This is a genomic window from Achromobacter seleniivolatilans, from assembly GCF_030864005.1.
GTDB lineage: Bacteria > Pseudomonadota > Gammaproteobacteria > Burkholderiales > Burkholderiaceae_B > Achromobacter > Achromobacter seleniivolatilans.
This window is the reverse complement of the sequence record NZ_CP132976.1, coordinates 5,145,534-5,201,961: the sequence shown is the minus strand read 5'-3', so window position 1 is coordinate 5,201,961 and position 56,428 is coordinate 5,145,534. Positions and strand designations below refer to the sequence as shown.

At 62.5% G+C, this 56,428-nt stretch carries 54 protein-coding genes (1 of these 54 running past the window's edge); 27 read left to right on the top strand and 27 right to left on the bottom strand.

Translation table 11 applies throughout. The annotated features are described in order from the left end of the window. Positions 1–352 precede the first annotated feature (352 nt). From RAS12_RS23525 to rsmB, 6 genes are read right to left on the bottom strand one after another with little or no spacing between them, the layout of a single operon-like run. The gene (locus RAS12_RS23525) at positions 353–1,822 is read right to left on the bottom strand and encodes a TrkH family potassium uptake protein (RefSeq protein ID WP_306941933.1); all 1,470 of its coding nucleotides are present in this window, start codon (positions 1,820–1,822) and stop codon (positions 353–355) included. Between the two features lie 53 nt (positions 1,823–1,875). After that, positions 1,876–3,255, bottom strand: coding sequence for a Trk system potassium transporter TrkA (gene trkA, locus RAS12_RS23520; protein ID WP_306941931.1), 1,380 nt, complete (start codon positions 3,253–3,255; stop codon positions 1,876–1,878). Next, complete coding sequence (locus RAS12_RS23515; RefSeq protein WP_306941929.1) at positions 3,252–3,944, bottom strand: response regulator; 693 nt, start codon at positions 3,942–3,944, stop codon at positions 3,252–3,254. The genes trkA and RAS12_RS23515 overlap by 4 nt, the downstream gene beginning before the upstream one ends. Before the next feature lie 11 nt (positions 3,945–3,955). Next, positions 3,956–6,286: a sensor histidine kinase gene (locus RAS12_RS23510; protein WP_306941927.1), complete on the bottom strand. Its 2,331-nt coding sequence runs from the start codon at positions 6,284–6,286 to the stop codon at positions 3,956–3,958. Then, positions 6,283–6,873, bottom strand: a complete 591-nt coding sequence (locus RAS12_RS23505; protein ID WP_306941925.1) for a DUF4390 domain-containing protein — start codon at positions 6,871–6,873, stop codon at positions 6,283–6,285. Before RAS12_RS23505 ends, RAS12_RS23510 begins: the two co-directional genes overlap by 4 nt. 39 nt (positions 6,874–6,912) lie before the next feature. Then, a complete protein-coding gene (gene rsmB / locus RAS12_RS23500) occupies positions 6,913–8,250 on the bottom strand; it encodes a 16S rRNA (cytosine(967)-C(5))-methyltransferase RsmB (RefSeq protein WP_306941923.1) in 1,338 nt (445 codons plus the stop codon). 93 nt (positions 8,251–8,343) lie between these two features. Here rsmB and RAS12_RS23495 point away from each other — a divergent pair, with 93 nt between their 5' ends. After that, positions 8,344–8,976: a LysE family translocator gene (locus RAS12_RS23495; RefSeq protein ID WP_306941922.1), complete on the top strand. Its 633-nt coding sequence runs from the start codon at positions 8,344–8,346 to the stop codon at positions 8,974–8,976. Between the two features lie 150 nt (positions 8,977–9,126). After that, positions 9,127–10,443 carry a 30S ribosomal protein S12 methylthiotransferase RimO gene (rimO, locus tag RAS12_RS23490; protein ID WP_306941920.1) on the top strand — a complete coding sequence of 439 codons (1,317 nt, stop codon included), beginning with the start codon at positions 9,127–9,129 and terminating at the stop codon, positions 10,441–10,443. Between the two features lie 71 nt (positions 10,444–10,514). On the opposite strand, the gene RAS12_RS23485 is transcribed toward rimO, so the two are convergent. Continuing rightward, entirely contained in the window at positions 10,515–11,075 is a 561-nt protein-coding gene (locus tag RAS12_RS23485) for a ferritin-like domain-containing protein (protein WP_306941918.1), read from the bottom strand. Between the two features lie 230 nt (positions 11,076–11,305). Here RAS12_RS23485 and RAS12_RS23480 point away from each other — a divergent pair, with 230 nt between their 5' ends. Genes RAS12_RS23480 through RAS12_RS23460 form a run of 5 tightly spaced genes read left to right on the top strand, consistent with a single transcriptional unit; the run spans position 11,306 to position 14,334 of the window. Continuing rightward, entirely contained in the window at positions 11,306–11,893 is a 588-nt protein-coding gene (locus tag RAS12_RS23480; RefSeq protein WP_306941917.1) for an LOG family protein, read from the top strand. 37 nt (positions 11,894–11,930) lie between these two features. Continuing rightward, positions 11,931–12,497, top strand: coding sequence for a hypothetical protein (locus RAS12_RS23475; protein ID WP_306941915.1), 567 nt, complete (start codon positions 11,931–11,933; stop codon positions 12,495–12,497). Positions 12,498–12,529: 32 nt separating this feature from the next. Next, positions 12,530–13,156 carry an HAD-IA family hydrolase gene (locus tag RAS12_RS23470; protein WP_306941913.1) on the top strand — a complete coding sequence of 209 codons (627 nt, stop codon included), beginning with the start codon at positions 12,530–12,532 and terminating at the stop codon, positions 13,154–13,156. Between the two features lie 15 nt (positions 13,157–13,171). Continuing rightward, complete coding sequence (locus RAS12_RS23465; RefSeq protein ID WP_306941911.1) at positions 13,172–13,798, top strand: pyridoxamine 5'-phosphate oxidase family protein; 627 nt, start codon at positions 13,172–13,174, stop codon at positions 13,796–13,798. 17 nt (positions 13,799–13,815) lie between these two features. Continuing rightward, positions 13,816–14,334, top strand: coding sequence for a class IV adenylate cyclase (locus RAS12_RS23460; protein WP_306941909.1), 519 nt, complete (start codon positions 13,816–13,818; stop codon positions 14,332–14,334). A gap of 21 nt (positions 14,335–14,355) precedes the next feature. On the opposite strand, the gene fmt is transcribed toward RAS12_RS23460, so the two are convergent. Together fmt and def are read right to left on the bottom strand one after the other, a co-directional pair. After that, on the bottom strand, positions 14,356–15,297 hold the full coding sequence (fmt, locus tag RAS12_RS23455) for a methionyl-tRNA formyltransferase (protein ID WP_306941907.1): 942 nt from the start codon (positions 15,295–15,297) through the stop codon (positions 14,356–14,358). Positions 15,298–15,331: 34 nt separating this feature from the next. Continuing rightward, positions 15,332–15,844 carry a peptide deformylase gene (def, locus tag RAS12_RS23450; protein WP_306941905.1) on the bottom strand — a complete coding sequence of 171 codons (513 nt, stop codon included), beginning with the start codon at positions 15,842–15,844 and terminating at the stop codon, positions 15,332–15,334. A 221-nt stretch (positions 15,845–16,065) separates the two neighbouring features. On the opposite strand from def, the gene dprA reads away from it, so the two are divergent. The 3 genes from dprA (at position 16,066) to RAS12_RS23435 (ending at position 18,667) form a co-directional block, all read left to right on the top strand. Continuing rightward, positions 16,066–17,172, top strand: coding sequence for a DNA-processing protein DprA (gene dprA, locus RAS12_RS23445; RefSeq protein WP_306941903.1), 1,107 nt, complete (start codon positions 16,066–16,068; stop codon positions 17,170–17,172). Between the two features lie 116 nt (positions 17,173–17,288). Then, complete coding sequence (locus RAS12_RS23440) at positions 17,289–18,197, top strand: hydroxymethylglutaryl-CoA lyase (protein WP_306941901.1); 909 nt, start codon at positions 17,289–17,291, stop codon at positions 18,195–18,197. Beyond that, positions 18,194–18,667: a hypothetical protein gene (locus RAS12_RS23435; RefSeq protein WP_306941899.1), complete on the top strand. Its 474-nt coding sequence runs from the start codon at positions 18,194–18,196 to the stop codon at positions 18,665–18,667. Before RAS12_RS23440 ends, RAS12_RS23435 begins: the two co-directional genes overlap by 4 nt. A 54-nt stretch (positions 18,668–18,721) precedes the next feature. Here the strand turns inward: RAS12_RS23435 and RAS12_RS23430 are convergent, their stop codons facing one another. Together RAS12_RS23430 and RAS12_RS23425 are read right to left on the bottom strand one after the other, a co-directional pair. Next, positions 18,722–19,738 (bottom strand): amino acid ABC transporter substrate-binding protein, encoded by a 1,017-nt coding sequence (locus RAS12_RS23430; RefSeq protein ID WP_306941897.1) that lies wholly within the window; start codon positions 19,736–19,738, stop codon positions 18,722–18,724. Between the two features lie 183 nt (positions 19,739–19,921). After that, on the bottom strand, positions 19,922–21,163 hold the full coding sequence (locus RAS12_RS23425) for an aminotransferase-like domain-containing protein (protein WP_306941895.1): 1,242 nt from the start codon (positions 21,161–21,163) through the stop codon (positions 19,922–19,924). A 200-nt stretch (positions 21,164–21,363) separates the two neighbouring features. Here RAS12_RS23425 and RAS12_RS23420 point away from each other — a divergent pair, with 200 nt between their 5' ends. Together RAS12_RS23420 and RAS12_RS23415 are read left to right on the top strand one after the other, a co-directional pair. Next, on the top strand, positions 21,364–22,083 hold the full coding sequence (locus tag RAS12_RS23420; protein ID WP_306941893.1) for a YggS family pyridoxal phosphate-dependent enzyme: 720 nt from the start codon (positions 21,364–21,366) through the stop codon (positions 22,081–22,083). A gap of 162 nt (positions 22,084–22,245) precedes the next feature. Next, positions 22,246–23,214 (top strand): Bug family tripartite tricarboxylate transporter substrate binding protein, encoded by a 969-nt coding sequence (locus RAS12_RS23415; protein ID WP_306941891.1) that lies wholly within the window; start codon positions 22,246–22,248, stop codon positions 23,212–23,214. Between the two features lie 67 nt (positions 23,215–23,281). Here the strand turns inward: RAS12_RS23415 and RAS12_RS23410 are convergent, their stop codons facing one another. After that, positions 23,282–27,241, bottom strand: a complete 3,960-nt coding sequence (locus RAS12_RS23410; RefSeq protein WP_306941889.1) for a DUF3683 domain-containing protein — start codon at positions 27,239–27,241, stop codon at positions 23,282–23,284. Positions 27,242–27,372: 131 nt separating this feature from the next. Continuing rightward, positions 27,373–27,909, bottom strand: a complete 537-nt coding sequence (locus tag RAS12_RS23405) for a YqaA family protein (protein WP_306951591.1) — start codon at positions 27,907–27,909, stop codon at positions 27,373–27,375. Positions 27,910–28,025: 116 nt separating this feature from the next. Here RAS12_RS23405 and ilvA point away from each other — a divergent pair, with 116 nt between their 5' ends. Then, positions 28,026–29,573: a threonine ammonia-lyase, biosynthetic gene (gene ilvA / locus RAS12_RS23400; RefSeq protein WP_306951590.1), complete on the top strand. Its 1,548-nt coding sequence runs from the start codon at positions 28,026–28,028 to the stop codon at positions 29,571–29,573. Between the two features lie 177 nt (positions 29,574–29,750). Here the strand turns inward: ilvA and RAS12_RS23395 are convergent, their stop codons facing one another. Continuing rightward, complete coding sequence (locus RAS12_RS23395; protein WP_306941888.1) at positions 29,751–30,863, bottom strand: porin; 1,113 nt, start codon at positions 30,861–30,863, stop codon at positions 29,751–29,753. A gap of 472 nt (positions 30,864–31,335) precedes the next feature. Then, a complete protein-coding gene (locus RAS12_RS23390; protein WP_306941886.1) occupies positions 31,336–31,719 on the bottom strand; it encodes a DUF4148 domain-containing protein in 384 nt (127 codons plus the stop codon). A 383-nt stretch (positions 31,720–32,102) separates the two neighbouring features. Here RAS12_RS23390 and RAS12_RS23385 point away from each other — a divergent pair, with 383 nt between their 5' ends. Next, a complete protein-coding gene (locus tag RAS12_RS23385; protein ID WP_306941884.1) occupies positions 32,103–32,993 on the top strand; it encodes a LysR family transcriptional regulator in 891 nt (296 codons plus the stop codon). A 72-nt stretch (positions 32,994–33,065) separates the two neighbouring features. On the opposite strand, the gene RAS12_RS23380 is transcribed toward RAS12_RS23385, so the two are convergent. The 8 genes from RAS12_RS23380 to purT all read right to left on the bottom strand — a co-directional run bounded on the left by RAS12_RS23380 (position 33,066) and on the right by purT (position 42,248). After that, entirely contained in the window at positions 33,066–33,617 is a 552-nt protein-coding gene (locus RAS12_RS23380; RefSeq protein WP_306941882.1) for an adenine phosphoribosyltransferase, read from the bottom strand. 53 nt (positions 33,618–33,670) lie between these two features. Beyond that, positions 33,671–35,368, bottom strand: coding sequence for a thiol reductant ABC exporter subunit CydC (cydC, locus tag RAS12_RS23375; RefSeq protein ID WP_306941879.1), 1,698 nt, complete (start codon positions 35,366–35,368; stop codon positions 33,671–33,673). Further along, positions 35,365–37,035, bottom strand: a complete 1,671-nt coding sequence (cydD, locus tag RAS12_RS23370; protein ID WP_306941877.1) for a thiol reductant ABC exporter subunit CydD — start codon at positions 37,033–37,035, stop codon at positions 35,365–35,367. The genes cydC and cydD overlap by 4 nt, the downstream gene beginning before the upstream one ends. Before the next feature lie 77 nt (positions 37,036–37,112). Beyond that, positions 37,113–37,238, bottom strand: coding sequence for a cytochrome bd-I oxidase subunit CydX (cydX, locus tag RAS12_RS23365; protein WP_306941875.1), 126 nt, complete (start codon positions 37,236–37,238; stop codon positions 37,113–37,115). 15 nt (positions 37,239–37,253) lie between these two features. Further along, a complete protein-coding gene (gene cydB, locus RAS12_RS23360; RefSeq protein ID WP_306941874.1) occupies positions 37,254–38,408 on the bottom strand; it encodes a cytochrome d ubiquinol oxidase subunit II in 1,155 nt (384 codons plus the stop codon). Positions 38,409–38,422: 14 nt separating this feature from the next. Next, the gene (locus RAS12_RS23355) at positions 38,423–39,997 is read right to left on the bottom strand and encodes a cytochrome ubiquinol oxidase subunit I (protein ID WP_306941872.1); all 1,575 of its coding nucleotides are present in this window, start codon (positions 39,995–39,997) and stop codon (positions 38,423–38,425) included. Between the two features lie 128 nt (positions 39,998–40,125). Next, on the bottom strand, positions 40,126–40,671 hold the full coding sequence (locus tag RAS12_RS23350) for a GbsR/MarR family transcriptional regulator (RefSeq protein WP_306941870.1): 546 nt from the start codon (positions 40,669–40,671) through the stop codon (positions 40,126–40,128). Between the two features lie 359 nt (positions 40,672–41,030). Next, complete coding sequence (purT, locus tag RAS12_RS23345) at positions 41,031–42,248, bottom strand: formate-dependent phosphoribosylglycinamide formyltransferase (protein WP_306941867.1); 1,218 nt, start codon at positions 42,246–42,248, stop codon at positions 41,031–41,033. Positions 42,249–42,352: 104 nt separating this feature from the next. On the opposite strand from purT, the gene RAS12_RS23340 reads away from it, so the two are divergent. From RAS12_RS23340 to RAS12_RS23300, 9 genes are all read left to right on the top strand, one after another. After that, on the top strand, positions 42,353–43,342 hold the full coding sequence (locus tag RAS12_RS23340) for a KpsF/GutQ family sugar-phosphate isomerase (protein ID WP_306941866.1): 990 nt from the start codon (positions 42,353–42,355) through the stop codon (positions 43,340–43,342). Continuing rightward, positions 43,339–43,947 (top strand): KdsC family phosphatase, encoded by a 609-nt coding sequence (locus RAS12_RS23335; protein WP_306941864.1) that lies wholly within the window; start codon positions 43,339–43,341, stop codon positions 43,945–43,947. Before RAS12_RS23340 ends, RAS12_RS23335 begins: the two co-directional genes overlap by 4 nt. Positions 43,948–43,984: 37 nt before the next feature. Then, positions 43,985–44,617: an LPS export ABC transporter periplasmic protein LptC gene (lptC, locus tag RAS12_RS23330; RefSeq protein ID WP_306941862.1), complete on the top strand. Its 633-nt coding sequence runs from the start codon at positions 43,985–43,987 to the stop codon at positions 44,615–44,617. Next, the gene (gene lptA, locus RAS12_RS23325) at positions 44,614–45,234 is read left to right on the top strand and encodes a lipopolysaccharide transport periplasmic protein LptA (RefSeq protein ID WP_306941860.1); all 621 of its coding nucleotides are present in this window, start codon (positions 44,614–44,616) and stop codon (positions 45,232–45,234) included. Before lptC ends, lptA begins: the two co-directional genes overlap by 4 nt. Before the next feature lie 33 nt (positions 45,235–45,267). Further along, a complete protein-coding gene (gene lptB, locus RAS12_RS23320) occupies positions 45,268–46,062 on the top strand; it encodes an LPS export ABC transporter ATP-binding protein (protein WP_306941859.1) in 795 nt (264 codons plus the stop codon). Between the two features lie 222 nt (positions 46,063–46,284). Beyond that, complete coding sequence (hpf, locus tag RAS12_RS23315) at positions 46,285–46,623, top strand: ribosome hibernation-promoting factor, HPF/YfiA family (protein ID WP_306941857.1); 339 nt, start codon at positions 46,285–46,287, stop codon at positions 46,621–46,623. 385 nt (positions 46,624–47,008) lie between these two features. Further along, positions 47,009–47,464, top strand: a complete 456-nt coding sequence (locus tag RAS12_RS23310; protein ID WP_306941855.1) for a PTS sugar transporter subunit IIA — start codon at positions 47,009–47,011, stop codon at positions 47,462–47,464. A 20-nt stretch (positions 47,465–47,484) separates the two neighbouring features. Continuing rightward, entirely contained in the window at positions 47,485–48,411 is a 927-nt protein-coding gene (hprK, locus tag RAS12_RS23305; RefSeq protein ID WP_306941853.1) for an HPr(Ser) kinase/phosphatase, read from the top strand. Between the two features lie 22 nt (positions 48,412–48,433). After that, the gene (locus tag RAS12_RS23300) at positions 48,434–49,867 is read left to right on the top strand and encodes an aminotransferase-like domain-containing protein (RefSeq protein ID WP_306941852.1); all 1,434 of its coding nucleotides are present in this window, start codon (positions 48,434–48,436) and stop codon (positions 49,865–49,867) included. Here the strand turns inward: RAS12_RS23300 and RAS12_RS23295 are convergent. Both RAS12_RS23295 and RAS12_RS23290 read right to left on the bottom strand, forming a co-directional pair. Then, positions 49,864–51,147, bottom strand: coding sequence for a cytochrome c (locus RAS12_RS23295; protein ID WP_306941850.1), 1,284 nt, complete (start codon positions 51,145–51,147; stop codon positions 49,864–49,866). The genes RAS12_RS23300 and RAS12_RS23295 overlap by 4 nt on opposite strands. 12 nt (positions 51,148–51,159) lie before the next feature. After that, positions 51,160–51,918: a c-type cytochrome gene (locus RAS12_RS23290; RefSeq protein WP_306941848.1), complete on the bottom strand. Its 759-nt coding sequence runs from the start codon at positions 51,916–51,918 to the stop codon at positions 51,160–51,162. 184 nt (positions 51,919–52,102) lie between these two features. Between RAS12_RS23290 and rapZ the strand changes: the two genes are divergently transcribed. Then, on the top strand, positions 52,103–52,975 hold the full coding sequence (gene rapZ, locus RAS12_RS23285; protein WP_306951586.1) for an RNase adapter RapZ: 873 nt from the start codon (positions 52,103–52,105) through the stop codon (positions 52,973–52,975). Beyond that, the gene (locus RAS12_RS23280; protein WP_306941846.1) at positions 52,972–53,934 is read left to right on the top strand and encodes a septal ring lytic transglycosylase RlpA family protein; all 963 of its coding nucleotides are present in this window, start codon (positions 52,972–52,974) and stop codon (positions 53,932–53,934) included. The genes rapZ and RAS12_RS23280 overlap by 4 nt, the downstream gene beginning before the upstream one ends. Before the next feature lie 55 nt (positions 53,935–53,989). On the opposite strand, the gene RAS12_RS23275 is transcribed toward RAS12_RS23280, so the two are convergent. Together RAS12_RS23275 and rsmI are read right to left on the bottom strand one after the other, a co-directional pair. Further along, complete coding sequence (locus RAS12_RS23275) at positions 53,990–54,574, bottom strand: methylated-DNA--[protein]-cysteine S-methyltransferase (RefSeq protein ID WP_306941844.1); 585 nt, start codon at positions 54,572–54,574, stop codon at positions 53,990–53,992. A 3-nt stretch (positions 54,575–54,577) separates the two neighbouring features. Beyond that, positions 54,578–55,513 (bottom strand): 16S rRNA (cytidine(1402)-2'-O)-methyltransferase, encoded by a 936-nt coding sequence (rsmI, locus tag RAS12_RS23270; protein WP_306941843.1) that lies wholly within the window; start codon positions 55,511–55,513, stop codon positions 54,578–54,580. A gap of 86 nt (positions 55,514–55,599) precedes the next feature. Between rsmI and RAS12_RS23265 the strand changes: the two genes are divergently transcribed. Both RAS12_RS23265 and RAS12_RS23260 read left to right on the top strand, forming a co-directional pair. Beyond that, on the top strand, positions 55,600–56,082 hold the full coding sequence (locus RAS12_RS23265; protein ID WP_306941841.1) for a YraN family protein: 483 nt from the start codon (positions 55,600–55,602) through the stop codon (positions 56,080–56,082). Between the two features lie 116 nt (positions 56,083–56,198). Further along, on the top strand, positions 56,199–56,428 hold the 5' portion of the coding sequence (locus RAS12_RS23260; RefSeq protein ID WP_306941840.1) for a phosphoheptose isomerase. It continues 364 nt past the right edge of the window; only the first 230 of its 594 coding nucleotides appear in the window; its start codon is at positions 56,199–56,201; its stop codon lies beyond the right edge, outside the window.

The following is a 56,428-nucleotide window of genomic DNA, read 5'->3' as shown; positions in this document are numbered from 1 at the left end:
ATGAGGGGGTGCACCGTTCGACCTTGAAGCCCGGCAACTTCCCGGGGGGCACTAGACGGCGGCTTGTGAACGCATAATAGCCGCAGGTTTGTGGCAAAACGATTGAAAATCGTGACATTTGTGTGCAACATCGCGAAGCATCCGGTTTTGCCCTCTGAGAGAAAGTGAGCAAGCGCTTACAACTTAGAAACGGCGGGGCCCAGCGGCCCGCGACGCCCGGAATGGCAGTCTGGATGAGGCTTTCAGGATGGGGTGGGATAACCCTGATCAGGGTTATCCCTTATGAAAATGAGGGCTAGCGGCCCTTTTTGCTTGGATCGGCCCAAGGCAAAAGCGCCCGCTGCTTTCGGCCCTACTTGCGCCAGAAAATCGGCGTGAACAGCACCAGAACGGTCAGCAGCTCCAACCGGCCAATCAGCATCGCGAATGTGCAGACCCAGATCTGGAAATCGGACAGCACGGCGAAATTGCCCATCGGGCCAACCGGCCCCAGACCCGGGCCCGTGTTGTTGACGCTGGCGAAAACGGCCGAGAACGCCGTAATCGGGTCCAGGCCGGACAGCAGCAGCAAGCTCGTGAAGACGGCGATAGACAGCCCATAGAACAGCATGAAGGCCAGCACGGACGACATGGTCCGGGTTTCCACCGCGCGGCCGTTGATACGCACAGGGCTGACCGCATGCGGATGCAACATTGTTACCAGCTCGTTGCGGGCCTGCTTGACGAGCAGGATGGCCCGGATCATCTTGATCCCGCCGCCGGTGGAACCAGCAGACGTCGCAAATCCGGACAGCAACAACATGGTCAGGGGCGCAAACAATGGCCACTGCGCAAAGTCCGTGTTGGCGTAACCCGTCGTGGTCGCCATCGAGATCGTGTTGAACATGCCGTAGCGCAAGGCTTCCAGGGGCTCGGCATAGACCCCTTTCACGTACAGGAAGACGGAAATGACCAGCCCGACCCCCAGCACAATGACCAGATAAGGGATGGCTTCCGGACACCGCACATAGGCGCGGGGGCTACGCTGGCGGAACGCATTGAAGTGCGTGGCGAAGTTGATGCCGGCGATCAGCATGAACACCATGGCCACCATTTCAACGGCCACCGAATCGAAATGGGCGAACCCGTCGTCCCAGGTGGAAAAGCCGCCCAGCCCCATCGTGGTCGCCATGTGGCACCAGGCCTCGAACCAGGACAGCCCGGCCGCCCGATAAGCCAGAAAGCACAGGATCGAAAACACGAAATACACCGCGTACAACGCCTTGGCGGTACTGGCGATGCGCGGCGTCAGCCGTTCGTCCTTCATTGGCCCTGGCGTTTCCGCGCGCACAACCTGATGGCCGCCCACCCCCAGCAGGGGCAGAATCGCCACCGCCAGCACCAGAATCCCCATGCCGCCGATCCAGATCAGCGTGGCCCGCCACAGATTGATGGACGCGGGCAAGGCATCCAGGTTGGTCAGCACGGTGGCGCCGGTGGTCGTCAGGCCGGACATGGCTTCGAAGTAAGCGCCGGTGAAAGACAGCGGCAGCCCTGCTCCGTGGAAATACAGCAGCAGCGGAATGGCCGCCAGCAACGGCAGGCCGGCCCAGACAGCTGACACCAGCACAAACCCGTCACGCGCGCGCAGCTCGCAGCGGCTGCGCCGCGTCAACGCGGCCAACCCGCCCCCGATGCCGACTGAAATCAGGAAGCCGTTCAGGAAGGCTTGGCGCGCCGCATCGCCGCCCACATAGGCGACAACCAGGGGGATGAGCATGGTGAGCGCAAACATCACCATGGTCAGGCCCAGGATATAGAGGGTGCCCAGGACACGCTTCATGGGTGCCTATCGGGCGGCGCGAGGCCCGCGCCAAGGAAAATGGAGAGTGCGCATCAGAAAAAGGACGCCGACACTTGGAACAGTTTTTCCACCCGCGGCATTTGCCGGCGGGACGGCACAAAGACGATCACATGATCGTCTGTTTCAATCACGGTGTCGGCATCGGGCAGGATGATTTCGTCGCCCCGCACCAGCGCGCCAATACTGGCGCCCTTGGGCAGGCTGATCTGCCCCACGGGCCGGCCCACGACCTTGGAGGTGGAGCGGTCGCCGTGTGCAATGGCCTCAAGCGCCTCGGCCACGCCTTGGCGCAGGCGGTGCACGGCGGCGACGTCGCCGCGGCGCACGTGGCGCAGCAGTTCGCTCATCGTCGCTTGCGATGGAGACACCGCAATGTCGATATGGCTGCCTTGCATCAATTCGCCATAAGCCTGGCGGTTGATCAGCGCGATCACCTTGCGCGCGCCCAGACGCTTGGCCAGCAGCGACGACATGATGTTGTCTTCGTCGTCGCTGGTCAGGGCCAGCCACGTGTCCATGTCTTCAATGTTCTCGCGTTCCAGCAAGGCCTCGTCGGTGCCGCTGCCATGCAGGACCAGCACGCTGTCGGGCAACTGGGTCGCCAGGTATTCGCAGCGCTTCAAGTCGCGCTCGATGATGCGGACGCTGTACTTCTCTTCGGCCAGTTGGCGCGCCAGACGCAGGCCGATATTGCCGCCGCCTGCGATCATTACGCGGCGCACGGCCCGCTCGGCCTCGCGCAACTGACGCACGGCCCGGCGCGCATCGCGCGAGTCCACTACCAGCACGACCTCGTCGCCAGGCGCAATCACCGTGCCGCTACCCGCGCGCAAGGGGCGTCCGCCGCGCAGCACATCGACCACCCGCGCTTTGACGTCGGGCCAGACATCGCGCAGTTTGTCGACGGGGGAATGCGCCATCGGGCTGCCATGGCCTACGCGCACGGTCACTACGCACACGCGCCCTTCGGCGAATTCCACCACCTGCAAGGCTTCTGGGAATTCGATCAGGCTGTGCAGATAGGTCGTGACGCTGCGTTCGGGGCTGATCAGCGCATCAATGCAAAAGCCGTCTTCGCTCATGAGTTCCGGATGCTCGGGAAACTCGGCGGAACGAATCCGGGCAATGCGGCGCGGAACGTTGAACAGCTGGCGGGCGATCTTGCACGCCACCATATTGGCGGTGTCGGACGCCGCACAGGCGATGAACAGATCGGTATCGCCCGCGCCAGCGGATTCCAGCACAGACACCTGCGAGCCGTCGCCATGGACGACGCGCAGGTCAAAGTGTTCTTGCAGGTATTGCAGCTGAACGGGGTCCGAATCGATCACGGTGATGTCGTTTTCTTCGGACACCAGGTTTTCGGCCACGCTGGTGCCTACGCGGCCAGCGCCCATGATCAGGATTTTCATGTGCTGCGCTTGCGCGCCGACTCGATGCCCAATTGCTTGAGCTTGCGATAGAGGTGGGTGCGTTCCAGCCCGGTGCGCTCAGACACACGCGTCATGCTGTGGCTTTCTCGAACCAGGTGGTATTCAAAATAGATGCGCTCGAACTCGTCGCGGGCTTCGCGCAGCGGCTGATCCAGCGAAATGCTGCCCAATTGGCCGTTGGACGCAACCGGGACTTCATTGGCGGGCGCCGTTGCCAGAACCGGGGGGTCCAGCTCGTCTTCCAGCGCCACCGTGGCGTTGGCGGCAGCCGGATGCGTGGCGGCGGGTGCCGGATGCGGAGCGCGTCCGCGTGCCAGACCCGCTGCGACGGTCTTCAAGAGACGCTGCAGCGTGATGGGCTTTTCCAGGAAATCCATGGCGCCGATGCGAGTGGCCTCGACCGCCGTATCAATGGTGGCGTGACCGCTCATCATGATCACAGCCATGTCGAGCAGGCCTTGCGAGCCCCACTCTTTCAGCAAACTTACGCCATCAGTGTCCGGCATCCATATGTCCAGCAACACTAGATCAGGACGCATGCGAAGACGCGCGGCGCGCGCTTGCGCCGCGTTTTCGGCCAGTTCGACCGTGTGTCCTTCGTCGTAAAGGATTTCTGACAAAAGCTCGCGTATACCGACTTCGTCGTCAACCACCAGAATTCTGGCCATAAAGCATCCACCTATTGCGTAGCCGCATTATCCTTTTCTTGCGCGGTCGCGTCCATAGTGTCTGTCCCGGGAGCCAATCGGGTCAACAAGATGGAAATCCGCGCGCCTCCTTCCTTGCGGTTGGCAAGGTCGATACGTCCGCCATGCTCTTCCACAATCTTGCGTACGATCGCCAATCCTAACCCAGTCCCGTGGGACTTGGTGGTTACGTAGGGCTCGAACGCGCGCTGCATCACCTGCGCGGGAAAGCCCGGGCCGGTGTCTGCAACGGTAAATCGTAATGCCTGGTGGTCGGCCCGGTCGGGCTGTTCGCTGCGCATGAGTTGGGTCGTCACGCTGACCCGCCCTTGCCCGCCCTGCTCGGCAATCGCGTCACGCGCATTGGACATCAGGTTATGGATCACCTGACGCAGCTGAGTGGGATCACCTTCGATTTCAGGCAGATCCTGGCCCAGCGATACATCCAGATTCATCGCTTTTTCGGTCTGGCGGGCCGCCGCGCCCTGCGGCGCGCCGCCATCGGGTTCCCAGCCATACAGCGACAGCACGTCAGCCACCAACGCATTGAAATCGATGCGCTGCATGACGGCGGGCGGGGTCCGGGCGTATTCGCGGAAGTCGTCCACCATCTGCTTGAGCGAAGCCACCTGATTGACGATTGTGTTGGTGGAGCGCACGACAATCTGGGCTTCGGCCGGAGGCAGCTTGCCTTCAAGCTTCATGGCCAGACGCTCGGCCGACAGCTGGATCGGGGTCAGCGGGTTCTTGATTTCGTGCGCCAGCCGGCGGGCGACCTCGCCCCAGGCAACGGTCCGGTTGGCCGAAATCACCTCGGTGATGTCGTCAAACACGACCAGATAACCATTGCCGCGGCCGTCTACGCGCAGATGGGTGCCGCGGGCCAGCAAAGTCAGGGGCTGCGGCGCGGTAGGCGCATCGCCTTGGGCCGGGCCGATCTCGAATTGCTGCTGCCAGTGCTGGCGCTCGGAACCGACGGCAGCGTGCGTGGAAAACGCCTGACGGACGATGTTGGCAAATTCCAGCATCCCATCCACGGTTTCCAGCGGACGCCCGATGACCGAACGCAGGTCCGCCCCCAGAATGGTCTGCGCCCCCTGGTTGACGGTGGTGACGCGGAACGATTCGTCGAACACCAGCACGCCGGATGACAGATTGGACAGCACGCTTTCCAGATACACGTTGGATCGTTCCAACTGCTGGCGATTGCTTTCCACCATGCGCCGAGCTTCATCCAGCTGACGTGTCATGGCGTTGAAAGAGCGGGTGAGCTGGCCGACCTCATCGCGCTCGGGCGGTTCGGGCAGCGGCCGGTAGTCGCCCACGCCCACGGCCTGCGTGCCACCGGCCAGACTCAGCAGCGGACGCACCAGACGTTTGGACAAGGACAAGGCCACGGCGATGGCGCCGAAAGCGGCCAGCAGCAGGGCCAGCGTCAGCGTGATGCCATAGAGTTTGCGCAGGCCCAGCCGGGACAGCGCCAATTCTTGATAGTCCCGAAAACCCTGTTGCACCAGATTGGCGTTGTGCGCGATCTGTTCGGGCACAGGCTGGAGCAGCTGCAACCAGCGCGGCTCGGATGCCGTGCCCAGCAAGTTGTCGTAGCGGTCAGGCCCAGTCAGCGGGATCACCACACGCAGATGCAGCCCGCCCTCGGCGCCAGCCGTGACGGGATCATCGGCTTCCGCTGCGGAATACCCGCGCGCCAGACGCAGCTGATTCATCACGGTCGAGGGCGGCATGGCGGGCAACAATTGCCCATACTGGCTGGTGGAAAATGCCACCATGCGCCCGCTACCCGTGAACACCATGGCTTCCTGCACGCCGTTGGCCTCACGCAGCCGGGTCAATGCAAGCGTCACGCCACTATCCGAGTTGCGATTAAGCTCCGCGGCCATCGAGCGCGCGCGCGCATCCAGATCGGCCAGAAGAGAATCCAGCGCCGCCCGGCCCAAGTTCAAACCCGCTTCCAGCGCCGTATCCACGCGCACGTTGAACCACGACTCAATAGAGCGCGACATGAACTGCACTGATACGGTGTAGATCAGGGCGCCCGGCACCACGCCAATCAGCGCGAATGCCAGGGAAAACCGCGCCGTCAGCCGGGCGCCAAACTGCCGCCGCCGGATCTGCCTGGCGAGCCGGACCGTCAGCGCCACCACCCAGACAAAGAGCGCCAGCGCGAAAATGCCGTTCAGGACCAGCAGCGTGTCGTAGTAGCGCGCAAAGCGCGAGGCATTGCCCGTGGACCATGCCAGCAATCCCAGCAATGCCAGGCCGCTGACCGCACCCACCATCAGCGCCAGCCGAAGCAACAGCCTCATGAGGGATCTTTCTCCTTGTCGCTCAGCATGAACGAGAAGTCCGTCCAGGGAGTGCCCTGCGCCCACGAGCTGCTATTTAAGGCATTGACCTGAAATGGCCGGGGCAAAAGAGAGGTGTCCAGGCGCAGGCGCAGTTGGCCGCCGTACAACACCCCTTGGTCGAAGTCGCCCGCATCGGCCACGGGCCAGTTGCGGATATGCCGGATGACGCTCATGGCGTCGTCCAGCGACGCCACGGGAAAGGACAGTTCGCCCACGCCGGCGCGCCATTGCCGGGTCAGCGCGTTGTAAACGACGCGCCAGGTGCGCGAGGTATCCACCAAAGATTTGTCGAACCACCACCAGCGCTCACGCGTCATCGTGAGATCTGCTGTGAAATAGAGCGGGACGCCGCGTTGGGCAGCGTCCCGAAGCTGTTGATTCAGCTCGAATTCGATGTCGGCGTCGATCTCGAGTTTGCCGTTGCGAACCGCCGGGTCCACTCGCGTGACCTTCGGTTCAGCCCCATATGCGTCGCCGCCTGGCACAAACAGAAGCGAGGCAGATACCAGCAACAACCCAAGAAATAAGCGCGAAATAATGGACATACGACACCGAAACTACGTCATGCCCCTATTCTTGGCGATTCAAGACTGCTTGGCAAACAAGGCGTAGAAAAATCCGTCATGTTGTGCGGCGGGTGTTGCATCCACCGCAACTGGCAGCAATTGGCCCGGCGCCTCCAGACGGGTGGCATCGGGATGGCGTTGCAGGAATTCCAGCGCCTGGCGAGCCCCTTCGATGGGGAACACCGAACACGTCACATAGAGCAGGCGGCCGCCCGGCGCCACGGTTTGCCACAGCGCATCCAGAATGTTGATTTGCAAGGTGGCGGTGCGGCGTACATCGTTCTCGCGGCGCAGCCAGCGGATATCGGGATGGCGGCGCACGATGCCCGACGCCGTGCAAGGCACGTCGGCCAGCACCGCATCAAAGGGCTTGCCGTCCCACCACGAGTCCAGATCGGCGGCATCGGCCGCCTTCAGCTTGACGCGTTTGCTGGCCAGACGCAGACGGTCCAGGTTCTGTTCCACGCGGGTCAGGCGTTCGGCGTCAGCATCCAGCGCCAGCAGGTCGACTTCGGCCAGTTCCAGCAAATGGGCCGTCTTGCCGCCAGGCGCCGCGCAGGCGTCCAGCACTCGCATGCCGTCTTTGGGCGCCAGCAATTCGGCCGCCAGTTGAGCGCCCGCATCTTGCACCGACCACCAGCCTTCGGAAAAACCGGGCAGGTGGATCACGGGCTTGGGCGTTGCCAGCACGACGCCGGACTCGCCCACGGCTTCGGCTTCCAGGCCAGCGGCCTGGAATGCTTCCAGCACTTTTTCACGGGTGGCTCGGCGGCGGTTGACGCGCAAGGTCAGCGGGGCCGGCACATTGGCCGACGCCAGAATCTCTTGCCATTGCTGCGGATAGGCCACCGTCAGCTGCTTGACCCACCAGCCGGGGTGGTTCCATTGCGCCTCCAGGCTGTCCGCCACGGCGGCGGCAAGCACCGCGCGTTCACGCAGAAAACGGCGCAGGCACGCATTGAGCATGCCCTTGAAAGACGCCAGACTGCGCGTATTGGAGGCCGCCGTCACGGCCTGATCCACAACCGTATGAGGCGCGTAGATAGGCATGCCGGGCACGGCCAAAGCGGCGTCGCCCTCTTCTTTCAGCAGCGTCAGCGACACCAGCAGCAAGGACTCAAACAAGACGCTGGGATAACGCTGGACCAGTTCACGGCCAACGGCGTCCGCCCAGCCCAGATAACGCATCGCATGAAACGACACCGCCTGAGTGGCGGGACGCAACGCGGAATCGACGTCAGACAGCGCGTCCGTCAGGGAACGGCCGTCCAGCACGCCCTCGACCACCCCCGCGCTGGAAAGAAGAACGGAGGAAAGCGGGGGGGCAAGATTGGGGGTGTCGGAACGCGTGGCCATGGTGCGAAATCAAAGGATAAGACCGCTATGGTAGCCGGACCTGGACGAATGGCGGCGGGCGCGTCAAACTGCCCGCTCGTTCCGGAGCGATTTATGACCACCGCCACGCTGCTGTTGTTTGTCCTGGCTTCGGCCGTCACCATCATTACACCCGGCCCCACGGTCCTGCTGGCGATGAGCAATGGCTCGCGCCACGGCGTGCGCGCCGCCAGCTGGGGTATGGCTGGCGCAGTGCTGGCGGACCTGATCCTGATCGGCGCGGTCGCCTCTGGCTTGGGCGTGGTGCTGTCCGCCTCGGAGATCGCCTTCCAGATCATCAAATGGGCTGGCGCGGCCTACCTGGCCTACTTGGGCTGGAAGATGCTGCGTTCAGACGCCGCGCTAGTCATGCCGTCGGCGGCCGCCGAGGCCGCCCGCCCGGCGGGTCTGACGCTTGGCCTGCGCAGCTTCGCCGTCGCGCTGACCAACCCCAAGGCGTTGCTGTTCATGTCGGCTTTCCTGCCGCAATTCATCAACCCGGCCGCGCCCCTGTTCTCGCAATACGCGATCCTGGCATGCGTGATGGCGCTGATGAATGTCGTGGTGATGTTGGCCTACGCAACGCTGGGCGCGCAAATGGTGCGCGCCTTCCGGGGCAACGGTGTACGCTGGCTGAACCGCATCTGCGGCGGCCTGCTGATCGGATTGGCGGGCACGCTGGCGCTGTACCGGCGCGCTGCGCCTTAAGGCGCAGAGGAATATTCCGAAAAAATAGGGACACGCTTCTTCGCGGGCGTTTCCCTTCCTTACCGGTAAAATAACGGCCCCCCGCTCTGCCGCGCTAAAATTGCGCAGATTTTGATCACTGGCGCCGGCTCGCGCCCACCGAGGTATTCCATGTCTTCCCCCAAAGTCGGCTTCGTCAGCCTGGGCTGTCCTAAAGCCCTGGTCGATTCCGAACGCATCCTGACCCAACTGCGCACCGAAGGGTACGAAGTCACGCCCGAGTACGCCAACGCGGACGTGGTCGTCGTCAATACCTGTGGATTCATCGACAGCGCCAAGGCGGAGTCGTTGGAAGCCATTGGCGAAGCTTTGGCCGAAAACGGCAAAGTGATCGTCACGGGCTGTATGGGCGTTGAGGAATCGGTGATCCGCAACGTGCACCCCAGCGTGTTGTCGGTGACGGGCCCGCAGCAATATGAAGAAGTGGTGCGCGCCGTGCACGATGCCGCGCCGCCCAATAAAGACCACAACCCCTATCTGGACCTGGTGCCGCCGCAAGGCGTGAAGCTCACGCCGCGCCACTACGCCTATCTGAAGATCTCGGAAGGCTGTAATCACCGGTGCAGCTTCTGCATCATCCCGTCGATGCGGGGTGATCTGGTCAGCCGGCCGGTGGGCGATGTGTTGAGCGAAGCCGAACGTCTGGTCAAGGCCGGCGTGAAGGAACTGCTGGTGATCTCGCAAGACACCAGCGCCTATGGCGTCGACGTGAAGTACCGCAGCGGTTTCTGGAACGGCCGTCCGGTCAAGACCCGCATGACCGAGCTCTGCGTGGCCTTGTCCGAAATGGGCATCTGGACGCGCCTGCACTACGTGTATCCATACCCGCACGTAGACGAAGTGATTCCGCTGATGGCCGAGGGCAAGATCCTGCCTTACCTGGATATCCCGTTCCAGCACGCCAGCCCGCGCATCCTGAAAGCCATGAAGCGTCCGGCCTTTGAAGACAAGACCCTGGCGCGCATCAAGCGCTGGCGCGAAATCTGCCCCGACCTGACCATCCGCTCAACGTTCATCGTTGGTTTCCCAGGCGAAACCGAGGAAGACTTCCAGTACCTGCTGGACTGGATGCAGGAAGCGCAGCTGGATCGCGTGGGCTGTTTCCAGTATTCGCCGGTGGAAGGCGCGCCCGCGAACCTGCTGGACAATCCCGTGCCTGACGACGTCAAGCAAGACCGCTGGGAACGCTTCATGGAGTTGCAGCAAGGGATCTCAACCGCGCGCCTGGCCCGTAAGATCGGCCGCGAAATCGATGTGCTGATTGATGAGGTGGACGAAGACGGCGCCGTTGGCCGCAGCAGCGCAGATGCGCCCGAGATCGACGGCTGTGTCTACGTCAGTTCGGACAAGCCCCTGAAAGCGGGCGACATGGTGCGCGTGCGCGTCACGGATTCCGACGAATACGACCTCTGGGCCGACGCGATCTGATCGCACAGGCGGGGCTCGCCATGCAAAGCACGCAAGCCCCGCCAAGCCCGATTACCTGCCGGCATTAGTCTTCAGGTTTTTTCCAGGAAATCCGACATATCGTCGGCGTGTTCCTCTTCCACCGCCAGAATCTCTTCCAACATGCGGCGCGTGGTGCTGTCTTGCTCGCCCAGGTATTCAATCATCTGCCGATAACTATCGATAGCGATGCGCTCGGCGATCAGATTTTCCTTGATCATCTCCAGCAGCGTGGAGCCCTCGACGTATTCCGAATGGCTGCGTTCCAGCAAGCCTTTGGGCGACAGATTGGGCTCGCCGCCTAGCTGCACGATGCGTTCGGCCAGCATGTCGGCGTGTTCCTGTTCCTGCCTGGCGTGTTCGGCGAATTCCGCCGCCACCGGTTCGGCGTTCAGCCCGCGTGCCATGAAGAAGTGGCGCTTGTAGCGCAGCACACAGACGATTTCGGTGGCGAGCGCTTCGTTCAACAGCTTCAAGACCGTTTTTCTGTCCGCACGATAAGAGTCGGTAACGGCGCCCGATTCAATATCCTGACGCGCCTTGGCGCGAATGGCCTTCACGTCCATATCGAAGGGGCGGTTTGCCTGCTGGGGGGATCGGGTTGCATGTTCCATATCGTTAGCTCCTCTGGGTTCGTGAAAGCACTACGACGCTGGATTTCCAGTCGTACCGAATTACCCAGTCTACTGATCGTGGCGGAACATGCTGTGTCCAAACATTGCCCACGCCCCCGAATCCTGGGTCTACGCCTGCGCCAAGCCGCCCCGTCAAACCTTGCGTAAACTAACGGCTTCCCGAAACGCCCGTGACGCAATCTGTAACGGGTTAGGCAAATCAAGCTTTTATGACTTTGAAGAACATCTGCGTATATTGCGGTTCGAATCCGGGCTCGCGTCCGGAATATGTCGAACAAGCGCGCGTGCTGGCGCACGAGCTGGTCAAGCGCGATCTGGGTCTGGTCTACGGCGGCTCGATCGTCGGCATCATGGGGGTCATCGCCAACGAAGTATTGGCGGCAGGCGGCCGCGTGATTGGCGTCATCCCGGAGCTGCTGCTAAAGAAAGAACAGGCGCACCGCGGCCTGACCGAACTGCACCTGGTGCAGAACATGCATGAACGCAAAGCCATGATGATGGACAAGGCGGATGGGTTCATCGCACTGCCGGGCGGCGCGGGCACGCTGGAAGAATTTTTCGAAGTCTGGACCTGGGCGCAGCTGAACATGCACCAAAAACCCTGCGGCCTGCTGAACGTCGCGGGGTATTACGACGCGCTGGTCCAGTTTGTGAATCACGCCGTAGATGAAGCCTTCATGCGCCCGCAGCATCGCGACATGCTGGTTGTAGAAGAAGACCCCGCCCTGATGCTGGACCGTTATGCCATTTACGAGCCGCCCAACGTCTCGAAATGGTTCGATCCGGTCAAGGCCTGAAACGCCCTTTATCAAGCCACTAACGGAAGCCCTCGCAATGTCCACCGATTCGTTGTCCCCCGCTTGCACCGAGTCCGTATTGCGCGATTACTTTCACGCCAAGGACGAGAACCGCCCGCTGTATATGGCGCGCGCATTTGCGCCAGGCGCGGTGCTTAAGATGGCGTTGCGCACGCAAGCCATCGCCTTTCCGCCTGAATCCCATGGTCTGGCCGCCATTGCCGAAACGCTCGTGCGAAAATTCGGCCAGACCTATGAGAACGTGTACACGTTCTATCTGTCCCGGCCAGAGCCTGGCGCCTGCCTGCCCGACTATCAATGCGACTGGATTGTCGGCATGACTGAAAAGGCCACCGGCAATGTGCGCGTGGGCTGTGGCAGGTATGAATGGAATTTTCAGGCCAATCCGTATCTGGCCACCAATCTGACCATCACCATCGAAACCATGGTGACCTTACCCTCGCACGACATGGAAGCCGTCTTCGGCTGGCTGTTGGCACTGGACTATCCCTGGACCAGCGCCGCACGCGTCGTTGCCAGCGCGCCTCCGCTTGAATCGCTGGCGCCGGTCGTGCACTATCTACTTCACCCCAACGGCATGTAGCCACGCCTCAAGCCGGCTAATGGATTGATTACTTGAAATACGACATCGCTGCTTTTGACTTCGACGGAACCTTGGCTGACACCATGCCCTGGTTCAATTCCATCCTGAACACGGTGGCCGACAAATACGGCTTTCGCAAGATCGACGCGTCGGAACGCGACGAACTGCGCCACCGCGAAGCTTCCGAGATTCTGAAGTATCTGAACATTCCGCTGTGGAAACTGCCTGCCATCATGTCGCATATGCGCACGCTGATGCAGGAAATCGACCCCAGCGTGCATCTGTTTGACGGCGTTGCCGATGTGCTCGCTCAGCTAAAGGCGAGCGGCTTGCGGCTGGCCGTGATCAGCTCGAACTCCATCGAGAACGTGCAGCGCGTGCTGGGCGCGCAAACCGCTGCGCTGTTTGACGACTACGAATGCGGCACCGACTTGTTCGGCAAGTCCGCCAAGATCGTCCGACTGCTGAACCGCCACGAAGTCGAACCGGCCCGCTTCCTGCTGGTGGGCGACGAAATGCGCGACATTGAAGCCGCCCGCAAGGCCGGTGTACAGGTGGGTTCGGTCGCTTGGGGCTATAACCATGTGGATGCCCTGCGCGAACGCAAACCCGACGCCCTGTTCCTGAACGTAGCCGATCTGCCTGCCATCCTGGACTAAACACGGACTTCCGCCATGCACACCGATCCCGCCCATTTCATCACCGACGCTGACGCCTTGCAGGCGCTGTACGGCTCGCCCGGCGAAGCCTCGCTGAAGAAAGAAGTGGATCATGTGCACCCGCACTACCGTGCCTTTATAGAGGCCGCGCCCTTCGCGATCCTGGCCACATCCGGGCCGGACAGACTGGACGCCTCGCCACGCGGCGATCCCGCCGGTTTTGTCGTGGTCGAAGACGAAAAAACGCTGCTGCTGCCGGACCGCCGCGGCAATAACCGCATCGACAGTCTGCGCAATATCCTGAGCGATCCGCGGGTCGCCTTGCTGTTCCTGGTTCCCGGCGTGGGCGAAACCCTGCGGGTAAACGGCAAGGCGCGTATCAGCGTCGATCCCGCTTTGCTGGCCCGCTTCGAAGTCGACGGCAAGCTGCCACGCTCGGTACTGATCGTGGACGTGCTGACGGTGTACTTCCAGTGTTCACGCGCCCTGCTGCGTTCGCAACTGTGGGACGCCTCGACCCAGGTGCCGCGCAGCGCGCTGCCCAGCGTCGGACGCATCTTGTCCGACCTGACGGCGGGCACCTTCGACGGCGCAACGTATGACCGCGACCTGCCTGCGCGCGTAGCCAGCACGCTGTATTGATCCGAAAGGAACCGCACATGGCCCGCAACGTGGAAATCAAAGCGCAGGTCGACAGCCTGGCCGCTATCGAACCCCTGGCGGCTGCGATGTCCGGACAGGAACCGGTCGTGATCGAGCAAGACGACACCTTCTTCGCGTGCACGCATGGGCGCATGAAGCTGCGCGAATTTGCCAATGGCAAGGGCGAGCTGATCTTTTATCGTCGAGCGGATGACACGGGTCCGAAGGAAAGCTTCTACGTGATCTCGCCGACCGACTCGCCGGATACCCTGCGCCAGGCGCTGGCAATGGCCTACGGCACGATCGGCCGGGTCAAGAAGCAACGCATGCTATTTCTGACTGGACGCACGCGTATCCATCTGGATCGCGTCGAAGGGCTGGGAGAATTCCTGGAGCTCGAAGTGGTGCTTCAGGACGGCGAAAGCCCCGAAGCGGGCATGGAAGAAGCCCGGACCTTGATGGCCGGGCTGGGCGTTTCACCTGAACAGCTGGTGGCGGGCGCCTATCTGGATCTACAGGCCAGCCGCAGACCCTGACGCGGCTCGTTCAGACGCGGCTCAGACCGGCTGCCAGCCGCGCACAAAGACATCCACTGGCTGGCGCTTGCCGCCTGCCTTCTGCAATTCAAGCAAGCGCAGCACGCCACGGCCGGTGGCGATATCAATGCCTGACTCATCCGCCCGCAGCACGCTGCCAGGCTCGGCGGTCGTGGCCGTGTCCAGCGCCTGTGCGCGCCAGACCTTAACGGGGTCAGCCAAACCGGCCAGACGGATACTGGCGCCAGGCACGGGATTGAAGGCACGCACCCGGCGGGCCAGCAGCTCGGCCGGCTGCGCGCAATCCAGCGCGGCCTCGGCCTTGTCCAGTTTGGCGGCGTAAGTCACGCCGTCTTCCGGCTGCTTTCTGGGCGTCAGGCCGCCTTGGTCCAGCGCTTTCAGCGCTTCCACGATGGCCTCGCCGCCCGCCAGCGCCAAGGCATCGTGCAACTGCGCGGCATTGGTCTCGCCAGTGATCGGCACCACGCGTTCCAGCAGCATGTCGCCCGTGTCCAGGCCTTGATCCATCTGCATGATGGTCACGCCGGTTTGCGCATCGCCCGCTTCAATGGCGCGCTGGATGGGCGCCGCGCCGCGCCAGCGCGGCAGCAGGCTGGCGTGGATGTTCAGGCAACCCAGGCGTGGCAGATCCAGCACCCATTGCGGCAGGATCAGGCCATACGCCGCCACGATCATGACGTCCGGCGCAACCTCTTCCAGCAGCTTGCGGGCTTCTTGGGCTTCATCGGGATACTTGCCATCCAGCCGCAGACTGCGCGGCTGCGCAACGGGAATGCCCGCGTCCAGCGCAGCCTGTTTGACCGGGCTGGGCGTCAGCTTCAGTCCGCGTCCCGCGGGACGGTCGGGCTGCGTCATAACCAGAGCAATGTCATGACCGGCAGCGCGCAAGGCGTCAAAAGCAATACGGGCGAACTCCGGCGTGCCGGCAAAAACTAGGCGCATGGGATGAAGACCAAAAAAGGGGGAAAAACGAGGATCAGTCGCGCAGCGCTTCGCGCTCGGCCTTCTTCAGCCTGGTCTTGATACGGTTCTGCTTAAGGTTGGACAGGTATTCAACAAATACCTTGCCTTCCAGGTGGTCCAGCTCGTGCTGGACACACACAGCCAACAGGCCGTCGGCTTCGAACTCGAAAGGCTTGCCGTCGATATCCAGCGCCTTGCACCGGATGCTCGATGCGCGCTCGACCTCGTCGTAGACGCCGGGCACGGACAGACAGCCTTCTTCGTAGATCTTGTAATCGTCGCTGCGCCACGTGATCTCGGGGTTGATCAAGGTCAGCAACTGATTGCTGTCTTCGGACACGTCGATCACGACCACGCGCTCGTGCACGTCGACCTGGGTTGCGGCCAAGCCAACGCCCGGTGCGTCGTACATGGTCTCGGCCATGTCGCGTACCAATTGACGGATGCGGTCATCGACCTCGGCAACCGGCTTGGCCTTTTTGTGCAAGCGCGGGTCCGGGTAACGAAGGATGGGTAGTAAAGCCATTGAAAGGAAATCGCCAGTGATTGATGCTTAGGCATGAGTTTAATTCATTAGAGTCTTGATTTCTAATAGTTTTCAGCTAAGTCAGGCATTGCTGACATTGCCGCGTCCCCGGTTATTTTTCCACTGCCCGCGCAGGTTCTTTTGAGCCCGGTAGGTCCGACGTCCAGCTGCCGCCCATGCGACACTCTCGAACCATCGCCGCCCTCAACGCGCTTCGCCCTATGCCGCTTACGCAAACTTCCGCCGAACTGTCCGCCTGGCTGCGGCTTTCCCTGGAACCCAATATTGGCTCTGCAACGGCCTGTACGCTGCTGGGCGGACTCGGCCTGCCCGAGCAGATCTACGCGCAGCGGGCAACCGCGCTGGCCAAGCATCTGCCCGACGCGCTGGCGCGTCAGCTGGCCGCGCCGATGCCGCCCGACATGGCCGCCCAAGTGGAAAGCGCGCTGGAATGGGTGAGCGGCGCAGACCGGCACATTCTGACGCTGGCCGATCCCACTTATCCTCAAAGCCTGCTGACCATCGCCGATCCGCCCATCCTGCTCTACGTCGCGGGCGACCTGTCCTATCTGCAAGGGCAGTCGCTGGCGGTGGTAGGCGCCCGCAATGCCACGCCGGGCGGCCAGGACAATGCCCGCGCCTTCGCCCGCCACCTGGCGGGGCATGGCTGGCGCGTGATCAGCGGCCTGGCGCTGGGCATCGATGCGGCGGCTCACGAAGGCGCGCTGGAAGCGGGCCCCGGCGGCGCAGGCACAGTCGCTGTGATGGGCACGGGCATTGACCGCATCTACCCTGCCCGTCACCGCGAACTGGCGCACCGCATTGCCGCGCATGGCGCGCTGGTATCTGAATTGCCCTTGGGCACGGGCGCAATGCCGCATCACTTTCCCAAGCGCAATCGCATCGTGGCCGGACTGGCGCGCGGCGTACTCGTGGTTGAAGCCGCCAAGCAAAGCGGCTCACTCATCACCGCCCGCCTGGCCGGTGAAAGCGGACGCGAGGTCTTTGCCATTCCGGGGTCCATTCATTCGCCTCTGTCGCGAGGCTGCCACGCGCTGATCCGCCAAGGCGCCAAGCTGGTGGAAACGGCCATGGACATCACCGATGAACTTGGCGGCAGCGCTACCCCCGCCACGCGAGTCCAGCCCCCCGCACCGCTCCCCTCCCATCCCGTTCTTGACGCGCTGGGCTTTGACCCGCTGCACCTGGACACGATACAAGCGCGCTTGGCGCTGGACACCGGGGAACTGCAAGCGCAGCTGGTCGAGCTAGAGCTGCAAGGCCGCATCGCCCGCCTGGATGACGGCCGATACCAGCGCTTGAAGTAGGGTCATCATCCTGACGGCCCCGCGCAAGCAGCGCCTTGCGCGATGGCGCTAATATTGACGATAGCGCCGCAGTCGTGCCCCGCGCCGCGTCACCTAATACCGAACCAGGAAGAGACATGGCTTTGCCCTCCCGCGTGAAGATCGTCGAGGTGTCGCCTCGCGACGGTCTGCAGAATGAAAAGGAATTCGTCGCCACCGATATCAAGGTGGAACTGGTCAATCGCCTGGCCGCAGCGGGCTTCCCCAATGTGGAAGCCGCATCGTTCGTGTCGCCTAAATGGGTGCCGCAGATGGCCGACGGCGCCGACGTCATGGCCCGCATCGAGCGCCGCCCCGGCACTATCTATTCCGTCCTGACGCCCAACATGAAGGGCTTTGAAGGCGCGCTGGCCGCTGGCGCTGATGAAATCGTGATCTTCGGCGCCGCCAGCGAAGCGTTCTCGCAAAAGAACATCAATTGCTCCATTGCCGAGTCCATCGCCCGCTTCGAACCCGTGGTGCAAGCCGCCCGTCAAGCCGGCATCCGCGTGCGCGGCAGCATCAGCTGCGCGCTGGGCTGTCCCTATCAAGGCGACGTGCCCGTGGAATCCGTGGTGGATGTGGCGCAGCGCTACCTGGCCATGCAGGTTGATGAAATCGATGTCGCTGACACCATCGGCGTGGGCACGCCGCAACGCGTGCGCGATGTGATGGCGGCGGTGACGCGTGTTGTCGACCCGGCGCGCGTGTCCGGCCATTTCCATGACACTTATGGCCAGGCATTGGCCAACATTCTTGCCGCGCTGGAAACCGGCATCTCGATCTTCCACACCTCGGTGGCGGGTCTGGGCGGCTGCCCTTACGCCAAGGGCGCCACGGGCAATGTGGCCACCGAAGACGTGCTGTACATGTTGCGCGGACTGGATATCGACACGGGCGTGGACTTTGACGCCGTGGTCGATATCGGCCAGTGGATGTCGGCGCATCTGAACCGCAAGGGCTCCAGCCGTGCGGGCAATGCCATCGCTGCCAAACGGGCCGCATGACCACGACTGACACCTCGCCCATCCCCGAAGACCACGCGGCGCTGCTGCGCGCCATTGGTCCCCTGCCGCTATCGGGACAGGCGTGGCCAGATTGGGTGCGCATCCTGGCCTGGGTCATTCTGGCGGTGCTGGGCGTGCAAGTAGTAACCACAGCCATCCGCGCGCCATCACAACCGTTCGACACCTTGCTGGCGGTGGTTGTGGTGCTGTGCTTTCTGGGGTTGCTGTTCGTGTCGTGGCACATGCAGACATCCATCACCACCATTGATGACCGCGGACTGCGCCAGACCTGGTTCACTCGCCGCGAGGTCGCCTGGGAAAACGTGCGTTACGCGCGCTTCGTGCCCATGCTGTTTTCCAAGCGGCTGGTGATTTTTACGCATCGGGGCCGACCCGTCATCATTCAGGGAGGCACCCGCGAGCTGCGCACGGCATTTGTGAAGATCGCGCAGTTGTACCGGCGGGGCTAGTCAAAAAAAATCGCCCCGAATCCGGGGCGATTGTCTTGCAAGCAACTGGCGCAATCAGCGGATTGGCAGCGCGTACAGCAGACCGCCTTGCGTCCACTGCGCATTCAGGCCGCGCTTGATCTTCAAGGGGCTGCCTTCGCCGACGTTGCGGTCAAAGCTTTCGCCGTAATTGCCCACCTGCTTGACGATGTTGTAGGCCCACTTTTCGTCCAGCCCCAGATTGGCGCCGCCGCCCGGCGTGACGCCCAGGATGCGCTTGATATTGGGGTTGTTGCCCTTGGCCTGTTCGTCCACGTTCTTGGACGTGACGCCGTACTCTTCGGCTTCGATCATTGCCGACAGCGACCAGCGCACGATGTTCAGCCAGGAATCATCGCCCTGACGCACGAAGGGGCCCAAGGGCTCTTTGGAGATGATCTCGGGCAGCACGACGTAGTCGTCGGGATTCTGCAATTTAGAAATACGGATCGACGCCAGCCCCGACGCGTCGGTGGAGAACACATCGCAACGGCCAGCGGCGAATGCGTTCACGACCTCGTTGAACGTCTCGATCACGACAGGCTTGTACGTCACGTTGTTGGCGCGCGCCCAATCGGCCAGCGTGTTCTCGTTGGACGTGCCCGTTTGCAGGCAGATCGTGGCGCCGTTGATTTCCTTGGCGCTTTTGACGCCCAGCGACTTTGGCACCAGGAAACCCTGGCCGTCATAAAAATTGATGCCCGCATGGATGATGCCCAGCGCTGTGTCGCGCTGCTGAGTGACGGTGGTGTTGCGCGTCAGCACATCGACTTCGCCGGACTGCAATGCGGTGAAACGCTGCTGCGAATTCAACGGCACCACTTTGATCTTGTTGGCATCGCCGAAGACCGCTGCGGCAATTGCGCGGCAAAGATCCACGTCCAGACCCTGCCATTTACCTTGCGCGTCGGGTGCGGAAAAACCCGCGAAACCGGTGGTCGTGCCGCAAGCTACGGCTCCGCGCTGACGCACTACGTCCAACGTCGCCGCTTGCGCGCCTTGCGCCGCCGCCATCAAGAGCGCAGCGCCCGCCAACCCTTTTGCAATGTTCATGACCTGGATTCCTGTTATGCCGGGCGCGAGAACGCGCCGAGGCGAGAAGCTTATCGACATGAAGCGCCCGCGCCAAATAACTAGCGCTTATGTAGGTATGCCGCGCCGCCAGGCAACACCGGGCGGCGCGGATCGGATCGGCCTAAGCATAACCAAAGCCGGTAGGAACCGGCTTGGCTTCTATCAAGCCGCCAGCGAGATCGACACCGGCTCGTTGGCTTCACACGCTTCCAGCGCGCGGCCCAGGCGCACCATGCCCTGAGCGATCTCGCTTTCATTCATGGTGGCAAACGACATGCGCATCGCAAACAGATCCGCTTTTTCCTCGTCAGCGTAGAACGCCTTGCCCGGCACATAAACGACTTCGTGCTCGATGGCATAGGGCAACAAGCGCGTCGCGTCCACGTCGCCCGTCAGGCGGGCCCAGAAGAACATGCCGCCTTCAGGCTTGCGGAAGGTGACGCGGCCGTCGAGCTCGCGCGTCAACGCTTCGGCCATGGCATCGCAGCGCAGGCCGTAGGCAGCGCGAATGCGCGGCACGTGCTCTTCGTAGCGGCCGTTGGCCAGGTATTGCGCAACCACTTCCTGAATCCACGCGGACGACGCCATGTCGTCGGCCGCTTTGGCGCTGACGCAGCGGCGGCGGATTTCGGGCGGAGCGATCAGCCAACCGATGCGCAGCGCAGGCGCCATCGTCTTGGACATGCTGGCCAGATAGACCGCCCAATGGCGGGCTTCGCCTTCGGCCAGCGCGGTGATCGGGGGCACGGCTTCTCCAGCGAAGCGCAGTTCGCTGTAGGGATCATCTTCAACGATCAGGAAGCGGTGCTTGACCGCCAGTTCCAGCAAACGCAGGCGGCGCTGGCGCGTCAACGTGGCGCCGCAGGGGTTCGAGAACGACGCAACGACGCAAACGATTTTCGGCTTGATACGTCCGGCCAATTCGTCCAGCGCGTCCACATCGATACCATCGGGGCCAGACGTCACGGTGTGCACCGTGGCGCCCGTATAGCGCAACGCCTGCACGGAATTCGGAAATGCGGGCGATTCGATGATGGCGTGGTCGCCGGGTTGCAGCATGACGCGGGTCAAGAGCGCCAGCGCCTGCTGCGAACCGCCAGTCACAACCAGTTCGGTATCGGCATTGCAGTGCAGACCCCGAGCGGCGGACAAGCGCGCCAGCTCGTGACGCAGGCTGGCCTGGCCATCGATGTTGGAGTATTGCAGGCAGGCCCCCAGGCGAGACATCACCTGCGTCGACGCAATCGACAGGCCATCCACGTCGAACAGCGCTTGAGCGGGGTAGCCGCCCGCAAGCGAAATCGTGCCCGGCCGCAAGGCATAGGGCATGAGCGATCGAATGGGGGACGCGGGGGGATTCAAGAAAGGCGTGGCAAAAACGTATTCTGGCGCTGCGCTGGACATGGCGGGGGGACTGGGTAGGTGGAAAACCGTGTCGCCGGAAGGGGCGGCGCCGGAGGGCTTAGAACATTGAAATCTAAACAAATATCTTCAAATTCTAAGCCTGCCAATTACGCAGGGTCAACGCCGTATGTGACCATTGTGGTGAAACGATCCTGCTGGGTCCTACACTATGGGACATTCTGTTCCCGCAAGAGGGTTGCATGACCACCGAAGACACCATGGCCGGGCGCTTGGCCCAGATCCAGCAACGCATTGCCGACGCTTGCACGCGCGCCGGCCGGCCGCCCGGAGACGTCGTCCTGCTGCCTGTCAGCAAAACCTTCGATGTGGACGCCATCCGCGAAGCCATGGCGCTGGGCCTGAGCCGCTTTGGCGAGAACAAGACACAAGAGATCCGGCAGAAGGCCGCTGCGCTGGCTGGCCAAGGCCTGCAATGGGTGCTTATTGGCCACTTGCAAACCAATAAAGCTCGCGACGCCGCCCGCGACGCCACCGAAGTGCAATCGCTGGATCGCCCCGACCTGGCCGAAGCCCTGCACCGCCGCCTGCAAAACGAGGGCCGGACGCTCGACGTGCTGGTGCAGGTGAAAACCTCGTCCGAGCCCAGCAAATTCGGTATGGCGGCAGAGCATGTGCCAGCCTTCTTGCGGCTGATCGCCACCGAATACCCGACCTTGCACGTCAAAGGCCTGATGACGCTGGCCGTGAACTCGCCCGATCCTGAACAGGTCCGGGCCTGCTTTCGGGCGCTGCGCGAACTGCGCGACCGCCTGCGGGCCGAGAATATCCCAGGCATAACGCTCGACCGGTTGTCGATGGGAATGAGCGGCGACTTTGAATTGGCGATTGAAGAAGGGTCGACCGAAGTGCGCATCGGAACGGCGATCTTCGGCGCCCGCACCTATCCCGATCCGCAATAGATAGGGCGTGGTGCACTGCGGGAAAACAGGGGGGCCATCCGGCCCCCTTGTGCTGGGAACGCGAGGCATAATAGCGACGCAAAAATAGCGACGCAGACTGACGACGCAAAACAAGACGCAGCCGACGTCGCGCTCATACAGACCCGCACGAGGAGACACCCCATGCAATCCCACGCAAAGCGCCTGCTGGCGCTGGCCGCCCTGTCGCTGGCCGCAACCGCTGCATCCGCCCAATCCTGGCCTACGCAACCGATCCGCTGGATCGTGCCCTACCCCGCAGGCGGCGGCACCGATGTGGTCGCCCGCACAGTCGCATCCGGTTTGGAAAAACCGCTGGGCCAGACCATCGTGGTTGAAAACCGCCCCGGCGCGGCCACCATCATCGGCGCGACCGCCATTGCGCAGTCGGAACCCACCGGATACATGATCGGCACGGCCGACTCCGGCACCCTGGCCTTCAACTCGTCGCTGTACGCCAAGCTGTCCTACGATCCGTCCAAGTTCACGTACATCGGCGGCATTGCCAAGTTCCCGCTGCTGCTGGCGGTGAACGTCAATTCTCCGTACAAGACGGTGGACGATGTGTTGGCCGCCGCCAAAAAGGAACCGGGCAAGCTGACGGCAGCGTCCGCCGGCGCCGGTTCTCCGCACCATTTGGCGCTGGAATTATTCAAGCAGCGCACAAGCGCCAATCTGTTGCACGTGCCCTACAAGGGCGCCGCCCCCGCCATTCAGGATCTGCTGGGCGGACAGGTCGACATGATGTTCATCGATTTGGCCTCTGGTCTGCCCAACGTCAAGGCGGGCAAGCTGCGCGTCCTGGCCGCAGCCACCCCCGAGCGCGTCTCGGTGCTGCCTGACACGCCGACGATGGCAGAACAAGGCGTCGCCAATTTCACGGCTTATGCCTGGCAAGGTCTGGTGGGTCCGGCCGGCGTGCCGGAAGCCGTGGTCAAGAAGCTGTCGGCCGACCTGGACGCCACGCTCAAGACCCCTGCCGTTTCGCAGAAAATGCTGGATATGGGCGTGATCCCGATGCCGATGTCGGCACAGGATTTCAAAGCCTATGCGGAGCAGGAACGCGCTGCCTGGGCTGACGTGATCAAGAAGGCCAACATCAAGCTGGAGTAATCCGATCAGGCATAAAAAAGCGCGGCCAGTTAAGTTCTGGCCGCGCTTTTTTTTGGGGTGCCCCAGCCTACACAAGCACCCGCTCAATGCCGCCGGCATTCGCGCGTTTTACGTAGTCTTCCATCCAGCCTTCGCCCAGGATGTGGCGCGCCATTTCGACCACGATGTAATCCGCTTCCATGCCGGTGTCGCCTTCATAGCGCGACAGGCCCTGCAAGCAGGACGGGCAGGACGTCAGCACCTTCACATCGCCCGTGAAACCATCGCTGCGCACCGCGGCATCACCCTTTAGCAACTCTTCCTGTTTGCGGAAGCGCACTTGAGTGGAAATGTCGGGCCGGCTGACCGCCAACGTGCCCGACTCGCCGCAGCAGCGATCGCTCTTGACCGCATCGTCGCCCACCAGCGCCCGCACCGTCTTCATCGGCTCTTGCAGCTTCATGGGCGTGTGGCAGGGGTCGTGATACATGTAGCGCACGCCCTTGGCGCCTTCCAGCTTGATGTTCTTCTCAAGCAGATATTCATGAATATCGATCAGGCGGCAACCCGGGAAGATCTTGTCGAATTCATAACCGGACAACTGGTCGTAGCAGGTGCCGCAACTGACCACCACCGTCTTGATATCCAGGTAGTTCAGCGTATTGGCGACCCGGTGGAACAGCACCCGGTTGTCGGTGATGATCTGCTCGGCTTTGTCCGTCATGCCATTGCCGCGCTGCGGATAACCGCAGCACAGATAACCCGGCGGCAGCACGGTCTGCACTCCTGCATGCCAGAGCATGGCTTGCGTGGCCAGACCCACTTGCGAGAACAGGCGTTCCGAGCCGCAGCCGGGGAAGTAGAACACCGCTTCCGTGTCGGCCGTCGTGGCCTTGGGATCGCGAATGATCGGCACGTAGTTCGCGTCTTCGATATCCAGCAGCTTGCGCGCGGCCTGCTTGGGCAGACCGCCCGGCATCTTCTTGTTCACGAAGTGCACGATCTGTTCGCGCAGCGGCGGCTTGCCCACGGTAGCGGGCGGTTTGGCCGTCTGCTTCTTCACCAGGCCCGAGAACAAATCATGCGCGGCGCGCTGAACCTTGTAGCCCACGCCCACCATCGCCTTGCGCGTGGCGTTGATCGTGGCGGGGTCCTTGGCGTTCAGGAAGAACATGGCGCTGGCCGTGCCCGGATTGAACGACTTGCGGCCCATGCGGCGCAACACGGCGCGCATGTTCATCGATACGTCGCCGAAGTCGATATCCACCGGACAGGGGTTGTAGCACTTGTGGCAGACGGTGCAGTGATCAGCCACGTCTTCAAATTCTTCCCAGTGCTTCAAGCTGACGCCGCGCCGGGTCTGCTCTTCATACAAGAAGGCTTCCACCAGCAGGGACGTTGCCAGGATCTTGTTGCGCGGCGAATACAGCAGGTTCGCGCGCGGCACGTGAGTGGCGCACACGGGTTTGCACTTGCCGCAACGCAAACAGTCCTTGATCGATTCCGAGATCGCGCCGATGTCGCTTTGCTGCATGATCAGCGACTCGTGGCCCATCAGGTTGAAGCTGGGCGTCCAGGCGTGGCGCAGGTCCGCGCCCGGCATCAGCTTGCCGGCGTTGAAGTGGCCGTTGGGGTCTACGCGACGCTTGTAGTCCTGGAACGGAGCCAGTTCGGCTTCGGTCAGGAACTCATACTTGGTCAGGCCGATGCCGTGCTCGCCCGAGATCACGCCATCCAGATCGCGGGCGATCTGCATGATGCGCTCGACGGCGGCATGAGCCTCGCCCAGCATCTCGTAGTCGTCCGAGTTGACCGGGATGTTCGTGTGGACGTTGCCGTCGCCCGCGTGCATATGCAGCGCCACGAACACGCGGCTCTTCAGAACGCGCCCATGGATGGCGATCAGCTCATCCACAATCTTTTTATAGGCAGCGCCCGAAAACGCGCGCTGCAAGCCGGGCAGAACCTCGACCTTCCAGGACACGCGGATCGTGCGGTCCTGCACGACGTCAAACAGACGCGCTTGCGGCTGCGCGGCCAGGCGGTCGGACAGCGCGGCGTGCACATCGCCCAGGCCCAGCCCTTGCAATTCCGGCAAAGCTTCAGCAAGCGGCAGGTCCAGATTGTCCAGCAACCACTGCCAGCGCTGGCGCGTGGCGCCCAGCAATTCCAGCGCTTGGCGCGTGCGCTCGGCCAGCACTTCGGCACGGGTGCTTTCGATGTCCGCATCGTCAGCCTTGCCCACCGGCAGCGGCGTGCACAGGTAGGCGTCCAGCGCGCCCAGCAGCTTGAGCTTGTTGCTGGTGGAGAGTTCGATATTGATACGCTCGATGTGATCCGTGTATTCGCCCATGCGGGGCAGCGGAATCACAACGTCTTCGTTGATCTTGAACGCGTTGGTGTGACGCGCAATCGCAGCGGTGCGCGAGCGGTCCAGCCAGAACTTCTTGCGCGCTTCAGGACTGACGGCGACAAAGCCTTCGCCATGGCGCGTGTTGGCCAAACGCACCACTTCGCTGGCGGCAGCGGCCACGGCATCATCATCGTCGCCAACGATGTCGCCGATCAGGACCATCTTGGGCAGCACGCCGCGCTTGCTCTTGGTGGCATAACCCACCGCGCGCAGATAGCGTTCGTCCAGATGCTCAAGCCCGGCCAGAATGGCGCCGCGGGCTTTGCCCTCGCCATCCAGGTAACCCTTGACCTCGACGATCGACGGAATGGCGTCGCGCGCCTGTCCGAAGAATTCCATACAGACGGTGCGCGTGTGGCGCGGCATGCGGTGCAACACCCAGCGCGCCGACGTGATCAGGCCGTCGCAGCCTTCTTTCTGAATGCCGGGCAGACCGGCCAGGAACTTGTCGGTAACGTCCTTGCCCAGACCTTCCTTGCGGAACACGCGGCCTTTGATTTCCAGTGTTTCGGTCTTCAGCAGACGTTCGCCGGGCTTGCCCTTGCCGTCAAACCACTTGAGTTCGAAGCGGGCCATCTCCACATCATGGATCTTGCCCATGTTGTGTTCCAGGCGCGACACTTCCAGCCAGTTGCCGTCGGGATCAACCATGCGCCACCAGGCCAGGTTGTCCAGCGCGGTGCCCCACAGCACGGCCTTTTTGCCGCCCGCGTTCATGGCGATGTTGCCGCCCACACAGGAGGCTTCGGCTGACGTCGGGTCGACAGCGAACACGAAGCCCGCTGCTTCGGCGGCTTCGGACACCCGCTTGGTCACCACGCCGGCGCCCGCATAGATGACGGCCACGGGCTCGGTGAGCCCGGGCAAGATACAGGACTCGACCTTGCCCAGCTTGTCGAATTTTTCGGTGTTGATAACGGCCGACTTCCACGTCAGCGGAATCGCGCCGCCGGTATAGCCGGTGCCGCCCCCGCGCGGGACGATGGTCAGACCCAGCTCGATACAGGCGGTGACCAGTGCGGCGATCTCGTCTTCGGAGTCCGGGGTCAGCACCACGAAGGGATACTCCACGCGCCAGTCGGTCGCGTCCGTCACGTGGGACACGCGCGACAGGCCATCGAACTTGATGTTGTCGCGCGCCGTGATCCGGCCCAGCACCTTTTGCGCCTGCTTGCGCATCATGGTGGTCTGATCGAACTCACCTTCAAAGGCCGCAATGGCGGAACGCGCGCGCGCCAGCAGACCAACGACTTTTTCGTCGCGGCGCGGATCATGGCCTTCTTCAGTGGGCTGGCCGGGTTCGCGGCGGCGGTCGATCTCGCCCAGCCGGTGATGCAGGGCATCAATCAGCTGCTTGCGGCGCTTGGGGTTATCAAGCAGATCGTCCTGCAGATAGGGGTTGCGGCGCACCACCCAGATGTCGCCCAACACTTCGTACAGCATTCGTGCGGAACGGCCGGTGCGGCGTTCGCCACGCAGATCGCTCAACAGGCTCCAGGCGTCGTCGCCCAACAGCCGGCCGACAATTTCGCGGTCAGAGAATGACGTGTAGTTGTAGGGAATTTCGCGCAAGCGCGCGGGTGCTGCGGGCGGCATCGCCCCGTTCAAAATGTGGCTGGCGAGTGGGGCGTTCATGGCTGCAAGAGGGGCCCATAAAAAACTATTTTATGTCATTGACCGGACTTGACCCCTAATACCCTTGGGAAGCCGGCAAAAAGCGGGGGGAAAGCGGTATAACCCGTCCCCGATTAAGTTAAGTGTCAGTGCTAAATCTGGCCGGGAAAGAACCACAACAGGCCAGCGGTCATCACCAGATACCGCAAGAATTTGCCTATGGCCATGTAGACGACGCAGGGCCAAAAGGACAGCCGCAGCCATCCCGCTACCGCGCACAGGGGGTCGCCCACGGCAGGCAGCCAGGACAACAGCAGGGCCGGCGGCCCCATGCGGTGCAACAGATTATGAGCGCGCTCGTTCCAACGGCCGCGCATCCGCCCGCCTTCCGTCGCGTCCGGGTGGGGATGCGGATGCTTTTCTTTCCATCGTTGCACAGCCTTTTCGGCGCCCAGGCCCATCGCGTAGCTGATTGCGCCGCCAATGGTGTTGCCTGCCGTCGCCACCAGGATGGCCGGCCAGAACATGTCTGGCGAAAGTTTGATGTAGCCGAACACCGCCGGCTCGGAGCCCAGCGGCAACAAGGTCGCGGACACAAGCGATACGGTGAAGATGGCGGACAGGCCCACCGAGGGCAACGCCAGCATCTCCAGCAACCAATGAACCGCGGATAAGAGACTTTCTTCCATGATGCGCGAGTGTAGCCGCGTGCCGGGCTCTGTTGGAATCATTGCGCTCGCCAGCGTCCAACCTGCGGGAAGAGCGGCAGAAACCTTACTGCCTACGCGGCTTTCCCTGCAATAATCTGGCCCACGCCCCCCACTCTTGTCGCCACGCGCAGTCCATGTCCACTGATTATCTGAAACGCATCCTGACTTCCAAGGTTTATGACGTCGCGGTCGAATCTCCGCTGGAAATAGCGCCGTTGCTGTCGCAGCGGATGGCAAACACGATCCTGCTCAAGCGCGAAGATACCCAGGCCGTATTCAGCTTCAAGTTGCGCGGGGCGTATAACAAGATGGCCAACCTGACGCCGGCTGCGCGAAATCGCGGCGTTATTGCGGCATCGGCCGGCAACCACGCCCAGGGCGTGGCGCTGGCGGCCAGCCGGCTGGGCTGCCGCGCTGTGATCGTCATGCCCACGACCAGCCCGCAGGTAAAGGTTGACGCCGTGCGCCGTCTGGGCGGTGAAGTCGTATTGGCTGGCGAGAGTTTCTCTGACGCCTTCGCCCATGCGCAGATTCTGGAAAAGAAAGAAAAGCTGACCTTCGTCCATCCTTTCGACGACCCCGACGTCATTGCAGGCCAGGGCACCGTCGGTATGGAAATCTTGCGCCAGCACCCCGGCCCGATCGACGCCATCTTTGTCGCCATCGGCGGCGGCGGCCTGATTGCGGGCGTGGCCGCCTATATCAAGCAGCTGCGCCCCGAGATCAAGATCATCGGGGTGCAAACCGAAGATTCCGATGCCATGCTGCGCAGCGTGCGCGCTGGCCGGCGAGTGCAGTTGAACGATGTGGGGCTGTTCTCGGATGGCACTGCGGTCAAAATGGTCGGCGCGGAAACCTTCAAGCTCACGCGCCAATACGTGGACGATTTCGTGGTGGTCAACACCGACTCGATCTGCGCGGCCATCAAGGATGTATTCCAGGACACGCGCAGCGTGCTGGAACCCGCTGGCGCCATGGCGGTTGCCGGCGCCAAGCAGTACGTGGCCGAACACCATCTGAAAGGCAAGACGCTGGTTGCCATTGCCTGCGGCGCCAACATGAATTTTGACCGGCTGCGTTTTGTGGCCGAACGCGCCGAAGTCGGTGAAATGCGCGAAGCCGTCTTCGCCGTCACCATGCCGGAACAGCGCGGCAGCTTCCGCCGCTTCTGCGAGCTGGTGGGCGAACGCAGCGTGACCGAATTCAACTACCGTATTTCGGATTCGGACCGCGCGCACGTCTTCGTCGGCATCCAGGTGTCATCGGCGGCCGAGCCCGACAAGATCGCCGCGAATTTCCGCCGACACGGTTTCGACACGCTGGATCTGACCCACGACGAAATGGCCAAGACCCATCTGCGCCACATGGTGGGCGGACGGTCTGCGCTGTCGCGCAATGAATTGCTGTACCGCTTTGAATTCCCTGAACGTCCGGGTGCGTTGATGCGTTTTTTGAATGCCATGAATCCGGACTGGAACATCAGCCTGTTCCACTACCGCAACCAGGGCGCCGATTACGGCCGCATCCTGATCGGCATCCAGGTGCCGCCGGCGGACAAGAAGCTGTTCAAGAACTTTGTCGCCGAGCTCGGCTATCCGCACTGGAACGAAACCGAAAACCCCGCCTACAAGTTGTTCCTGTAGCCCGGTTGTCGATGACATCCAAGGACTAGAAAGCGAGAGGGCCTCCAGATGGAGGCCCTTCCCTTCTGCGCGTCCAAGGCGTCCGGCTAAACCCAATTAGGGGGGGGTTCGCTGTCACTCGGCGGCTCACGGAGATAAGCCGCGCATTCAGCAGGGTTCAGCCAGACGCTTTTGCGCTTAGAAACGGTGACGCACACCCATCGCAACAGCGGTGTCGCGCGCATCGTGCTGGAACGCGTAGTTGTCGCCGTAGGAGGCGTATGCGTACAGGTTGGTGCGCTTGGTGAAGTCGTAGGTGTAGCCCAGGCTGTAGACGTTGAACGTGGCGTCATCACCCGTCAGCTTGTCGTTGCCCGGGGTGGCGCGCTGCCACGAACCAAAGATGGCGTGGCGGCCCAGCGGCACGGTCGCGCCGATCATGTAGGAGTTGGCGCGAAAGCCATCAGCCAGCTTGAACGTGCCCAGATTCGTCATGCCGTCCGGCGTCGTGCCCATGTTCTGGCCCAGGAACCAGCCGTCGCGGGTCTGGCCAAACGCAGCAGCCAGCTTCACGACTTCAAAGTCATACGAACCGCCAATGATGTATTCCTGGATGCGAGCCGAATCCTTGCCGCCAAGACGATCGTTGGAAGGATCAAAGCGGTCATAGGCAGCAGCCACATTCAGCGGGCCGTTAACGTATTGAACGCCGGCAGTCAGCACACGGTTGTTATTGCCGGTTGCGAAGCCCACTTGCTTGGTGTCGCTGATGGAATCGTCGGCACTGAACGAGTAGCCGATGCCAGCTTTGAAGCCGCCCAGGCTGGGGGTTTGATACAGGACCATGTTGTCCAGGCGCAGCGTGTTGGCGCTACCGAACGTGGTGCCCATGTTGGCGGTGTTGTAGCTGATCGAGAACGGGTCGATCGAACCGAAGTACTTGGAAGCCAGGTTCGTCTGACGGCCAAATTCCAGGCGACCCCACGAATCGCTGTCCAGGCCCACCGTGGCTTGACGGCCGAACAGGCGGCCGTTTTGCGCCGACTTACCGTTCATCGGACCAAAACCGCCTTCCAGGGTGAACACGGCGCGCAGGCCGTCGCCCAGATCTTCCGTGCCACGCAGGCCAAAGCGCGAACCGCTGCTCACGCCCTGCACGCCGCCAAAGCGGCTTTGCGACACACCGTTGAACTTCACTTGCTCGTATCCGACACCGGCGTCGATCAAGCCGTACAGCGTCACGGAGTCGGCGGCTTGCGCGGCGCCGGCAGAACCTGCCAGCAACGCGACGGCCAATAGCGTCTTCTTCATAAAAGTCCCCAAAATGGCGAGATAAAAGGCACTCGCAAACACGCCGTCCAATTGACGAAGCATTGGCGTGCCGTTGCAGAGAGGCAAGCGGCGTATGCACTACATTTAGTTTCCAGCTTGAGACAAGTTGAAGTAACCCGGATTTCGACGAACTACTTTCCATGGTTGGGATAATGACGGCCACCTGACAGGCCGGCCGCCATTACCGAGCGCGTTAACACGTTGATATCAAATACGAATCTTTGCTCGCAATTGGGGCCTGCGCTGCTTTGGCCGCACCAATCGCCTCCGGACGCCGACAGCACTTGTTGCACTGGCCGTACAGTTCTGCGGCATAAAAGCCACACTGTTTTCAAGTGGCCGCTGCCCTACCCGGCCGCGCCACAAAAAAACCCCTTGAGCGTCTCAAGGGGTTTCATGACCTGTGGCGGGCGATGCAGAGGCCGGCTCTCTGGGACCGGCGCTGCAATTCTTAACGGCCCTTGGGCGGGTAGTCCAATTCACCGAAGGTGTATTCGCCGCGAGCCTTGGCATCAGCCAATTCCTGGCGGACTTGTTCGCGCGTCTTGCCGCCGGATTGCGACACGGCAGCCTTGGGCGGGTAATCGAGTTCGGCGGTGGTCACTTGACCAGCGGCCTTGGCGCTTTGCAGTTCTTGCTGGACCTGATCTCGCGACAGGCTGGTTTGCTGTGCAGTGGCAGGCGGGTAGTCCAGTTCACCGAACGTGACCTGGCCTGCGGCCTTGGCGGCTTGCAGTTCTTGTTGAACTTGTTCACGCGTCTTGCCATCGGCGTGAGCGGCGGTCATACCCACCAGGGTAGCGGTAACCATAAGTGCGGTAGCTAGTGCTTTCATTGTGATGACTCCATCCTAAACCTTGCACAGCGTCTTCTGCCAGGCTGGCAGCTGCGATGTGACTGTTTGATTGCTGGGACGAAGTATCTGGCGATCCTGGCCTAGTAAAAACCCTTATTTTGGGGAACATCTTTGCACTGGTGGGACAATTTCAAGTCGTATCCGGCGAATTCTGATCGATTTCTGCGCAGTTCACTCTTAGAGCCAAGCGCGGCAGGGCTTGGCGGCGTTCAGCAAAACGCCAGCTTGGCGGCGGAACCCGAGCCCGCCATGCAATGTACGCTGCACGCCACGCCAAGAAATAGACATTTCAGCAAACGGGACAATAATTCCATTTATCATACAAATCTGCCAGAAATGGAATTTTGAGGTTTGAGGGCACCATGGATATCCAGCTTAACGACATCGCGTTATTTGTCGAAGTCGCCAAGCGCAAGAACTTCAGCCACGCCGCCGAAGCCTTGAATATTCCGACATCCACGCTCTCGCGCCGCGTCAGTGAACTGGAACGCAGCGTCGGTATGCGGCTGTTGAACCGCAGCACGCGCAAGATCGACCTGACCGAGGCTGGCGCCATTTATTTCGAACGCTGCCGGCATATCGTGGAAGAAGCGCGCATCGCGCACGACCAGCTGTTGGACATGGCGGTGCAGCCCAAAGGGCGGCTGCGCATTTCGCTGCCGACCAGTCTGGCGCAGCTGTTCTTGCCTGCGGTCATCAGCGAATTCCGCGACCAGCATCCCGACATCGAATGCGACTTCGATCTGAGCATGCGTCCGATTGACCCGATCAGTAATCCGTTCGATCTGATCCTGCGATTTGGACAGCAGCCGGACTCCAGCCTGATCTCGCGCAAGATCGTACTGATGGCCCACCAGTTGTACGCATCACCCGACTACCTGAAGCGTCACGGCGAGCCGCGAGTACCCGCCGACCTGACCCATCACGAATGTCTGCGCCCCACAATGCGTGAGGAATCATCCTTTTGGATGCTGCATTCGGCTGATAAGGTGGAGCGCGTGCAGGTATCAGGCCGCCTGTCGGCGAACAATGTGGGCATGCTGGGACGCCTGGCTGGCCAGGGTCTGGGGATCACGCCGCTTTTGGTGTTCGATGCGATGGAACGCGCCATCAAGCAGGCTGGCCTGGTCCGCGTGCTGCCCGAATGGAGCCTCACGCCGCTGCCGCTCTTTGCGCTACTGCCCTCGCGGATGCTGCCCGCCAAGACCAAGGCCTTCCTGGATTTCATTCAACCCAGGCTGTCCGATTCGTAACAGCATCGGAATTCATAGCGGGCAACCGCTGCGCTACAACCACTGTGTCAGCGGGGCTGCCCTGATCCAGAATTACGGCGTCGCCCCGCCGTACTGACAGACCGTATACAGCGGCGTGCCAGTGGCAGCGACTTTGGCCGAGCCGCCCAGGTCGGGCAGGTCGATAATGGCGGCGGCTTCAACCACGTTGGCCCCCAGGCGCTGCAACAACTTGATGGCGGCCAGCATGGTGCCGCCCGTGGCGATCAGGTCATCAACCAGCAGCACGCGTTGGCCGGTACGCACGGAGTCCGTGTGCATCTCGACCGACGCATTGCCATATTCCAGCGAGTATTCCTCGGCCACGGTGCGAAAAGGCAGCTTGCCCTTCTTGCGCACAGGCACAAAACCCAGATTGAGTTCGTAGGCCAGCACGCTGCCCACAATGAAGCCGCGCGCGTCCACGCCCGCCACCAGATCCAGGCGCTGGCGCATGTAGCGATAGACGAAGAGATCGATCAGTACCCGGAACGCACGGGGGTCTTGCAGCACCGGCGTGATGTCGCGAAAAACGACACCGGGTTGGGGCCAGTCCGGCACGCTGCGGATAGTGCGCCGGATGTACTCGGCGTTGTCGGTCTGCATGGAAGCGGCCCTGAAGAATTGAAGCAAGGCGAACTATAACCTTGCCACCGCGCTTAAGCCAGGATTGCCGCCGCAGATGACAATTCATGTAATCCCGCGTCCCGCAACACATAGCAACGATCGACCGCTCCCTGGGGGAGCGCCGCATGCGTGGCAAGCACGACAGTGCGTCCCCGCACCGCGCGCTCCATATCCTTGAAGAAGTCGGCTTCCGCGGCCGCATCCAGTCCGGCAGTGGGTTCGTCCAGCACAATGACGGCCGCAGGCGACAACAGCGCCCGCGCCAGGCACAGGCGCCGCGCTTGTCCCGCGGACAACTGCGAGCCTGTTTCACCCGCCCAGGTGTCCAGCCCCTCTGGCAGGCCGCGTACGAAATCGCCCAGCCGGGCCGCATCCAGCGCGGACCACAGCCTGGCATCGTCCGCATCCGGGTCGCCAATCAGCAAATTGGTGCGCAACGTGCCCAAAAATATCGGGGCATCCTGAGACAACAGGGCGATACGGCGGTGCCAGTCGGCCTGAGCACAGGTGCGCGCATCGCAACCGCCAAAACGCACGTGCCCGGCCTGTGGATCTTCCAGGCGCAGAATCAAGTGCAGCAGCGTCGACTTGCCAGCGCCGCTTGCCCCCAGAATGGCAACACGCTCGCCGGGTTCGATGCGCAGATCGAGCTGGTCCAATACTCGCGGGCTGCCGCCGTCTCCGCGAGCGGGATAAAAGAAGCTGACGCCGCTTAATTCCAGCACCCCTGATTGCGGCAAAGCATGCGGCGATGCCGGCTCCTGCATATCGGGCTCGCATTGCACGACTTCACGGATACGGCCGGCCGCAGATATGGCAGAGCCCATCCGCGAAGCACCGCGCATGATAGGGCCAGCCACTTCGAAAATTCCGATGACTGCCAACAGCAAGCCAACCAGCACGGGCCCTTCTATCTGCCCTGCCTCGTGCGTCCCCAGGCCAAACCACAGCAGCGCCAGCACCGAAACACCGGCGGCAACCTGCAAGAACCATTGCCCCCGCGCCGCCACCCGGGCTTGACTGCGGCGGGCCAGCGCGCTGGCTTCGCACAAGCGCTCAAAATGCTCCGCGGTCTGCGCCTGCGCATGCAGGGCCACCATATCCGCATGGCCATCCACGGCGTCCAAGGTCGCCGCGCGCAAACCGGCCGCGCTTTCCTGCGCGGCCGCGCCCGGTTTTCTTGCCGCGCGCAGCAGCCACAGCGGCACCACCACACAGGCGGTCAACAACGCCAGGGCAAACGCCAGCGCAGCGGCCGGTACCCACATGCCCAGCACAGCCGTCAACACGGCGCCGGCCAGGACGGCGGTGGCCAGCGGCGCCAGCACAAACAAGAAGACCGTATCCAGCGCGTCGACGTCACCTGTCATGCGCGCCACCAAATCGCCGCTGCGATACCGCGCCAGTTGACGCGGCGTCAGCCGGATCAGCGCAGAAAATACCGTGGCGCGCAGGTCCGCCAGCAAGCGCAAGGTGGCGGAATGGCCCACCACCCGGTCAGCGTAGCGGGACACAATCCGCAGAAAAGACAGCCCGCGCACCAGTGCGGATGGCGCAAACAAATTAAACACGCCGCCCGCGCCCGCCAGTGCTGCACCCGTCAGAAACCAGCCTGATACGCCCAACAGGCCCACGCCTGCCGCTACCGTGGCAAGCGCGCAAAACAGGGCAAGCAACAAACCGCTTTTACGGCGCGCATACAAGGGCAACAGCAACAACAGATTCTTCATGCGTTTTCCACTTTCTCGCCGGCCACGCGCAACACCCGGCCAAATCGGGCGGCGACCGCTGGGGCATGCGTCGCAAGCAGCAAGGTGCGGCCTGCAGAAAATTCCAGGATTTCATCCAGCACGCGATGCTGCGTGGATTCGTCCAGATGCGCCGTGGGTTCATCCAGCAAAATCAGTCCCGGATCACGCAAGAACAACCGCGCCAGCGCCACGCGCTGCGCCTGCCCGCCCGACAGGCCATGCCCGCGGCTACCCAATGGGGTATCCAAACCCTGCGGCAAGACCTCTGAAAACTCCAGCACACAGGCGCGCCGGGCGGCCTCGTGCACCTGAGCATCAGAAGCGCCGGGGCAACCCAGGCGAATGTTGTCCGCAATCGAACCCGCCAGCAATTGCGGCTTCTGCCCGATCAGCGCCACGCGCTGCCGCAACGCCGTTTCATCCCAGTCGGCTAGCGGCACGCCGTCTATGCGGATGTCGCCCTGGAAAGGCCGCAAGCGGGCAATCGCCTCGATCAACGAGGATTTTCCAATACCGCTTGCTCCCATCAAGGCCACATGCTCGCCGGGCGGCAATACCAGCGCAGCATCGGTCAGCACGGCGTTGCTGCGCCCAGGCGCAAGAAGGGTCAAGCCTTGGATGGTGACGCCAGCACCCGCGCCCGATTGCAACGGCGCGTGGGTGCGATCCGCTGCATCATCAGCGGCTTCGTCAGCAGGCAGACCATCAAACAACACGGCAATTTGCGTGACGGCGGCCATGGCCGTGGCGCGGTCGTGATAATGCGCCGCGAATTGTCGCAATGGCGCATAGACTTCGGGCGCCATCAGCAAACAGAACAATCCTGCCTGCAAGGTCAAGGGCGACCAGCGCACGTCCAGAAATCCCAGATAAGTCAGGCCGATGTACACCGCCACGCCTGCCACGCCCAACGCTGCAAAAAACTCCAGCACGGCGGAAGACAGGAAGGCAATACGAAGCACCGACATCGTGCGCTGACGCAGTGCGTCACTTGCCGCCACGACCGAGGCCGCCTCGGCCTCTGCCCGGCCGTAGAGTTTCAACGTGGACAGGCCTCGCAGCCGGTCCGCGAAAAATCCGGACAGGCGGGCAAAGGCGCGCAGATGACGGCGGCTGGCGCCTTGCGCGCCCCACCCCACCAAGGCCATAAACAACGGAATAAGCGGCGCGGTAATCAGCAGCACCAAACCGGCGATCACGTCCACCGGCAGCAGCAACACCGCGAACGCCACGGGCAGCAGCGCTGCCGCAGCCATGGCGGGCAGATACTTGGCAAAGAAACCATCAAGCGCTTCGACCTGATCGACGACGGCGCTGGCCAACTCACCCGATGCCTGACCGCGGCTCCAGTAAGGGCCTTTGTTTACCAGGCGCAAGAACAGAGACTGGCGCACATGCCGCTTGATGCGTTCGGCAGCATCCGCGCCTGCGCGTTCGCCCGCCCAGGTGATACATGCGCGCAGCAGCATCAATCCGGCAATGCCCAGAATGCCAGTCAGCAATTCCTGTCGCGGCACCTGTTTGACAATGGCCGCGTCCAGAACCGTGGCCAACAACCAGGCCTGCACAACCAGCAGGGCGCCGCTTACAAGCGGCGCCGCGCCGGCCAAGATCAGCGGAACCCTTGCCGCTTGGGCAAGGGCCATCAACCACCGCGACTGTTCGCGCGGCGGTTTCTGCAGACTGGCCGACGGGTCGTGCTCGAGGGTGCTAGCGCCCCCGCTCACTCGTCACTACGGCTGGCGCGCGGGTCATGCGACTGCCCTTCGCGCAGCTCGAACCACATTGCATTAAGAATGGCGAACGCACACGCCAGACCCAAGCCGAGTATCCACGAGAAATACCACATGGTGGAGGCTCCTTTTTAGTAAGAATTGGGCGTGTCGCCCACGGATTCATGGGTCACCTTGCCGCGCATGACGCGGTACACCCAAGCGGTGTAGAGCGTCACGATAGGCAGGAAGATCGCAACCGCGATCACCATGATCCACAGCGTCAGATGGCTGGACGAACCGTCCCAGATGGTCAGGCCGGCCTGCGGCAACGTCGACGACGGCATGATGAACGGGAACAGTGAAAAGCCCACGGTCAGGATCACACCGGCAATCGACAGCGCTGATGCCAGGAACGCCAGTACATTGGCGCGCGCAGTCAACAACAGCGCGACCAGTACGGCGCCACCCACACCCAGCGCAGGTGCAATCCACATCAGCGGCCATTTCGCATAATTGGCCATCCACGCACCCGTCTGCACGGTCACGGTCTTGAGCATCGGGTCCGACGGACCCGCCATGTTCACCGCGCTGGTGATCGTGTGGCCACCGATGCCACCGGCCACCCAGAAGCCGCCTGCGGCAAACAACGCCGCCGTCAGCAACGCGCACAAACGCCCCCAGTTACGGGCCCGCGACGAGATGGGATCTTCAGTGCGCCAGGCCAGCAGCACCGCACCGTGCATGGCAAGCATCACCACACTCAGCACGCCAGCCAGCAAGGCAAAGGGCGCGAACAGCTGATAGAAATGTCCGTCATAGATCGGCCGCAGCGTCACGGCATCGAACCTGAAGGGCACGCCCAGCACGATATTGCCCATCGCCACGCCGAACACCAGCGACGCGACCACACCCGAGAAGCACAGCACGCCGTCCCAGCTGTTGCGCCAGCGCGTGCCTTCCATCTTGCTGCGGTATTTGAAGCCGACAGGACGCAGGATCAGCGCGATCAACACCAGCATCATCGCCAGGTAGAACCCGGAGAACGATGCCGCATACAGCAAGGGCCAGGCGGCAAAGATGGCGCCGCCCGCCGTGATCAGCCAGACCTGGTTGCCTTCCCACACCGGGCCCACCACGTTGATCACCACCCGGCGTTCTGCGTCGGTTTTGGCAACCACCGGCAGCAGCGCGGCTACACCCAGGTCAAAACCATCCATGACGGCAAAGCCGATAAGGAGTGCGCCCAGCAACCCCCACCAGATCACGCGCAGGGTGCCATAGTCAAAAGGAATAAGGGTATCCATCTGCTTCTCTCCCCTTAAGCGCGCACAGCTGCGCGCACAGGATCGGCAGCGGAATTACCCGGCACCGGCCCATCGGATTTCGGACCCGCCTTGATGGCGTGCAACATGACTTTCACGCCAATGATCAGCAAGACGGTATAGAGCACCAGGAAGATAGCCAGGCTGATGGCCAGATCGGCGATCGTCAGGCCGGATGCCGCGTAATACGTCGGCAGCACGCCTTCAATCACCCAGGGCTGGCGGCCATATTCAGCCACGAACCAGCCGCTTTCGATGGCGACCCAGGGCAAGGGCAGGCTCCACAGCGCCACTTTGAGCAGACCGCGGCGGCTGTCCAAACGGCCGCGCGAGGCCAGCCAGAAGGCCACGCCGAAGAACAGGATCAGATACATGCCCACCGCGACCATGATGCGGAACGCCCAGAACAGCGGCGCCACATTAGGCACGGTGTCTATTGCTGCCTTCTTGATGTCGGCTTCGGTGACCTTGGTCAGATCTTCTTGATAGCGCTTGACCAGCAAGGCATAACCCAAGTCAGGCCAGGTCTTGTCAAACACCATGCGCGCATCCGTGTCCTTGGGATTGGCGCGGATCTTCTGCAAGGCCTCATAGGCAACGATACCGTCACGGATGCGGTTCTCGGCGCGCAGGATCAGATCATTGATACCCAACAGCGGGGTCGTCAAAGAACGCGTGCCGATGATGCCCATCAAATAGGGAATTTCAATCGCGAAGTCGTTCTTGCGCTCTTCCTGGTTGGGAATCGCGATCAGGTTGAACGACGCGGGAGCCGGCTCCGTGTGCCACATGGATTCCATGGCCGCGATCTTCATCTTCTGATGTTCAGTCGTCAGGTAGCCGCTTTCATCACCCAGCACCACAACGGACAATGCGCCTGCCAGGCCGAAGCTGGCCGCAACCGCCATCGAGCGCTTGGCCAAATCCTTGTGACGGCCTTTCAGCAGATACCAGGCGCTGATCGACATCACAAACATGGCGCCTGCGACGTAACCCGCACTGACCGTGTGCACAAACTTGGCCTGTGCCACGGGGTTGAAGATCACCGCAGCAAAGTCGGTCATCTCCATGCGCATGGTGTCGGGGTTGAAGACCGAGCCCACCGGATTTTGCATCCAGCCGTTGGCAATCAGAATCCACAGAGCTGAGAAGTTGGTGCCAAACGCCACCAGCCAGGTCACCACCAGGTGGCTGACCTTGGACATGCGGTTCCAGCCGAAGAAGAACAGGCCGACGAAGGTGGCTTCCAGGAAGAAGGCCATCAGCCCTTCAAGCGCTAGCGGTGCGCCGAAGATGTCGCCCACGTAGTGGCTGTAGTAGGACCAGTTCATACCGAACTGGAATTCCATCACGACGCCGGTTGCAACGCCGAGCGCAAAGTTGATGCCGAAGAGCGTGCCCCAGAACATCGTCATCCGCTTCCAGATGGGACGGCCGGTCATGACGTACACGCTTTCCATGATGGCCAGAATGAACGACAGGCCTAGCGTGAGGGGGACGAACAGGAAGTGGTAAAGCGCAGTCGCGGCAAACTGAAATCGCGACAGATTCACTACGTCGAGATCAATCATTGGGGCGCTCCCAAGCATTTGAGGTGCCGCGGCAACCGGCATGGTTCCCAGGCCGTCTCTCGCGCCATGTTACGAGCGTTGGATACAACTTCATAGAGGTTCCCTGAAAAATCGAGGCGGGTGACAATTCAGCCCTTGCCCCGCAATTTGCCGGCAAAGCCCAGTACTTTTTGCACTTTGGACCCCATTTTCATGAGGGTCTGAAGGGTCTCTGGCGGCAGACGTTGAACCTCATCGAACCATCCTGTGGACAGTTCGATGAGCTCCAGCATTTCGGTCATGCGTTGTTGCGCGTACGCGTCATTGGGGCCGGAGGGAGCCTCCAGCAAGGTGTCGCGCAGCAGGGTCAGCGTAGGTTCGATCTCGCGTTTGCGCTTTTCTTCCATCAAGGTGCGGAAGATCTCCCACACGTCTTTGGGAGTTTCGAAGTAGTCGCGGCGGTCGCCCACTTGATGGATCAGTTTGACCAGCCGCCAGGACTGCAGCTCTTTTAACCCCAGGCTGACATTTGAGCGCGAGAAACCCAAGGTTTCTGCGATGTCGTCCGCATGCAGCGGTTCGGGAGCCAAAAAAAGCAGGGCGTAGATCTGCCCGACGGTACGGTTTACGCCCCAACGGCTGCCCATTTCGCCAAAGTGCAGGACGAAACGTTCGTTTTGAGGGGTAAGAACCATGATTAATCAACGCCAACGATAGGAAGCGGCGCCCTGTTCGAAAAAAACAGTTACACCGCTTTCAGTAATTCATGAAATTATCGAACAAACTGTGCGAAAGCGCAAACCACAATGTCAGCATGGGTAAAGACGCAAGTTTGACTGCGCCCTATGACAACAGTCTTAATTTGCAGGCAATGTGAAAAATCAGCACGGTCGTGCCGAACGGCAACTTCCAATGCAAACAGCCACCAAACGGTGGCTGTTTCGGTAAATAAATGCAGCGCAGAATAAAAGGGCCGGATGATCAGGCTGCCCGCAGGGCGCGGCCCGTCCCTTAACAAATCCGCCCGCCTTGATGGGCCTCTGCCCTGAACGTATCAGCCAGCCTTGACGGTCACGGCAGCCGACACGCGTTTAGCCTTGGCACGGGCAGCGGCCACGTCGTCTGCGACAGCCAGAGCCACACCCATGCGGCGCTTGACGAAGGATTCGGGTTTGCCGAACAGGCGGATGTCTGTACCAGGTTCTGCCAGGGCATCCGCCACGTTGTGGAACGACACGGCACCGGCGTCGACCCCGCCATAGATGACGCTGCTGGCGCCCGGCTGCCGAAGGCTGGTGTCCACCGGCAGGCCCAGCAACGCGCGGGCGTGGAGCTCAAATTCGTTCTGGGCCTGGGTAATCATGGTGACCATGCCGGTATCGTGCGGACGCGGGCTGACCTCTGAAAACCATACTTGGTCGCCCGCCACGAAGAGCTCGACCCCGAAAATACCCAGCCCGCCCAAGTCGGACGTGACGGCCAGGGCAATTTCCCGGGCCCGGTCCAGCGCGGCGGGAGACATGGGATGCGGCTGCCAGCTTTCGACGTAGTCGCCGTCAACCTGTTTGTGGCCGATGGGCTCGCAGTAACGGGTCTGGACTGTGCCATCGGCGCCACGGGCGCGGACGGTCAGCAGGGTGATTTCGTAGTCAAAGCGGATGAAGCCTTCGACAATGGCGCGGCCGCCGCCAACCCGGCCGCCTTCTTGGGCATAGCGCCAGGAAGCTGCGACGTCATCGGCGCTTTTGATGACCGACTGGCCCTTGCCCGACGAAGACATGACCGGTTTGATGACGCAGGGATACCCGATGCCGCCGTCTATGGCCTGGCGCAATTCGTCTTCTGTGTCGACAAAACGGTAGGGGGACGTGGGCAGGCCCAGGGTCTCGGCTGCCAGACGCCGGATACCTTCGCGGTTCATGGTGAGTTGGGCCGCGCGGGCGGTCGGTGTCACGCGCACGACGCCTGCCGCTTCCAGTTCCACCAGCAAACTGGTGGCAATGGCTTCAATTTCGGGGACAATAACGTGCGGTTGCTCTTGCTCGATGATCTTCTTGAGGGCATCCGCGTCTGTCATGGACACCACATGCGCCCGATGCGCCACCTGGTGACCCGGCGCATCGGCGTACCGATCCACTGCAATGACTTCCACGCCCAGCCTTTGCAGGGCAATGATGACCTCTTTGCCCAATTCGCCGGAGCCGAGCAACATGACTCGGGTGGCCAGAGGGGACAGGGGCGTGCCAAGGACGGGGCTGGGAATGCTGGACATGGAGCGGGCCTGGAAAGAAAGATTGAAAGCCATTGAAAAGAGTCGCCAGGATGCCATACCCCCCTGCCCGGGGCAAACTAGCATACTGATATTAAAATCCCTCCATGACTGATCATCCCACCACATCTTCCGAGACCGCGCTGGCATCTGCACGCAGAACGCTGCAAATTGAAAGCCAGGGCCTTCTGGACCTGTCCGCCCGGCTGGACGACAGCTTCGCGCGGGTCGTCGCCCTGCTGCTGGCCTGCCGCGGCCGGGTCGTGGTCAGCGGTATCGGCAAGACTGGCCACATCGCCCGCAAGATAGCGGCGACGCTCGCCTCGACCGGCACGCCTGCATTCTTCGTGCACGCCGCCGAGGCCGTGCATGGCGATCTGGGGATGATCACCCAGGACGACGTGCTGATCGCCGTCTCGTATTCGGGTTCAGGCCAAGAGCTTCTGACCATCCTGCCCGTGGCGCGCCGTATGGGGGCCAAGCTGGTTGCGATCACCGGCAATCCGCAATCCGAGCTGGCCAAGCTGGCCGACATCCACCTGGACGGCAGCGTGGCGCAAGAAGCCTGCCCGCTGAATCTGGCTCCGACTGCCAGCACCACGGCCGCGCTGGCGCTGGGCGATGCCCTGGCGGTGGCCTGCCTGGAAGCCCGCGGTTTTGGGCCGCAAGACTTTGCCCGCTCCCATCCGGGCGGCGCGCTGGGCCGGCGCCTGCTCACCCATGTGCGCGACGTGATGCGCCAGGGCGACGCCCTGCCGATCGTCCGCGCCGGCACGCCCGTTTCGCAAGCGCTGGAAGTCATGTCTGCCAAGGGTATGGGCATGACGGTGGTGACCGACGCGCAGCACCGCCCGCTGGGCATCTTTACGGATGGCGACTTGCGCCGCCTGATCGCCCGGCACGGCGATATCCGCAGTCTGACCGTGGAATCGGGCATGACCCGTTCGCCACGCAGCATCAACCCCGACGCGCTAGCCGTCGAGGCCGCCCAGCAGATGGACGAACAACGGCTCAATCAAATGCTGGTGCTGGACCAAGACGGCGCCCTGCTCGGCGCCTTGCATATGCATGATCTGATGGCCGCTAAAGTGGTATGACTATGACTCTTCCTGCTTCCGTGAATCACCCGGCCGAAGCGCTGGTGCTTGCCCGTATCCCCGCTGCCGTGCGCGAACGCGCCGCCGCCGTGCGTCTGATGGTGTTCGATGTCGACGGTGTGCTCACCGATGGCAGCCTCTACTATGGCGAAAGCGGCGAACTGCAAAAGCGTTTCAATGCGCTGGATGGCCATGGTCTGCGCTTGCTGATGGAAGGCGGGCTGACCGTAGCGCTGATGACGGGCCGCTCGGGGCCGATCGTGGCGCGCCGCGCCGCCGAACTGGGCATTGCGGAAGTCATGCAAGGCGTGCGCGACAAGGGATCTGCTCTGGCCGAACTTGCGCAACGAACGGGTGTCCAACTGAACCAGGCCGGTTATATGGGCGATGACATCATCGACCTGCCGGCCATGCAACGCGCTGGATTTGCCGCCAGCGTGCCTAACGCGCCGGGTTATGTCAGCCAGGCCGCGCACTGGGTGTCCTCGCAGGCCGGGGGCAGCGGCGCTGTCCGCGAATGCTGCGACCTGCTGCTGGCGGCGCAAGGCCGGCTGGGCGCATTCCTGGCGGCGCCGGGCCTGCTCGGCCCGGGCGCCATCCAGTGACAGCCTCGACAACCTGCACGCCTTTGCTGCGAACCTGATGAAAGAACGATTTCCCTCACTTATCGCGCTGTTCCTGCTGCTGGTGCTGGTCACCAGCTCTTGGTGGGCGGCCGACTACGCGCAACGCGCGGTCCAGATGGACCCGCCGCGCCGTGTCACGCACGAAATGGACGCATGGTCGCGCAATTTCGTTATGCTGCGCACCGATCCGGCCGGCCGTCCCATCAACCGGCTGGAAGGCGAGTACGCGGAGCACTTTCCCGACGATGACTCGTATCACATCACCGCGCCACGCGCGGTGGGGCAACGCGAAGCCAATCCCATCACCGTGGGTGTCTCGAAGACCGCCGTGATGGAGCAAGGCGGCAAGCGCATCGTCATGAATGGCGACGCCCATGTGCATCGCCAGCCGGACGCCAACAATGACGCGCTGGATGTGCGCAGCCAGCAACTGATCATCCTGCCTGACGACGATGTGGTCTTCACCGACCTGCCCGCCGAAGTGATCAAAGGCCGTTCGCGCATGAATGGCAAGGGCATGCACTACAACAACAAGACACGCCAATTGCAGGTGTCGGCGTCCACCGATGTTGAAATTGCCGGCTCCGAAGGCAAGCAACAGCGCCGGACCGAGATACCCGCCAACAACACTGACCAAAAGAAACCATGACCGACCTTCGGACCCTTCTTGCCCCAACGACGCGCCTGTTGGGCGCCGTTTTGCTGTCGGTCTCGGCGCTTGCGCCCGCTCATGCCGCGAACCCCGCGCCCGCGCCGGCCGAAGAACCCAGCACGCTGATCCTGTCGGACACCCTGCACTATGACGACGTGAAGAAGCAAAGCGTCTTCACGGGCAACGTCAACATGACGCGTGGTCTGATGACCCTGACGTCCGACACCTTGCAAATGAACGAAGATGCGCAGGGCAACCAGTACGGCACGGCGACGGCCAACAAAGGCAAGGTCGTAACGATCCGCCAGGAACGCCCCGACACCTTTGAGCTGATCGAGGGCAAGGGATTGCGCGCCGAATACGACGGCACCAAGAGCACCTTCGATCTCATCGGCCAAGCCGTTGTCGTCCGTTACGTCTGTGGCAAACCGTTCGACACGATTCGCGGCGAACGGATACGCTACAACGAGAAGACCGGCACGTACGAAGCCCAGGGCGGCCCGAACTCCGCCGCAGCGGGTGGCCGGGTGCGCTCGGTTGCCGAACCGCGCGCCAAGTCAGACGCTGCGGTCGCCGAATGCCGCGCGCAGCAAGCCGCCAAGAAAGGGCGCTAAAGCGCTCCCCATGCACCACCACTCGCAGCCACGATGAACCAACCCTCTGTGCCGACCCCCGTGACCTCCGCCCCTTCAGGGGTCAAGCAGGGCAGCCTGCGCGCAACCGGTTTGCGCAAGACCTATAACGGCCGGACCGTGGTGCAGGATGTTTCCCTGTCCGTCGTCAGCGGCGAAGTCGTCGGGCTCCTGGGCCCCAACGGCGCTGGCAAGACCACCAGCTTCTACATGATCGTGGGCTTGGTGCCCGCAGATGCCGGCCGTATCGAAATCGATGGCTCGGTCATTACTGCGATGCCAATCCACAAGCGTGCGCGCATGGGTTTGTCGTACCTGCCGCAAGATGCTTCCGTGTTCCGCCGCCTGACCGTGGAGCAAAACATCCGCGCCGTGCTGGAACTGCAATTAGATCCCGATGGCCGCCCGTTAAGCACGCCCAAGATCAATGAGCAGATGGAGTCCTTGCTGGAAGAACTCCAGATTGGCCACATCCGCAGCAACGCGGCGATCTCGCTGTCAGGCGGCGAACGCCGCCGGGTGGAAATCGCGCGCGCGCTGGCTACCAGCCCGCGCTTCATTCTGCTGGACGAACCCTTTGCTGGCGTGGACCCCATCGCCGTGATCGAAATCCAGCGCATCGTGCGCTTTTTGAAGGGCCGCGGCATCGGCGTCTTGATCACCGATCACAACGTGCGGGAAACCCTGGGCATCTGCGACCGTGCCTACATCATCAGCGAAGGCAAGGTGCTGACCGACGGCCATCCCGATGAAATCGTGGGTGATCCGGCGGTGCGCCGCGTGTATCTGGGCGAGCACTTTCGCATGTAACAGGCGGGCCTGGGGAAGACCCCTAGGCCCCCTGCGTACGCATCGTCATACGCACTAGCGGCTCCGCCATAAAAATGCCATGAACTTGCGCTAGGTCAGCTTGTTTTCTCGGCCCGAGTCTATACACTAGTACCTAACGAACCCACTCTATCAAGGAGAACGCCTAAAGAAACCACCGCGCATTTTGCGCACTTTTTTCCTCTTTTAGAAGGAGAGCACACTATGAACCTGAGCATCTGCGGTCGTCACCTCGACGTCACCCCGGCAATCCGGGAATATGTCATGAACAAACTGGCGCGAGTGCTGCGGCATTTCGATCACGTCATCGATACCCAGGTCATGCTCTCGGTAGAGCCCCTGCGGCACAGAGCCGAAATCACCATGCGTCTAAGCGGTAAGGACATTCATTGTGAAGCAACCGATGAAAATCTCTACGCAGCCATAGACCTTCTTGCTGACAAAGTCGACCGTCAGGTCATCAAGCACAAGGACAAGGTACGAAGCCACACAGCGGAGTCCGTGAAGCGGCAAGCGGCGAATCTTTCGCCACCCCAGCAGTAATGCGCTTCATGATCACTCGCCCTGCGAGGTAAGCTAAACAGCGATTGCAAAATCCTGCCTAAAGTCCCGGTGTCCCGCTAGACTTCACGTCCAGCTGGGGCATCGGCAAACTCCCCCCCTTGTTGTTCCCCGCGGTTCCTCTCGCATTACCCCCCCGAAGATTTGTCCCTTATTCCCGGCGTTTGCTGGCGAATCTGCGTTTTCGTGCCCGGTTTCCCACTTTTCAGACTTTTAGGCATGCCTGAGCGCGGCCCGACAGCCCGGAATGCCCACAATCCGGCACTATCGGTCTATGCTGTCGCTCTTGCCCCGCCGCAACGCGGCCATCCATTGGCCGCGTCTCGAGGCCACATTGCACTGCACCATATAACCCTATAATGACCCGATGAATCATTTGTCGCGCATCCTACCCGCCGGCAACGTCGTGCTCGATATGCTCGCAACGAGCAAGAAACGAGCGTTCGAACAAGCCGGGCTTCTTTTTGAAAACAATCATGGCTTGGCGCGCGCGCTCGTGTTCGACAGCCTGTTTGCCCGAGAACGTTTAGGCTCCACTGCTCTTGGGCAGGGCGTTGCCGTTCCCCACGGCCGTGTGAAGGGTTTGGAGCAGGCGCTGGCGGCATTTATCCGCTTGGCCCAGCCCATCACCTTTGACGCGCCTGACGGACAACCGGTGTCAATGTTGCTGTGCCTGCTGGTGCCTGAAACGGCCACTCAACAGCACTTGGACATCCTGGCTGAACTCGCTCAACTCATGTCTAACAAGGCATTGCGCGAGGCTCTGGCCACGGAACCCGACGCAGCCATTGTTCACAGAATGCTCACGACCGGCCAACTCTGACCCCTCGCGGAAACGCTGCCATGCTTACGGTGCAGGAACTCGTCGACGACAATGCCGACAAAATCCCCTTTAACTGGATTTCTGGCCAAGGCGCTGCTGATCGGGCAATTCCCGATGACGGCATGGCGGCGGCTGACCTTGTTGGTCACCTGAACCTGATCCACCCGTCCCGCATTCAAGTGTTCGGGCAGGAAGAACTGGCGTATTACACGCGTTTCGACCTGCGCCGCCGCATGCATCACATGGACGAGCTGCTGATTGGCGGCGTACCCGCTATTTTCCTGGCTGACGGCTTGACGCCGCCGCAGGACCTGATCGATCAATGCGATCAGCATCAGGTGCCGCTGTTGTCCACCCCGGTGGCGGCTGCGCAACTGATCGATCTGCTGCGCATCTATCTGGGCAAGAAGCTTGCGCCCACCACCACGGTGCACGGCGTGTTCCTCGATGTGCTGGGTCTGGGCGTGCTGATCACCGGCGAGTCGGGTCTGGGCAAAAGCGAGCTGGCGCTGGAATTGATTTCACGCGGACACGGGCTGGTTGCCGATGACGCAGTTGAATTCTCGCGGACGGCGCCCAACATGATCGAAGGCCACTGCCCGCAGCTGCTGCAAAACCTGCTGGAAGTCCGCGGCCTGGGTCTTTTGGACATCCGCACCATCTTCGGCGAAACATCCGTGCGCCGGAAGATGCGCCTAAAGCTCATTGTTCATTTGGTTCGTGCGACGGCACAAGACAAGTTCGAGCGTCTGCCGCTGCAAGACATCACGCAAGACATGCTGGGCCTGCCGGTGCGCAAGGTCATGCTGCAAGTGGCAGCAGGCCGCAACCTGGCCGTGCTGGTCGAAGCCGCCGTGCGCAACACAATACTCAAGTTGCGCGGTATCGACACGCTGGGCGAGTTCATGGAACGCCAAGCCATGGCGATCCTGCAAAGCAGCAAATGAACGCGCGTCGCTCTGCGGCACCGTGAGCCTGTACGAAACCCTGGCCGCCGAGATCGCAAAGTCGATCCGCGACGGCGTGATGCGGGTCGGCGACAAACTGCCGTCCGTACGCGACGCCTGCGCGGCCCGGGGCGTCAGCCCTTCCACGGTGTTCCAGGCGTATTACCTGCTGGAAGCCCGCGGCCTGATCCGCGCGCGCCCCCGCTCGGGCTACTACGTTCACGCCCCCGCAGAATCTCTGCCGCCAGAACCGGGCGCCTCGTGCCCCGACGGTGAGTCCACCGAACTCGCGATCAGCGAGCGCATTTTCGACATCCTGGATTCCGTCCGCAATCGCGACGTGACGCCGCTTGGGTCCGCCTTCCCTTCCCCGCTGTTGTTTCCATTGCCCCGTCTGGCGCAGTCCATGGCCGCGCACCTGAAACGCCAGAATCCGCTGGATACGGTAGAAGATCTGAGCCCCGGCAACCCCGGCCTGCGCAGGCAGATCGCGCTGCGTTACCTGATTGGCGGCATCAATCTGCCCGCGAGCGACATCGTCATCACCAATGGCGCGCTGGAAGCACTGAACTTGTGCTTGCAAGCCGTGACGCAACCCGGCGACACCGTCATTGTCGAAGCGCCGACCTTCTACGGCGCCCTGCAAGCCCTGGAACGCCAGGGCCTGAAAGCGCTGGAAGTGCCGACTCATCCGCGTACGGGCATCGACCTGGATGCGATGGAGGCGGCCATCAAACGGCATGCGCCCAAGGCCTGCTGGCTGATGACTCAGTTTCAGAATCCGCTGGGCAGCCTGATGCCGGACGACAGGAAGCGGCAACTGGTGGAATTGCTCACGCGTCACGACATTCCGCTGATCGAAGACGACGTCTACAGCGAACTGTATTTTGGACCCACGCGGCCAGTGCCCGCCAAAGCCTACGACACGCGCGGGCTAGTGTTGCATTGCTCATCATTTTCAAAATGCCTGGCGCCGGGCTATCGCATTGGATGGGTATCTGCGGGCCGTTACGCACAACGCGTGCAGCGGCTGAAGCTTTCTTCAACCCTGTCGGCCTCCGGTCCCGCGCAAGGCGCGATTGCCGAATACCTGGAACAAGGCGGCTACGACCGCCACCTGCGCCGGCTGCGCGAGACCTTGCAGACGCAGCAAGAGCACATGGCCAATGCGATTGCGCAAGAGTTTCCGGCTGGCACGCGGGTGACCCGCCCGCAAGGCGGTTTTTTTCTGTGGCTGGAACTGCCCGCCGCCGTCGACGCACTGACGCTACACCGCGCCGCGTTGGCGCGCGGCATCAGCGTGGCGCCGGGTCCGATCTTTTCTGCCAGCGGCCAATTCGCAAGCGCCTTGCGCCTGAACTATGGCCACCCGTGGGATGCCGGCCACGAAAACGCCATTCGCACCCTGGGTGAGCTGGCACGCGAAGCGTGCGCTGCCGCCGTCAAGCAGCGTTAGTTCAGCGTCGACGCGGCGCGCGCCCGCTTGACCTCAAGCGACGTCACCCCGCCTGCTTCGTTGCCCCAGCTATTGCGGATGTACGACACCAGCATGGCGATATCGTTGTCATTCAGAATCTGCCCGAACGGCGGCATGCCGTGAGGCCTGGGATTGGCGGCGGTTGCAGGCGCGTAACCGCCGTCCAGCACCATGCGTATCGCGTTGACGGGCGACGGCGCCGTCACGGTGGGATTACCTGCCAGCGCGGGCCATGCCGTACCGCTTCCCTGTCCTGCCGGCTGGTGACACTGCGCGCACTGCTGGCGATAAATCTTGCCGCCCAGTTCCATTGCAGCAGGCGCCGCGGCGGAACGCTGGCGTGGCGTGGAGGCCGGCGTGGCAGGCAGAGACTTGATGTAGACGCCAATCGCCAGCGCGTCGGCATCTGTCAGATGTTGCGTGCTGCCCAACACCACTTCGGCCATGGGGCCGCTGGCGCTGGAATGCGCCGAAATGCCGGTCTTGAGCAAAGCGGCAATATCAGCCGCGCTCCAGCGCCCCATTCCGGTTTGCATGTCATTGGTCAGCGGCGGCGCGTACCAATCCAGCACCGGAATGACGCCACCGGTCAGTGATTCAGCGGAACGCAGGCCGCCCAAACTATTGCGCGGCGTATGGCAGGCGGCGCAATGCCCCACCCCGTCAACCAAATAACGTCCGCGATTCCATTGGACGGATTGGCTCGGGTCGGCCTCTTGCACACCCGGCTTGAAATAGAGCGCGCGCCATGCGGCCAACAAAACCCGCTGGTCGTAGGGGAAGTCCAACTCGGGCGGCCGGTTGGGCTGGCTGACAGGCGCCACGCTGCGAAGGTAGGCATACAAGGCGTCGGCGTCGGCGCGATTGACGCGTGTGTACTCGGTGTACGGAAACGCGGGATACAACAGCGTGCCGTCTTTGGATTTACCGTTGTGCAGCGCCTGCCAGAAGTCATCCGCCGTCCACGTGCCGATGCCGGTCTTGTCGTCGGGCGTGATGTTCGGGCCATACACCGTGCCAAACGGCGTGGGGATCGGCGTACCGCCGGCCAAGGCCTTGCCGCCCCGGCTGGTATGACAGGCCATGCAATTGCCGGCCAGCGCCAGATAGCGGCCGCGCTCGATCATTGTGGTGGCGTCTCCCGCCGCCATAGTTGGGCCGGTGCTGGTGTCATCGCGCGTACCCAGCCAGTACAAGCCGCCTGCCACCACCACCACGGCAAGCAATAACACCCACAGAACTCTCTTGATCAGTTTCATCCGGGCCCCCGTTTAGCGTTGAGCCTGGCTGCCGCATTCAGCGGGCAGGCGCAGCGATCCTGCGGCGTCAGGCACATAGGGCTCGACGACGGGTTGCGACGACAACCACGCCGCCAGGGCGCTGATGTCAGTGGGGGTCAATTTGTTGGCGATATCCGCCATGCAGTCGGGCGCGGCCGCGCGGCGCAGGCCGGTCTTCCAGCTGCCGATCTGCGCACCGATATAGTCGCGCGGCAAACCGAGCAGGCCCGGGATGGCGGGCAGTTGGCCGCCCAGAGCGGCGCCATGACAGGACGCACAGGCAGGCAGGCCGCGCGCGGCGTCGCCCTGCAACGCCAAGGCGCGGCCGGCTTCGAGCGCGGAACTGGTAGCGTCGGCCCGCAACGGCGGCGGGTAGGCCACGTGCTGCTCAGAGAAATACGCGGCGATTTCGCGCAGGTAGTCATCGGGCAGGCCAGCCAGCAGATGAGCCATCGGGCGGTACTGCCGCCGGTCATCGCGGAAGTTAAGCAGCTGGTGATAGAGGTAGTCTTGCGGCTTACCCGCCAAGCGCGGGTAGTAGCCGTCGGCGCCCGCGCGGCCCTGCGCGCCATGACAGGCCGTACAGGCGGCAACGCGAGCTGCCATGGTGTCGGGGCGCAAGGTGTCCGGAGCCGGCTGTTGGGCCAGCGCGGTTGTTGTCAGAAACCCAACAACCATAGCCAGCATCAAGCGCGAAGTTGCCCTAAAACGCGGCAGTGAAACACTACGAAAGGAAATGAGGGCTAACATCTAGGTCGAATTCCTATCCCCCGAAACGCATGACGGCGGGGCGCGTAAGTGAATCTGTCCAATGTCCGGCCCCAAGCTTACGCTAAGGGTCATGAAAGGGTACAGGCGCAGATTCCGAGTTTACGGCCATATCAGATGCTATCCCGCCGGCATCGTCCTGGAAAAGCGTGCCACAATTATGTCTATGTTGAAAGTCGTCCTGGTCACCGGCATATCGGGCTCCGGTAAATCCGTTGCCCTGCGCATGCTTGAAGATGCCAGCTACACCTGCGTCGACAACCTGCCCGTGCGCTTCCTGACCGAGTTCATCGCCAATGCCCGGGATGACGGCATGGAACGCGTGGCCGTTGCGATCGACGTCCGGTCACCCGGGGAACTGGCAGAACTGCCTGATGTGGTCACCGCCCTGCGCGCCATGGGCACGAGCCTGCGCGTGGTGTTCCTGGATGCCAGCACCGCCACGCTGGTGCAACGCTATTCCGAATCCCGCCGCCGTCATCCGCTGACAGACCGCCTGCAACGCGGCGGCACCCCGCCTTCGCTTGCCGACTGCATCGCGCTTGAACGCGAGCTGCTGGCGCCTTTGCGCGAGCAAGAACATGTCATCGACACGTCTGACCTGACGCCAGGACAGTTGCGCGCCTGGATTCGCGATCTGATCAAGGCCGACCGCGCGCCCTTGGTACTGACGTTCGAATCCTTTGCGTACAAGCGCGGCGTACCCGGCGACGCCGACCTGGTGTTTGACGTGCGCTGCCTGCCCAATCCGCACTACGACCGCAACCTGCGCCCGCTGACCGGACGCGACGAACCCGTCGCCACCTGGCTGGCGGGTTACGAGCAGGTGGGCCAGATGGTCGACGACATTGCCGGCTTCTTGAACCGCTGGCTTCCGCAGTACACCCAAGACACCCGTAACTATCTGACCGTGGCAATCGGCTGCACCGGCGGCCAGCACCGCTCGGTCTATGTGGTTGAGCAACTGGCGTTGCGCTTTGCCGACCACGATCCCTTGCTGGTGCGCCACCGCAACCAATTGCCCGACGAATCCGCATGACCTTGCCCCGTCCGCTCCACCTGATTCTGATGCTGTTGCTGGCCATTGCCGTGGCCGGTTGTTCTTCCACCGGCGGACGCAAAAAGGGCGGCGGGTATTACAAAGACGACGGCCCGGATGCCAATCCGCCGTCCAATCTGGACCAGGTGCCCGACGCGGTGCCCCGCATCGAGCCCTACGCCAGCGGCGCCAACCGGCCCTACGTGGTATTTGGCCAGCGCTATGTGCCCGACACCACAGGCCAGCCGTACAAGCAACGCGGCACCGCGTCCTGGTATGGCAAGAAGTTCCACGGCAATTCCACGTCCATTGGCGAGTCCTACGACATGTACGCCATGACGGCCGCCCACACGACCCTGCCGATTCCCAGCTACGCCCGCGTGACGAGCCTGGTGAACGGCAAGACGATCATCGTGCGGGTGAACGACCGCGGGCCGTTCCATAGCGACCGCATCATGGACCTGTCCTACGTGGCGGCATACAAGCTGGGCATCATCGGCCCGGGCAGCGGCCAGGTGGTCGTGGAAAGCATTCAGCAAGACGAGATCCGGCGCCTGGCCTCGCAAGGCGCGCCGGCAGCAGCCGCCCTGGAACCGGCGTCGGCCACCGGATCATCGCCCGTGCTGGCGCCGGTTGCCGCTGTGCCAGTGGCACTGACGGCCGAACCGTTGCCGGGCCCGGCATCTGGCTCCGCCCCGGTGCGCCAGCCTGCATCGGGCGGTATCGGCGGCGTCTATCTGCAAGTGGGCGCATTCAGCCAGCCGGCGAATGCGCAGTCGCTGGTGGCTCGCATCAATACGCAACTGAGCTCGGCGGGCGCCCCGCCCGCGCAGGTGGAACAAACCAATAACCTGTACCGCGTCCGGATCGGCCCGTATCCCGACCGGCAAAGCGCCATGAACGCCGTGCAACTGGTGTCGGACCGGATCGGCATTCTGCCCAGCATCGCAGCACAATAAGCAAAGCCCGGCGGCAGTCAGCCCCGGGCCTGCGTTACGTCTCACATATCCTTTCTTACCAGGGCAGTTCAGCCTGGCCATCGCAAACGCGTCGCGCCCGCGCGGTGCGGCTGACGTAGCGATTTCCTTCAAGGGCCAGCAGCGCCTGCTTGCGCGGCAACCCGCCGCCAAATCCTGTCAGCGACGTATCGGCGCCGATCACGCGATGACAGGGAATGATGATGATGATGGGGTTGCGGCCTACCGCGCCACCAATCGCCTGAGCGCCCTTGGGGCTTCCCACCGTGCGCGCCAGATCGCCATAGCTGACCAGCTTTCCAAAATCCAGAGCGCACAGGGCATGCCAGACTTTGTGCTGGAAGGTAGTGCCGATCGGGTCCAGCGGCACATCAAATGTGCGCCGCTGGCCCGCGAACCATTCGTCCAGTTCGCGGCGCGCCTGCTCCAAAATGGGATTGGCATCGGCCAACGTCCAGCTTTCGGCGGACGGCAGCAAATCCTGGTCCGTGAACCAGGCGCCACGCAATCCCTTGGGACTGGCGACCAGGCGCATCTGGCCCAAAGGCGTGGGCATATCGCGGTAGAAGATCGGCTCTGCGGGATCAGCGGGTTTGTTCGACACGACTGTTGAATACACCATGTCTTACTCCGCCGATTTCTTGCGCGTCAACGCCCGGTTGTACAGCACGTCGCGCGGCTGGCCTGTCACCTTGGCCGCCACACGCGCGGCGTCGCGCACCGACAGGGATTCCAGCAACGCATCCAGCAGCACATCCGTGCGCGGATCGGCCTCTTCGTCCACTTCCTGTTCGGCAGGCGCATGCGCGATCAGCACGAACTCGCCTTGTTCCCGATGCGAATCGGCCGCAAGCCAAGCCGCGGCTTCACCCATCGTAATGGTGGCAATTTCTTCGAAACGCTTGGTCAATTCGCGCGCTACGGTCAATTGGCGATCTGGCCCGCACACGTCCAGCAGGTCTGCCAGCGTGGCGGCCAGACGGTGCGGCGACTCGAACATCACCACAGGCGCTGACAACGCGCACCAAGAGCGCAGCCAGCGCTGGCGGGCCACTGCCTTGGGCGGCGGAAAACCCGCGAAAGCAAAGGCAGGATTTTCGTCAGTGGTGACGCCGCTACCCATCAGGGCGGCAATCACGGCGCTGGGGCCCGGCACCGGCACAACTGCGAACCCTGCGGCGCGCACTGCCCGCACCACTCGGGCGCCGGGATCACTGACGGCAGGCGCGCCGGCATCTGAGACCAAGGCAACGCGCTGGCCCTGGGCCAGCCGCTCGCAGATGGCTTGGGCAGCTGAGGCTTCGTTGTGGCGGTGAGCGGCCATCAACGGCGTGCTCACTCCCCAGGCATCCAGCAAAGTACGGCTGGCGCGCGTGTCTTCCGCCGCAATCACATCAGCGCGTTGCAAGGCGTGCCAGGCGCGCAGCCCCAGGTCGCCCAGATTGCCGATCGGCGTCGCCACGACATACAGCGTCGAAGCAGGCCAATGCTGCCCGGCCACGCGTTCTGCAACGCGGCTCCAGGCATCGCCGGTAATCGGGGAAGAGACATTTTGATTCATTGCAGCCTACTGACACGGAAAACCATGTCAGTGTAGCCGCCAACGCACGCGGCCCTCTGCCGGCATTCTGCCCCCCCGGAGCTCCCATGACCGACGACACCCTGCGACTGGCCTGCGAACTGGCGCTGGCTGCCAGGCTTCGCGCAAGTAAACGGCGCCGGCGCGCGCCGAAAGGCGATGCGCCCGACAAACCGGCTGCGCGACGCTCGCCCATGCAGCGGCGGGGCGACGAGCACGAAGACGCCGCGATGCGTCTGTTGCAAGGCCACGGTCTGGTGCTGCTGGCCCGCAACCTGTGGACGCAGGCAGGCGAAATCGACCTGGTCATGCGTGACGGCAACACGCTGGTCTTCGTCGAGGTCCGAGCGCGCGGGCACGCCCGCTTTGGCGGCGCAGCGGCCAGCATTGGCCATGAAAAGCAGGCCAGACTGGCCCGCGCTGCCGCGCAGTGGCTGCCGGAACTGGCCCGGCGCCATTGGCGCGGCAGAACACCCGCCGCCCGTTTTGACGCCGTGGTATTTGACGCCGGCCAGCCCCAGTGGCTGCGCTCGGCATTCCTGCTGCCCTGACATGCGCTTGCTTCCCGCCCCCGGCCGCAGGGCCGGAACCGCCGCGGTAACGGTCTGCCGCAAGGTCGTTACGCATAGACAGAACAGCAGGCCTGCCCCGTGAGATAATCGCGCCCATGGATATGACCTCTCGTATGACGTCGCACTTTCGCGACGCCATGGCTGCGTGCGAACAAAGTATGAACGTCCTGGCCGAACCGCTGGCAGTGGCGGTGGACGTACTTTTCGGCGCCCTGGCTAACAATGGCAAGATTCTGGCTTGCGGCAACGGCGGCTCGGCTGCCGATGCGCAGCATTTCATCGCCGAACTGGTGGGCCGCTTCGAACGCGAACGGCTGCCCCTGGC

Excerpts from the sequence above, each read along its gene's own strand:
- RAS12_RS23525 (WP_306941933.1), bottom strand. The coding sequence starts at position 1,822 with ATGAAGCGTGTCCTGGGCACCCTCTATATCCTGGGCCTGACCATGGTG.
- trkA (WP_306941931.1), bottom strand. The coding sequence starts at position 3,255 with ATGAAAATCCTGATCATGGGCGCTGGCCGCGTAGGCACCAGCGTGGCC.
- RAS12_RS23515 (WP_306941929.1), bottom strand. The coding sequence starts at position 3,944 with ATGGCCAGAATTCTGGTGGTTGACGACGAAGTCGGTATACGCGAGCTT.
- RAS12_RS23510 (WP_306941927.1), bottom strand. The coding sequence starts at position 6,286 with ATGAGGCTGTTGCTTCGGCTGGCGCTGATGGTGGGTGCGGTCAGCGGC.
- RAS12_RS23505 (WP_306941925.1), bottom strand. The coding sequence starts at position 6,873 with ATGTCCATTATTTCGCGCTTATTTCTTGGGTTGTTGCTGGTATCTGCC.
- rsmB (WP_306941923.1), bottom strand. The coding sequence starts at position 8,250 with ATGGCCACGCGTTCCGACACCCCCAATCTTGCCCCCCCGCTTTCCTCC.
- RAS12_RS23495 (WP_306941922.1), top strand. The coding sequence starts at position 8,344 with ATGACCACCGCCACGCTGCTGTTGTTTGTCCTGGCTTCGGCCGTCACC.
- rimO (WP_306941920.1), top strand. The coding sequence starts at position 9,127 with ATGTCTTCCCCCAAAGTCGGCTTCGTCAGCCTGGGCTGTCCTAAAGCC.
- RAS12_RS23485 (WP_306941918.1), bottom strand. The coding sequence starts at position 11,075 with ATGGAACATGCAACCCGATCCCCCCAGCAGGCAAACCGCCCCTTCGAT.
- RAS12_RS23480 (WP_306941917.1), top strand. The coding sequence starts at position 11,306 with ATGACTTTGAAGAACATCTGCGTATATTGCGGTTCGAATCCGGGCTCG.
- RAS12_RS23475 (WP_306941915.1), top strand. The coding sequence starts at position 11,931 with ATGTCCACCGATTCGTTGTCCCCCGCTTGCACCGAGTCCGTATTGCGC.
- RAS12_RS23465 (WP_306941911.1), top strand. The coding sequence starts at position 13,172 with ATGCACACCGATCCCGCCCATTTCATCACCGACGCTGACGCCTTGCAG.
- RAS12_RS23460 (WP_306941909.1), top strand. The coding sequence starts at position 13,816 with ATGGCCCGCAACGTGGAAATCAAAGCGCAGGTCGACAGCCTGGCCGCT.
- fmt (WP_306941907.1), bottom strand. The coding sequence starts at position 15,297 with ATGCGCCTAGTTTTTGCCGGCACGCCGGAGTTCGCCCGTATTGCTTTT.
- def (WP_306941905.1), bottom strand. The coding sequence starts at position 15,844 with ATGGCTTTACTACCCATCCTTCGTTACCCGGACCCGCGCTTGCACAAA.
- dprA (WP_306941903.1), top strand. The coding sequence starts at position 16,066 with ATGCCGCTTACGCAAACTTCCGCCGAACTGTCCGCCTGGCTGCGGCTT.
- RAS12_RS23440 (WP_306941901.1), top strand. The coding sequence starts at position 17,289 with ATGGCTTTGCCCTCCCGCGTGAAGATCGTCGAGGTGTCGCCTCGCGAC.
- RAS12_RS23435 (WP_306941899.1), top strand. The coding sequence starts at position 18,194 with ATGACCACGACTGACACCTCGCCCATCCCCGAAGACCACGCGGCGCTG.
- RAS12_RS23430 (WP_306941897.1), bottom strand. The coding sequence starts at position 19,738 with ATGAACATTGCAAAAGGGTTGGCGGGCGCTGCGCTCTTGATGGCGGCG.
- RAS12_RS23425 (WP_306941895.1), bottom strand. The coding sequence starts at position 21,163 with ATGTCCAGCGCAGCGCCAGAATACGTTTTTGCCACGCCTTTCTTGAAT.
- RAS12_RS23420 (WP_306941893.1), top strand. The coding sequence starts at position 21,364 with ATGACCACCGAAGACACCATGGCCGGGCGCTTGGCCCAGATCCAGCAA.
- RAS12_RS23415 (WP_306941891.1), top strand. The coding sequence starts at position 22,246 with ATGCAATCCCACGCAAAGCGCCTGCTGGCGCTGGCCGCCCTGTCGCTG.
- RAS12_RS23410 (WP_306941889.1), bottom strand. The coding sequence starts at position 27,241 with ATGAACGCCCCACTCGCCAGCCACATTTTGAACGGGGCGATGCCGCCC.
- RAS12_RS23405 (WP_306951591.1), bottom strand. The coding sequence starts at position 27,909 with ATGGAAGAAAGTCTCTTATCCGCGGTTCATTGGTTGCTGGAGATGCTG.
- RAS12_RS23395 (WP_306941888.1), bottom strand. The coding sequence starts at position 30,863 with ATGAAGAAGACGCTATTGGCCGTCGCGTTGCTGGCAGGTTCTGCCGGC.
- RAS12_RS23390 (WP_306941886.1), bottom strand. The coding sequence starts at position 31,719 with ATGAAAGCACTAGCTACCGCACTTATGGTTACCGCTACCCTGGTGGGT.
- RAS12_RS23385 (WP_306941884.1), top strand. The coding sequence starts at position 32,103 with ATGGATATCCAGCTTAACGACATCGCGTTATTTGTCGAAGTCGCCAAG.
- RAS12_RS23380 (WP_306941882.1), bottom strand. The coding sequence starts at position 33,617 with ATGCAGACCGACAACGCCGAGTACATCCGGCGCACTATCCGCAGCGTG.
- cydC (WP_306941879.1), bottom strand. The coding sequence starts at position 35,368 with ATGAAGAATCTGTTGTTGCTGTTGCCCTTGTATGCGCGCCGTAAAAGC.
- cydD (WP_306941877.1), bottom strand. The coding sequence starts at position 37,035 with ATGGCCCTTGCCCAAGCGGCAAGGGTTCCGCTGATCTTGGCCGGCGCG.
- cydX (WP_306941875.1), bottom strand. The coding sequence starts at position 37,238 with ATGTGGTATTTCTCGTGGATACTCGGCTTGGGTCTGGCGTGTGCGTTC.
- cydB (WP_306941874.1), bottom strand. The coding sequence starts at position 38,408 with ATGGATACCCTTATTCCTTTTGACTATGGCACCCTGCGCGTGATCTGG.
- RAS12_RS23355 (WP_306941872.1), bottom strand. The coding sequence starts at position 39,997 with ATGATTGATCTCGACGTAGTGAATCTGTCGCGATTTCAGTTTGCCGCG.
- RAS12_RS23350 (WP_306941870.1), bottom strand. The coding sequence starts at position 40,671 with ATGGTTCTTACCCCTCAAAACGAACGTTTCGTCCTGCACTTTGGCGAA.
- purT (WP_306941867.1), bottom strand. The coding sequence starts at position 42,248 with ATGTCCAGCATTCCCAGCCCCGTCCTTGGCACGCCCCTGTCCCCTCTG.
- RAS12_RS23340 (WP_306941866.1), top strand. The coding sequence starts at position 42,353 with ATGACTGATCATCCCACCACATCTTCCGAGACCGCGCTGGCATCTGCA.
- RAS12_RS23335 (WP_306941864.1), top strand. The coding sequence starts at position 43,339 with ATGACTATGACTCTTCCTGCTTCCGTGAATCACCCGGCCGAAGCGCTG.
- lptC (WP_306941862.1), top strand. The coding sequence starts at position 43,985 with ATGAAAGAACGATTTCCCTCACTTATCGCGCTGTTCCTGCTGCTGGTG.
- lptA (WP_306941860.1), top strand. The coding sequence starts at position 44,614 with ATGACCGACCTTCGGACCCTTCTTGCCCCAACGACGCGCCTGTTGGGC.
- lptB (WP_306941859.1), top strand. The coding sequence starts at position 45,268 with ATGAACCAACCCTCTGTGCCGACCCCCGTGACCTCCGCCCCTTCAGGG.
- hpf (WP_306941857.1), top strand. The coding sequence starts at position 46,285 with ATGAACCTGAGCATCTGCGGTCGTCACCTCGACGTCACCCCGGCAATC.
- RAS12_RS23310 (WP_306941855.1), top strand. The coding sequence starts at position 47,009 with ATGAATCATTTGTCGCGCATCCTACCCGCCGGCAACGTCGTGCTCGAT.
- hprK (WP_306941853.1), top strand. The coding sequence starts at position 47,485 with ATGCTTACGGTGCAGGAACTCGTCGACGACAATGCCGACAAAATCCCC.
- RAS12_RS23295 (WP_306941850.1), bottom strand. The coding sequence starts at position 51,147 with ATGAAACTGATCAAGAGAGTTCTGTGGGTGTTATTGCTTGCCGTGGTG.
- RAS12_RS23290 (WP_306941848.1), bottom strand. The coding sequence starts at position 51,918 with ATGTTAGCCCTCATTTCCTTTCGTAGTGTTTCACTGCCGCGTTTTAGG.
- rapZ (WP_306951586.1), top strand. The coding sequence starts at position 52,103 with ATGTTGAAAGTCGTCCTGGTCACCGGCATATCGGGCTCCGGTAAATCC.
- RAS12_RS23280 (WP_306941846.1), top strand. The coding sequence starts at position 52,972 with ATGACCTTGCCCCGTCCGCTCCACCTGATTCTGATGCTGTTGCTGGCC.
- RAS12_RS23275 (WP_306941844.1), bottom strand. The coding sequence starts at position 54,574 with ATGGTGTATTCAACAGTCGTGTCGAACAAACCCGCTGATCCCGCAGAG.
- rsmI (WP_306941843.1), bottom strand. The coding sequence starts at position 55,513 with ATGAATCAAAATGTCTCTTCCCCGATTACCGGCGATGCCTGGAGCCGC.
- RAS12_RS23265 (WP_306941841.1), top strand. The coding sequence starts at position 55,600 with ATGACCGACGACACCCTGCGACTGGCCTGCGAACTGGCGCTGGCTGCC.